Below are 55661 nucleotides of genomic sequence, written 5' to 3'. Positions count from 1 at the left end.
GGATGACCGCCCTATGAGATACGGACCATGCACCAAATGACCCCGCCCCCTGAAGAACAGCGGCTGTTGAGGACTGTGCCCTCTGAGGGGGACGCGGCGTTGCTGGCCGAGGTCGTCGAACTGCGTGCCATAAACGAGCAGTTGGGCCGGGCGCTGGCGAGCCGTGAGGCCATCGACCAGGCACGCGGCATGGTGATGGCCCTGGCGCCGTGTTCCAGCGAAAGGGCCTGGGACCTGCTGGTGGACGTGTCGCAGCACTGCAACATCAAGCTCCGGGACGTGGCCGCGGCCCTGATCGCCACGACGAAGGACCGGAGACTCCCGGAACCGATACAGCGGGAGCTTCGCCGAGCACTCGGGCGCCTCCACGCGGCGGACCGGAGGTGACGGCATGGGCACCCGGCGGACGGCACCGGGAGCTGTGGGCTCACCCCTATACATCCACGCAATCGCCTTCGGCACAGAGCAGTAACGGGCTCCGGCAAGGCGTGGGTCAGGACCCCAGGCCGGTGAGGGGTTCGGAACTGTCGATGAGGGCGCGGGCCACATCGGCCAGGCGCCGGTTGTGGGCGCGGGCGTAGCCGCGCAGCGCGGTGAACGCCTGCTCCATGTCGATGTCCTGGCGTTCGGCCAGCTTCCCCTTGGCCTGCTCGATCAGTACCCGGCTGTTCAGCGCCGTCTGCAGCTGTTCGTTGAGCACCGTGCTGCGCTGAGCGGTGCGTTGTTGCAGCAGGCTGATGGTGGCGACGTCGGCCAGGGCCTGGGCGACAGGTGTGGCGGCCCGGTCGAAGGGGCCGGGGGCGGTGCGGAAGAGGTTCAGGGCGCCGACGGTCTCGTCCCGCAAACGCATCGGCAGGGCCTGGACCGCCCCGAACCCGCCGCGCCGAGCCGCCACCGCGAAGCGCGGCCAGCGGGCGGTCGCCGTACCGAGGTCGGCGACGATCACCGGTACACCGGTGCGGAAGCACTCGAGGCAGGGGCCTTCGTCGTTCTGGAGCTGGAAGAGCTCCAGCAGGCGCACCTGTTCGTCGGAGGCGGCCATGACGCGGAGTTTGCCGTCCCGGTCGGCGAGCAGCACCCCGGCGGCGCTCACGTCGAGCATGCTGACGCAGCGGTCGGTCAGCAGGCGCAGGAAGTCGATGAGGTCGAAGTCGGCGACCAGATTGTCGGCCAACTCGACGAAGGTCTTGGCCAGAAGCTGTTGATCCATCGTGGTCACCCTCGATTGAGACTAGTCCCTGCCCGAAGGGGCGGGAAGTACGGCACGTTCCTCGGCCGGCACCGATGCGTCAGGTTTCCTCCTCGTCCTGATACGGCTCCCCGTCCGGGGGGAAACGAAGCCGTCGGGCCACCACGTCGGCGGCCACGTCCGCGAGCCGGCGTCCCTGCACATAGGCATAGGCGCGGAGCCGGACGAAGGCTTCTTCGATGCCGACTCCGAGCTGAACCGTGAGCATCCCGCTGGCCTGGTCGATCTCCGCTCGGTATGCGCCAAGGTCCTCGAAGCCGTGGTCCGGCATCGGCCCGCCGGTCGGCTCGTCGGTCGGCGCGCCCGCCTCGTCGATCCTCGTGTCGAGCAGGAGCAGCGTCGCGAGATCGGCGAACGCCAGTGCGTCGGCCAGTTCCTCCGCGTCCAGTACGGTCGGAACGCTGGCGTACAGGTCCAGAACTCCCGGGCTGATCGCCCCCTTCTGCAGGGGGAGCGAGAACACCGCACGGGCTCCGGCTTCCAGGGCCGCGTCGGCGAACACGGCCCAGTGATCCTGTAGTTCAGTGGTGCGCAGATCGGGTGTCAGGACGGCCGAGCCGCGGACAAAGGCGTCCACGCAGGGTCCCTCGCCCAGCGTGAGCTGGAGCTCTTCCAGTTGCTCGCTGATGTCGTCGGTGCTGCACAGCGGATGGCTCGCCGCGGCCTTGGACATCGCCGACAGCCCGGCCCCGCCGACCGGCAGCGCGGCCACGGCCGCGGTGCATACGTCCACCACACTCACCCGGGCACCTCGTCGGACCGCCTGCTCGGCCACCAGCATCCGAATGCGGGTCGACCGCCCGTCAGACCCCACGGGGGCCACCGCCTCCGGGCATCGTGACAAGGCCCTTCAGCCTCGCCGTTGTGCGCTCCCCGAAGGGAAGTACCAGCGCGCGGAACGTGGTGGCGCCCGCCGGCCTGCGAAGCTCTCCGATGTCCAGCCACCCCCAGGAGCGGAGCGCGGCGAGGGCCTGGCGATCGGCCCGGTCCACCAGGGTGGCGCCGAGCGATGCCTGATGGTCGCTCAGCAGCCGCTTCTGCATACGACGGACGAGTTCCCGCTCCTGCGGGTGCGGCCGGATCAGGATGTCGGCGAACGCGAAGACGTTGCCGGAGACAGTGAGTTGCTCGATGCTGCGCGGCATCGCTCCGGCGAAGCCGAGCCACCAGGAGCCGTCGCCGCGTACCGGGAATCCGAAGGCGCATCCCATCACGCTGTCCGTCTCGGCGATCACCATGGCGAATCCCGGTCGGCGCATGTCCACGGTGAGACGGTTCAGGAAGTTCTGGCGGCTGGGACGGCGGTATGGATCACCCGGCGGCGTTGCGCGGGACTCCGCATACAGAGCCACCAGATCCTCACGCAGGCCCTCCACCAGCCAACGGCTCAGCCGACGCAACCGCGCCGGAGCCACGGCGGACGGCTCGCCGTCCCCTGGCTTCCATGACTGCCCTCGCCGTTCGGCCGTCATCGCACATCGCCCGAGAGAACAGGCGCAGGCGGGACAGACCGGTGCGGCGGGGCTGGCCGGGGCGCGGCCGGAGTGTCGCCGAGAGGTGGCAGGTGGCCGGGCGGAAGGCCGAGGAGCAGGAACCCGCAGTCGGCCAGGTCGAGAATCCGAGCCAGTGTCGTCGGCGGATGGTGCAGTCGCAGGGTCCCACCGGGCACGGTGGTCTGCTGCGCAGCGTGGAGGAACGCGTTGAGTCCGCTGCAGTCGCAGAAGGTGACGGCGGTGAGGTCGACGTCGATGGTGCGGATACCGTCCCGCAGGCACCGCTCCAGGGACTCGCGCACCAACGGCGCGGATTCGAGGTCGATCTCACCGGACAGGGTGATCAGCGCCTGTTTCCTTTGGTCATGGCGGTGGACGGTGAGCTGTGAGAGGGGCATGACGCCTCGGTTCCCGGCAGGGGCGTACGTTCGGCGGAGGCAGAGCCGCGGCCGGTCCGACAGCCTGTCCAGCAGGACAGAGGACCCACCCGGTTCCCTCCAGGGAAGCGCCGGGTGACGGACGAAGAGTCCGCACCCCGCAGCCATCTGTGTTCAGCAACAGCATGCCGCCGGGGTCTGGGACGTCTACACAGCAGCGTAGTCCTCGCGTCGTGTGACGGACGGTCCGAAGCAGCCCAATCCCAGGATATGGACGGTGCGAAAGACGTGGTGGCTCGCGCATGTCCGAGGCATCGCAACAGCAGTTGGACGGAAAGCACTCATGACGGCCGTCCGAGTACGGCACCCCGTGCACCGCCGCAGGAGGTGGCTCGCATGACGGAGCCGGTCGTGCGGTTGTCGACTCACTCCAGGAGCACGAGGTGGTCGGCGGCGCCCCCTCGCCATTCGATCAGGAAGAGGGTCGCGTCGTCGGTGGTGCGGCCTCCCCGTTGCTGCTTCAGGGCGTGGGAGAGTGAGCGCACCACCGCTCGTACTCCTCGATCAGGCCGTCGGTGAAGCACAGCACTCGGTCGCCGCGTTGGAGCCTCTGCTGGCTGATCCGGGGCTCTTCACCGCCGAAGCCGACGGGCAAGGTGGTCGGGCCTCCGAGTTGACGGACGACCTTGTGGTCACGGATCAGCAGCGGTGCGGGGTGGCCCGCGTTGACCCACTGCAGGTGGCCCGTGGTGATGTCCAGACGCATCATCTGGGCGGTGACGAAGTGGTCGGGCCCGCTGCGATGAGAACCACGAAGGCAGCGGCTGTCAGGAAGGCGTTCATGGCGGCCACCTCACATACCGGTGATCAGACGACTGGTCCGGCTGGGCGGACCGGTCTGCTCCGGAACGGCCGCGGACACCGCGGAGGCGCCGCCCTCGTACTCCCATGCCTCGTCCGGGTCCAGTGGCCCGTCGGTCGCGGATACGCCGTGCCGGGCCTCGTCCGCGGCGATGAGCGCGCTCGCGGTCAGCGGCGGGCCGTCGTAGTCGGACGCGGCAGCCATCAGCCGGGCCGCCGACGCCGCTCCGGTCTCCGGAGGGATGACCAGCAGGTCCAGGCGGCCGGTGCCGTAAGAGAGCAGCAGTAGCTTGTGCGGGTCGATTTCCCGGGTGAACCAGCCGATCTTGACGATGTGGCCGTCCACGGGAACCTTGCGGGGGACGACCGGCCAGTGCTCCGGGTTGACGGCGATGCGGGTGATGCGGCCCCACAAGGGATCCAACACGTCGGTCAGTGCCGGCAGTTCGCTCAGCAGATCCCGGGAGCGGGGCCACCAGGCACCGTCCAGGAGTCCACGGGAGGTGCCGTCGGTCTTCAGGGCGAGACGCGCGGCCGGGGCTGCGACGGGCTCGAGGTGCGGCAGGGATGGAACCAAGGTCGCCGACATGATGCGGACCCGTCTCCGGGCCGCCTCTGCGGCAGCCCGGGTTTCATCGTTCGCCGAGAACGACCCGGCGTGGAAGCCGGTGTGCGAAATACCCTCGGTATTGTCCACACTACTCCGCGCTCCCCTGCGGCGCGGAGTAAGTGGCCGCCTAGGGTCTGTCGTTTGGATCAGGTCGCAGGGAAGCGACTGTTCTGCTCGGTGCGTGCCAGACCCCGCGTCTGCGGCGTGGTCCAAACGACAGGCCCTAGATGTGGAGCAGTCGCTGGATGATCTCCCGGTACTGCCTCAGCGCGAGCCGGAGTCCGTCGGACTGTGCCTCCGGGTCCTGGTCCTGCCAGCCGGCGCGCAGGAGACGCCGCCGTTCCGCGAGGGCGTTCACGAGCTGGGCGGTGGCTTCGTCATAGGCGCTCTCGGCCTCTTCCAGCGCCTCGAGCGGAGTGTCGGCGAAGGTGTTGAGGGCGTGCCGGAGGGACTGGACGATCTTGTCCTGTTCGTCCGACGGGAGCAGCGGCTCCGGGCCCGGGATGCGGCGCCCGGCCGGACCCGGAGTTTGGCCAGAGGGCTGCTGGGCGCGCGTCTGGTCGTACATCATCGGGGGTCGCTTCCGCTACGCCTGAAGGCGCCCTTGGTCTTCTCCGCGGCCTGTTTCAGGCTTCCGGAGACCCGGTCGGTCCTGCCTCGGCGTTGCAGTCGCCTGTTGCGGGTGACCCGGCCGAGTTCTTCCGTGATCCTGCCCTTCATCGTCTGCGCCTGGTTCCTGAGGGCCCGTGAAGCGGTCATGGCCGGCCTCGCTGTCGTCGGGTAGGTGGGTTCTCGCGGGGTCTGGGCGAGGCGGGAAGGCGGAATGCTTCGCCGTGTGTTCCGGGGTGGCATGGCCCTGCACCGTGCTGCCAGTCAACGTCCGGCCACGGTCCCTGTCAACGCGGTGGCCACGCGATCCGGCCCGCCTCGTCCCGGAGCGTGCGGGAGTACGGCGGAGAAAGCGAGGGCACTTCGTATGCCGGTGTCCGGTCCGGCCCCGCCCTCGCGACTCCCTCACATGGGCAGCCCGTGACCCCGGCCGCGCCATCCGCATCCAGGCCGAGGAGCCACGTATGCCACTCAGTCCCACCACGTCCCCGACGGTCACACCGTCGGACCCCGCCCCGCCGCCCCGTCGCCCCAGGGCTACGACGGGACGTCCCCTTCCCGCCGGACGGCCCGGCGCCGGCCCGCGACGGCGGTGTGCGGCTGTATGTCACGCACGACGAGGAAGTTTCGCCGGCCTGTTCCGCCGCTACGAGGGCGGTCGCGGTCGTCGGCGGGCCGGTGTTCGCGCTCGCGGCGACCATCAGCCGGGCGGCCGAGGGGGCGCCCGTCTCCGGGGGGATCACCAGGAGGTCCCAGCGGCCCGCAGTGTAAGACAGCAGCAGGATCTTGTGCGGATCCTGCTCCGACGCGAACCAACCGACCTCCACCACGTGCCCGTTGACGAAGATCTTGCGCGGGAGTGTCGGCCAGTAGCGCGGGTTGACGGCGATATGGGTGATCCGCCCCCACAGCGGATCCAGCACGTCCGCCAGAGCGGAGAGTTCGTGCGTCAGGTCACGTGACCGCGGCCACCAGGCGCCGTCCAGCTCGACGTGCCCTGGTGACGGACTCACGGGTTTCAGCGCGAGGCGCGCGGTCGGGGTCCTGAAGGGAACGGCCCGTAGCGGGGGAGGAGAGATGGTCGCGGGCATCGCGCGAACCCGTCTCCGGACCTCTGCGCGAGCGCAGCTGCCCGGTGTCGTTGCTCACTGGGAACGACACCGGCATCGAAGCCGGTGTGCGAAATGCTCCCGATGAATTCACGCTACTCCCCGAAGAGGCCGAACGGACCGCTCCTGGACGTCGGCTCACTTCCGTCGGCGGTCGTCCTCCGAGGAGCGGCTGGCCTCACCATCGCCGGTTGCCGTGCTCGCGAGTGTGGAAGAGGTCGCCGGGTTCCCCTCACCGTCGGCGAACCGTCCGGCGAAACCCAGCGCCATCCCGGTGAACAGGCCAAGCGCAGCCATACCCATCGCACGCTCCTTGCTCGCTTCGGCTCCGGCAAGCGATTACTCGAGCCGCCGCTCGTACTCGACGACGATCTCCAGGTCGACCGCGGTCTGTACCTCGCCGACCTCGACCTTCACCCCGCTGGTGACGGACTTCCCGCCGGCACCGGGCATACGTTCACGCATGGCCCCCATGCCACGGGCGAACCCGCCGCCCATCACATGGACGCCCGGCACGTCCCGGGCCGCCAGCCCGGCGATCTTCGCCACCACACCGTCGGCGGTTGTCGTATGGCCCGCGCGACCCCGGATCGCTTCCGTGGGGCACCCCCGCACTCGTCCCGCCGCGCTCGCCCAATGATCCCGCGCGAGGGGGTCTCGGGCTGGTTCGGCAGTCCGGTATCCGTCATCTTCGGTCACCACTTTCCGACGCAACGGGCAGCCTGCGGAGATCGGCCGAGTGGATCACATCTTTTTTGGTGGCATGGGCCGGTGACGCAACGGCCCCGGCGTATACACACCGGGGCCGCCCTTCCGGGTCGTTGCACGTGAGAGTGCGCGGACCCACTCACCAGGGTATGCCCAGGACGTCATTTCAGTCATATGGGAGGAAATGCCCGTCATGTGACCGGCCGGAGCCCTGAGGGCGGCCCGTGCCGTGTCAGTCGCCGTCCTTCTCCTCTGTCTCCATGAGCTGGATCCCCTTGTGCGTCAGCGTGACCATCGCGGGTGTGTTTCCTCGCGCCCAGTCGACCTGGATCAGTCCCTCGGCCGCCAAGTACGTGCAGGCGGCAGCCAGGTCCTCCTCGGGCATGGCGAGGGTCTCGCGCAGCTGCGCCCCGGTGAGGCCGAGGAGGCGATTGCCTTCGATGGCCTCGTACAGGCTCTTCATGATCGCCTCACGGTACTGCTGCCGCTCGTGCAGTGTCGCCATGGTCGCCTGCCTCTCGTGCCGGCACTGACGGAAACCCGGACGTCTGGGGCGGTATCCACCTTCCCCCGCTGAGGGGCATCTCCTCAGATTTCGTCCGTCTGCGTGTGATCGTCCCAGGAGGACTGACTGGTCAACAGCCAGGAGCGCACCGGCTCCGCCATGCGCGTGGTGTCCACGGTGAAGTGGAGGCGTGTTCCGCCGTCAGCGCCTGCGGGGTAGCTGCGCGCTTCGGTGGCGGCGAAACAACGGCGGAGGAGCTCCGCGACATGGCGAGCCGCCTCCGGGTCCGCGGCGACGATACGAACCTCCGCGTGCCCGGCCGACGGCGGTTCCGGTGACTTCATGGTGACCCCTTGCTCATACGGGACGACGCGCATCAGGGGCGACGTGTCATGGGTGTGACGGCCGTCGCCCCCCAGACCCGCCCCGGCTGGAAGCAGGTCCGCGTCATCAGCGGCTCCCCTCTCGAGGCTCACGGCGTGCGGCATCGGCAGGCGGACCCTTCGGCGCGGTCGCACGCGGGCTCTTACGGTTCCGCCGACCGATTCCCGGTAGCGCATCGCTGTAGCGGAACGCCCTGATCCTTTCGTCATGCTGTGCGTTGAGCCGGTGGATCAGGAACATTCCCGCGATGATCACGAAGATGATCACGGCGACGGTGACGGCTGTCTCCACATCCTCACCTCCTCAGGGCGGAACTCAAGATCCCAATCGCGGCTCCGCCGTCGGTCTCCCATTCCTCTTCCCGGCTCCGAGCCTCCGCCGCGCCGTGGCCGATGGCCTCGTCGGCCATCAGGCCGCTGGCGGTGCGGATACCTCCTGGAACGGTTGCTGCTGCCATCAGCCGGGCGGCGACGGCCGGCTCCGTCTCCGGAGGGATCACCAGCAGGTCCAGGCGGCCCACCGTGTAGGAGAGGAGGATCACTTTGTTCGGGTCCTGCTCGTCGGCGAACCAGCCGACATGCACCGTGTGCCCAGTGACGGGGACCTTGCGCGGGATGACGGGCCAGTGAGCCGGGTTCACGGTGACGTGGGTGATCCGGCCCCAGCGCGCGTCCAGCGCGTTCGTCAGAGTGGGGATCTCCCGGAGGAGATCACGGGAGCGCGGCCACCAGGCGCCGTCCAGGAGAGCTGGAACCGAGCCGGCCGGGGCCAGGGACAGCCTGGCCGACGCCGAAGGCAGGCGCTCTTTGATGATCGTAGGTTCGATGGTCGGGGTCATGACGCGGACCTGTCCCCGGCCTCCTCCTGGAGGTCGGCGTTGTTGCTCGCCGGGAGGGACACCGACGTTGCGGCCGGTGTGCGAAGTAGTCCCGTTCGCTTCACTCTACGCCGCTCCGAGGCCCCGGGGCGCGCTCGTGAGCAGGCATTTCACCGAGAGGCAACGGGTCCGGCACCGCCGGCGAGCGCAGCCGGTGCGGCAGCGCACGACTTGCGGTGAGAGGACGGCTGAGAGGACGAGGTCCCGCGTTCGGCGGGGACACCGGATTCCCGCGCGATCCTCGCCGCCGTCACCATCCCCGCCCACGCGCTCGCACTCCGAGCTCCCTGGCCACCGGCACCCCGGCCACAGGGCCAACGGACCAGCGAGGTCAGGCCGGTTGCCCGCAGCCGCCCCTTCCTCCTGCTCGCCGCCGCACTCACCAGGGGTCCATCCGCACCCGCGAAGCCGCTCCGCCGAGCCCGACAAACCGCCTCTGAAAACAACACAAGCCCTCCCAAAAGGGAGGGCGGAGACTTGCGCCCCCGGCAGGACTCGAACCTGCGGCCAAGCGCTTGGAAGGTGTGCGGGCCTGAGCGATGTGCCCACCTGCGTGTTCGCAGGTCGCCCGCGAACGAAAATCGTCAAGGTGCTTGCTGTCACCGCTGGCGGCCGCATGAGGGGAGTCGCTGCCTGCCAGTGTCCAGGGAGCCTGCTTAATGGTCGTCTCGGATAGCCAAGGCGCGTGCCGTCGGCCAGAGCCAGGGCATCGACAGCGGTGACGCCGTAAGCAACTTGCGTGAGGTATTTAGGTACTATGGCGATGGAGGTGTTGACGATGACGACAGCGGCGAAGCCGGTGCGCCAGTCCCCGCTGAAGGTGGACCCGGCCACGGACAAATTGATCAGCCAGGGCGCTCATTTCCTGGGGCTGACGAAGAAGGACCTGGTGGCCGAGGCGGTCCGGGCGTATCTGGAGCAGCGCCGTGAGGATCTGCGGTCCGGGATGGTGGAGGCCCTCAGTGTGCTGGATGGGTCGCTGAAATCGGATCTGATGCTGCTGACCGGACTGACTGCGGAGGAGATCGACGCGGTCGGGGGAATCGAGGAGTGAGCGGCCTCGGCCCGCTGCGCCCGGCACGGCCGACGCTGCGCTGCCTGCGTGAGGATCTGGGCCTCGCGGTTCCGCCGGTCACGGCGCCGCTGGACGAGATCGACCACCCGGTGCTGGCCAAGGCGTCCGAGCAGTTCGCGGACGAGGACGGCAAGCACGAACGCATCCGATCGGTGGACGACCATGTGCTGTTCAAGGTCAAGGTGCAGCGGTGGCGCGGCGCGGTATGGCTGGACGCCGACCTGCCGTGGCTGGTCGCGGCGGGTCGGCGTGAGGACGGCTCGGGCGATGACTTCTATGCAGCCCTGGAGGTCGACGGCCGCGCCGCCCGGGCTCGCTACAACGCGGAACATTCCGACGGCTTGAAGACCGCGACGCACACCGCTCACCTCTTGCCCGCACGCGAGGACCACGTCCGGTACCGTGCCGAGGCCGGTGTCCGCTTCGTGCGTCGCCTGCGGGCAACTCTGCTGGACCTGGCGCACGCCACGCTGCGCGACGGCCGTGAGCACACGCGAGTTCGACACCTTCACCCTTGGCCTCCAGGTGCGTGCGGACGACGGCCACGAGACCTACCTCGCCGTCCGGATCGCCGGCTCCGTACCGCCGAACCTGACCGTGCTGATCCTGCGCAACGTCCCCGGCTGCGAGGCTGAGGGCTGGTATCCGGAGTACGCCCTGCCAGAGCGGGACCTGCTCCCGGCCGAACAGGCGTGGTCCAACCTCATGGACCCGCGCGCGGCCGCCCAGGTGCTGGACGAGGAGCGGTAGCCAGGCATCCGTCAGCTCGAACTGCCTTCCCGGTGTCGGGGTACGTGTCCACGATCATGGACAGTCAAGGCGCTTGCTGTCGAAGCAATGTGCATCCGGACATGAAAGAGCCTCTCACGCGTTTTCGCAGGTGAGAGGCTAGGGGCGCCCCCGGCAGGACTCGAACCTGCGGCCAAGCGCTTAGAAGGCGCCTGCTCTATCCACTGAGCTACGGGGGCCGGTGTGGTGGCCTCTGTCGTGGTGCCCTGGTGTGGGCCGATCCGTGACGTTGCCGGGGACAAGGATAGGGCTCCCGCGTCCTTGTCCCTGTTGCTTCGCCTCCGTGGCTCGATGTGGAGGTTCGGTGAAGCGGTCCTGATAATCGCAGGCAGGTACGAATCGTGCACCGCTTTTGGCGTCAGAGGCATCGGGTGTTGTGCACTCGTTATGCCTGGAGTGTGCCCGTGTCCCAGTAGTCCTTTCCGTCCCTTGTGTTCTGTCGGCGCGCAGACATGCTCATATGCTTCAGAATTCCCCTAAAATTGGGCATTCTTCGCATGTGGTGACCTTGGACGTACGGCCTCAGCTGCTCGACGCACTCTCCGCCCTGCGCGACCGTGTCGCCGCCGCACGCTTCCCGCTGCCCCTGGCGGGGGCCCCACGCGCGCGTGCCAGACGCGACGAACTGCTCGCCCAGCTCGACGACTACTTGGTGCCCCGGCTGAGAGACCCCGAAGCGCCACTTCTGGCCGTCGTGGGGGGCTCCACGGGAGCCGGGAAGTCCACGCTGGTGAACTCCCTCGTGGGACGGCGGGTCAGCGAGGCGGGGGTGCTGCGGCCGACGACACGGACCCCCGTGCTGGCCTGCCATCCGGAGGACCATCACTGGTTCAGCGGCATGCGGGTGCTGCCCGATCTCACCCGCGTGTGGGTACCCCAGCAGGACCCCACGGACGATCTGCTGCTCCCGGGCGAGAATCCCGCGCGCGTGTTGCGCATCGAGACCGTCGAGACGCTGCCGCCCGGCCTCGCCCTCCTCGACGCCCCCGACATCGACTCCCTGGTCTCCGACAACCGCGTCCTGGCCGCCGAGCTCATCTGCGCGGCCGACATCTGGATCATGGTCACCACGGCCGCCCGCTACGCCGACGCCGTGCCCTGGCACATGCTGCGCACCGCCAAGGAATACGACGTCACCCTCGTCACCGTCCTGGACCGGGTGCCCCACCAGGTGGTCGCCGAGGTGTCGCGGCAGTACGGGGCGCTGCTCACCAAGGCCGGACTCGGGCAGGTGCCGCGGTTCACCGTGCCCGAACTGCCCGAGTCGGCCTGGGGCGGCGGGCTCCTGCCGGCCAGCGCCGTGGCTCAGCTGCGCACCTGGCTGGTCCACCAGGTCCAGGACCCGGCGGCCCGGCAGCAGGTCATGGCCCGCACCGCGCACGGCGTCCTCGACTCCCTCAAGTCCCGGATGCCCGAGCTGGCCGGCGCCGCCGCCGCACAGTACGCCGCCGCACTGCGGCTCACCGCCGCCGTCGACGGGGCGTACGACAGCGAGCACACGCGCGTGCGGGGCCGGTTGCAGGCCGGGACGGTGCTCGCCGGGGACGCCCTCAAGCGGTGGCGCGCCTTCCCCCTGGACTGCACCGCCTGCGAACTCCTCGACGCGCTCGTGGAGAGCCTGAGCACGCTGCTGCTGTGCGCCGTCACCGCCGCCGACGAGCGCATCGACGACGCCTGGCGGCGCGAACCCGCGGCGGCCGCACCCGGGCTCGCCGACCGCGAACCCGCCGCCGAGAGCGCCGAGCACCGGATCGGTCTCGCCGTACGGCGGTGGCGGCGGGAGCTCGAGGAGTACGCCGAGGACGAGGTGCGCGAGCTCGACCGGAACCTCGCGCCCGACCCCGAGCTGGTCGCCGCCCTGGTCGCCACCTCCCTGCTGGGCGGCCGCCGGGGACGGACGGCCGGGGAGGGGCTCGCCGAGCGGATCGGCGCCCACGGCGCGCTGCGGCTGCGCGACCGGGCCGGACGGCTGCTCACCGAGCACGTCGACCGGGCCCTGCACGCCGAGCGCGAGCGCCGGCTCGCCCCGCTCGACGCCCTCGACGTCCACCCGGAGCCCCAGGCCGAACTCATCGCCGCCCTGTCCGTACTGCAGAAGGAGAGGTGACCGGTGACCGCCGTCACTGACCAGGACCACACCGAGCGCTCCGACCAGCCGGGCGACGCGGACAAGGCGAGAGCCGCCGAGAACCCATCGGCGGAGACCCTCGAGAGCGCCTCCCAGAGCGCCTCCGACAGCGCCCCCGAGACCGTCTCCGGGGGCGAGAGCGCGGACGACGCCCACGCGCGCGTGCCGGACGGCGACTCCTCCTCCCGTACGGATCCCCGTACGGATCCCTGTACGGACTCCTCGGTCGCCTGGGACGACGGGCTCATCGCACGGCGGGTCGACGAGGCCACCGCAACACACCAGTACGCCGTGCTCGACAGCCGTACCGCCGCCCCGCCGACGGTGTCCCCGCTGGTGTACGACGGGCCGCTGCGTTCCCGGCTGGAGGCGCTGCGCGAACTGGTGGGGCTCTCCCGCACCCGGCTGGACAGCCGGACACTGGCGGAGGCGGGCCGGGTGCTCGACGAGGCGTCCGCGCGGCGCAGGCTCTCCGGACAGCACACCGTCGTCGCCATCGCGGGCGCCACGGGCAGCGGCAAGTCGCAGCTGTTCAACACGCTCGCCGGGGTGGCCATCTCGGAGACGGGAGTACGCCGTCCCACCACCGCGGCGCCCATCGCGTGCAGTTGGAGCGACGGGGCCGCGAGCCTCATCGAACGGCTCGGCATCCCGCCCCGGCTGCGCCGGCGTCCGCTGCCGACCGGGGACGGGGAGTCCCAGCTGCGCGGACTCGTCCTCATCGACCTGCCCGACCACGACTCCGCGGCCGTACAGCACCGCGAGCACGTGGACCGCATCCTGGCGCTCGTCGACGCGGTCATCTGGGTCGTCGACCCGGAGAAGTACGCCGACGCCGTCCTCCACGAGCGCTATCTGCGGCCGATGGCGGCCCACGCGGAGGTCATGTTCGTCGTCCTCAACCAGATCGACCGGCTGCCCGGGGAGGCCGCCGAGCAGGTCCTCGACGATCTGCGGCGGCTGCTCGACGAGGACGGCATCGCCCTCGGCGAGTACGGCGAACCGGGTACGACCGTGCTCGCGCTGTCCGCGCTCACCGGCGACGGCGTCGGTGAGCTGCGCGAGGCACTCGGCCAGTTCGTCGCGGAGCGCACGGCGCCGGCCCGCCGTGTCTCGGCCGACGTGGACATCGCGGCGGCGCGGCTGTGGCCCGTCTACGCCACGCAGCGCCGGACCGGGCTCAGCGAACAGGCCCGGGAGGAGTTCGCGGACCGGCTCGCGGACGCGGTGGGCGCCACGGCGGCGGGCGAGGCCGCCGAACGCGCGTGGCTGCGCAACGCCAACCGCGCCTGCGGTACGCCCTGGCTGCGGTTGTGGCGCTGGTATCAGGACCGCGGCGAGCCCGCCACGGGGCGGCTCCCCTCGCGCACGCAGGCCGATGAGGAGGCCACTGCCCGGCAGCGGGTCGAGCAGGCGGTACGGACGGTGGCCGACCGGGCCTCGGCCGGCCTGCCCGCGCCCTGGGCGCTGGCGGTGCGCGAGGCGGCCGTCCGCGGCTCCCAGGGGCTGCCCGAGGCGCTCGACGAGCTGAGCGTGCGCGCGGGAGTGCCGACGGGGCGGCCACCGCGGCCGGGGTGGTGGCCGGTGGCCGTGCTGTCCCAGGCGTCCATGACGATCCTGCAGTTCCTGGGCGGCCTGTGGCTGCTGGGCCAGATCGTCGGGGTCATGTCGCCGAACCTGGGCGTGCCGGTGCTGCTGATGGTGATCGGCATCATCGGCGGCCCGCTCATCGAGTGGAGCTGCCGGATGGCGGCGCGGGGGCCGGCCCGACGCTACGGCCTCGAGGCGGAACGCCGGTTGCGGGAGGCGGCTGCCGGGTGCGGGAGGGCCCGGGTGCTGGATCCGGTGGCGGCGGAGCTGCTGCGGTATCGGGAGGTTCGGGAGCAGTACGGGAGGGTGGTGAGGGCGGGGAGGTGACGCCGGGGCCGGGACGGTGACTCAGTGGGGCGCGGCGGTTATGTCGGGCCGCAGATGTCACTCGGCGTCACCCGTCCGGGTGGCGGCGTTGTCCACAGGCGGCCGGTGATCCACGGCGCTCAGCGGGCTCGGCCCGGCGGCGGCAGTCTGGCAGACACAGCCGTACGGGACGGGCCCGTACGCATGTCGGCCCGGTGTCGCACGTCCGGGCGAGGGAGGGGTTCGCGATGAACGAGACGATGGTCTGCGCGGTCGGCAGGGTGGCGACGCAGCCGGTGTACCGGGAGATGGCGTCCGGCCCGTCGGCGAGGTTCCGGATGGCCGTGACCGCCCGCTACTGGGACCGCGAGAAGAACATGTGGACGGACGGGCACACCAACTTCTTCACGGTGTGGGCCAACCGCCAGCTCGCCACGAACGCGGCGGCGTCGCTGACGGTGGGCGAGCCCGTGATCGTCCAGGGCAGGCTGAAGGTGCGGACCGACGTGCGCGAGGGACAGAGCTGGACCTCGGCGGACATCGACGCGGTAGCGATCGGTCACGACCTGGCCTGGGGCACCTCGGCGTTTCGCCGCGCAGGCAAGCCGGAGACGGCGTCCGCGCCGACGCAGCCGGAGCCCAACTGGGAGACTCCGCCCGGTGGTTCGCCGGAGCCGACGGACGCGACCTCGCAACAGCCCCCGGAACCAGCGATGTTGACGTGACGTCAATCACCCGTCCGCCTGCCCGAACTGCGGCTTATCGACGAGTGCGCACCGAAAAATCGCGGTGGACTTGTCGATAAGCCCTGCTCACAAGGGGTCTTGGCGATAACGATTCCGAGTCGGATCACTCGTCCGACCGTCTCACCGGCGAGCGGCGTCCGCCGCATACCTAGGATGCCGGGCATGGCTCTCGGGGCTCTTGCGGCCTGCGAGGCTTCTGATTCTGCAGGTGGGACCGTACCCCCCACATCGACGGGTCCTGCTCGAAGGGGAATTTGGTGTTTGCTTCGTTCTCTGCGGTGTTCGTACGCAGGCGAGGGGCTGCCCGCCTCGGCGCCGCGACGCTCGTGTCCGGGCTCGTCGCCGCGGGCGTGCTGGCCGGCGCCGGCCAGGCGACCGCCGAGGAGACCACGCGGAGTCAGGGCGGGGCGACGGCGACGACAGCCGGGCTCAAGACGTACGGCACCGCGGTGATACACGGCGACACCGAGGACCAGCAGGTGTCGGCGGGCCTGTTCGAGATGTCCGTCGAGGGCGGCGGCATGCTCCAGACGTACTGCGTCGACCTGCACAACCCGACGCAGCGGGACGCCGAGTACCACGAGACGCCCTGGAGCGGCACGTCCCTGGGCGCCAACAAGGACGCCGGCCGGATCCGCTGGATCCTTCAGAACTCCTACCCGCAGGTGAACGACCTCGCGGCGCTGGCACGGAAGGCGGGCGTCCGTGGCGCGCTGACCGAGCAGGACGCGGCGGCCGGCACGCAGGTGGCGATCTGGCGGTACTCGGACGACGTGGCCGTCGACGCCCTCGACCCGCAGGCCGAGCAGCTCGCGGACTACCTGGAGAAGAACGCCTCCAGCCGGCCCGAGCCCCGGGCCTCGCTCACCCTCGACCCGCCGGCGGTCTCCGGCCGGCCGGGGGAGCGGCTGGGCCCGGTGACGGTGCACACCAACGCCCGCAGCGTGACGGTGAGCCCGCCCGCGGACGCCGCCACGAGCGGGGTCCGGATCGTCGACAAGCAGGGCAAGGCCGTCACGTCCACGTCCGACGGCGGGCAGGTGTTCTTCGAGGTGCCCGAGGACGCGGCGTCCGGCACGGCAGAACTGACCGTGCAGGCCTCGACGACCGTGCCCGTCGGCCGTGCCTTCGCCTCCGAGAGCCGGAGCCAGACGCAGATCCTGGCCGGTTCCAGTGAGTCGACGGTGTCGGCCACGGCGGGGGCGACGTGGGCGAAGCAGGGCGCGATCCCGGCACTGTCGGCGGCGAAGAACTGCGCCGAGGGCGGTGTGGACATCATCGCCTCCAACAAGGGCGACGAGCCGTTCACCTTCGAACTGGCGGGCTTTGAGCACACCATCGCCGCGGGCGAGTCCCGAACGGTGACGGTCCCGCTCCAGGAGGACCAGGCGTACGACTTCACGATCCACGCCCCGGGCGGCTTCACCCAGCGCTTCACCGGCATGCTGGACTGCCGGATCCAGGGCAGCGAGACCGGCCCGGCCACACAGACCCTCAGCGAACCGAGCCCGGCCTCGGTGGACGGCGCGGCCACGGACACCAACCTCGCCGAAACCGGCGGCTCCGGAGTCACCTCCCTCATCGCCGGCATCGCCATCGCCCTGGTCGTGATCGGCGGAACGACCCTGATCGTGCTGCGCCGCAGGGGGACACCGACGGGGGACTGACGCTGACGCTCGTGCTCCCCTGAAGACCACTGCCCAGACAGGCCCTCGTCCTACGCTCAGCCCATGAAGATCACGGTACGGGCGGCGGCCGAGGCCGACCTGGCAGCACTGCTGGCCCTCTACGGCGAACTGAACCCGGACGATGCGCCGTTGTCCCAAGCGTCGGCAGACGCCGTCTGGGCGGCCATGTCCGGGCAGCAGGGGCGGACCGTCCTGGTCGCCGAGGCCGACGGCGCCGTGGCGGGAACGGCGGACTGCATCGTGATGCCGAATCTCACCCGCGGCGGTCGGGCCGTCCTGTTCGTGGAGAACGTGGTGGTGGCCGGCGGCTTCCAGCGGCGGGGCGTCGGGCGTCGACTGATGGCGGCGGCCGTGCGACTGGGGGAGTCGGCCGGCTGCTACAAGGTGCAGTTGCTGGCAGCGGACGACGAGTACGTCCACAGCTTCTACGAAGCGTGCGGCTTCAAGGCGCTGGCGCAGGGGTTTCGCCGCTACGTGGAGTAGCCGCGCGTTTCCCCGGCGGGAACCGAACCGATCCCCCCGACGTGTTTCCGGGCAAGGGGTGGTGCCTCGCGCTGCGATCAGATCAAGATCGAGGCAAGGCCGGTGCGGATGTCAGTGCCGGAAGGGATACTTGCGGCGACGGATGACCATGGGGGAGGTCACAGTGACACACCTGCCGACGAGCAGCACACCACCAACGGGCCCGGGCCTGCCCACCCTCCCGGCCGTACCGGCCCAACCGGCGCCACCGACGCAGCCGGGCCAAGCGCCTCACGGCCGTGCGGAAACTCACCCCCGCCGTACCGCCTTCGCCGAGGGACTGGACCAACTCCGAGCCGCCGCCACCACAGAGCCCGGCCGCCTCCGTATCATCGGCGCCTTCCTCGCGCTCCTCGTCGTCGCCTTCGGCGCCGTCACCGCCTGGCAGATGACCGACCGCGCGGCCGCCGCCGACGACGTGCTCACCAGCAGTCAGCCGCTCAGTTCGGACGCGGCCGACATCTACCGCTCCCTCGCGGACGCCAACACGGCCGCCTCCAGCGGTTTTCTCGCCGGCGGCCAGGAGACGGCCGCCTCCCGCGACCGCTACGAGAAGGACATCCGCACGGCCGCGGAGAAACTCGTCAACGCCGCCGCCAACTCGGACCCGGACTCCCCGTCCGCGGCGACCATCGCCAAGCTCAACAGACTCCTCCCGGAGTACAAGGGCCTGATCGAGCGCGCCCGCACCTACAACCGCCAGGGCTTCCCGGTCGGCGGCGCCTACCTCCGCTACGCCAACGAGAAGATGCAGCAGCAGATGCTCCCGGCGGCGGAGGACCTGTACAAGAAGGAGAACCAGCGCCTGCGCGCCGACTACGCGGACGCCACGCCCTACCCCTGGGCCGCCATCGCCCTGGGCATCGCCGCCCTGGCCGCCCTCGCCTGGGCCCAGCACCGCAACTACCAGCGCACCAACCGCGTCCTGAACCACGGCCTGGTCGCCGCCACGGCCACCGCGACGGTGGTCCTCCTCTGGCTGGTCGTCGGCCACAGCGTCGCCCGCGCGGGCCTGAACGACTCCTACGACCACGGCGTCCGCTCCCTGAACGTGCTGCACGACGCCCGTATCGCCTCCCTCAAGGCAAGGGGCAACGAGAACCTGACCCTGGTGGCCCGCGGCGCCGAGACGAAAAAGGTCGGCAAAAAGACCTACGACGCCTACGACTACGACTTCCGCACGGACATGAGCGCCCTGGGCAAGCATCTGGCGGCCGCCGGGAAGCTCGCCGACGACGCATCGGGCGAAAGCCCCGTCACCGCCGCCGTCGGCAACATGACGGAGTGGAAGGAGCGCCACACGGCGGCCCGTGACCAGGACGAGAAGGGCAACTACCAGCAGGCGCTGGACATGGTCATCGGCACCGAGAACACGACCGGCGAGTGCTTCGACAACGTCGACGACAATCTGCGCACGGCACTCGCCCACGAGGAAACCGAGTTCAAGCGCGCGGCCGATGACGGCCGGGACGCCCTGACGGGCCTGTCGGCAGGCGCGGCCGTCCTCGCGGTGCTCGGCGCCGCGGGCGCGGTGCTGGGCATCGGCCGCAGGCTGTCGGAGTACCGATGAACGGGACACGGGTGAAAGGGGGCGCGACCATGCGAGCACGACGTCTGCGGGCCAGTCTGAAGGGCTGGGGCGGGGTGGCCGCGATGGCGGTCGTCTGCGCCCTGGTGGCCGTCTTCGCACTGTGCGTCCCGCTGTCCGGACCGCGGACCGTGGACGGCCAGGCCGTCGCCCAGTCGGCCCGGGTCAAGGCCGAGAAGGCCGAAGAGGGCTGCGAGGCCCCGGAGAAGCAGACGCTGTCGCCCTCCTCCGCCGACGGCGACACCATCCAGGCGATCAAGAACCGCAAGGGCGAGAAGCGCAAGCTGATCGTCGGAGTCGACCAGAACAGCTACCGCTGGGGCTACCGCAACCCCAACAGCGGCAAGACCGCGGAGCTCGAGGGCTTCGACATCGACCTGGTCCACCGCATCGCCGAGGACATACTCGGTGACCCGAAGGCGGTCCAGTTCAAGGCGATCCCCACCGACCAGCGCATCCCGGCGATCAAGGACGGCCGCGTGGACATGGTCGTCCGCACGATGACGATCAACTGCGAGCGCATCGCGGACGTCGCCTTCTCCGCGCCCTACTTCAAGACGGGACAGCAGGTCCTGGCGCCGAAGTCCTCGCCCATCACGGGTTACGACGACACGCTCGCCGACAAGAGAATCTGCACGGCGGCGGGCTCCACGGCGTACTCCACGCTGGAGGCGGACAAGGAGGACGGCAAACTCCCCGCCACCACCGACATCTCCAAGACGGTGCCGAACCAACTCGACTGCCTGGTCAGGCTCCAGCTAGGTGAAGCCGACGCGGTGGTCACCGACGGCGCGCTCGCCGCGAGCCAGGCGGCACAGGATCCGACGGTCCAACTCAAGGGCGACGCCTTCACTGCCGAGTACTACGGCGTGGCGATGAAGAAGGACGCCGACGATCTGGTACGCCGGGTCAACCAGATCCTGGTGGACTACCGCAAGGACACCGCGAACGGCTGGCAGCCGTCGTACGACAAATGGCTGTCGGCGACACTGGGCAAGGATTCGGAGAAGTCGGAACCACCGGCACCGCAGTACCTCCGCACGACCTGACAACTGCACCGCCCCCCCGACCGGCACAACCGCAGCGAGAGGTGATCGATGGGCGTCACGGGATCCACCGGGCCGGTGATGGACCGGGACGAGGTGGACCGTGCGCTGGCGCGGCTCGGCGCGGAGCACGAGGCGATCGAGACCTCGCTCCTCGCCCTCCAGGACCACGCGGGCCGCAGACTCCTGGAGGGCGCCGAGCTCACCGGCGTCACCCAGGAGCGCTGGACGTCCACGGAGGCGTCGATCACGCTGCTGTGGACGTACTTCGACGCGTACACGGCCGCCTTGCGCACCGCCCGGGAGATCCGCGCCCGCCGCCGCTGGTCCAGCCGCGAGGACCTGGTGGAGCTGACCGAGTTGCTGAACGGCGAGTCGGTCACGGTCGCGGGCAGCGCCACCGCGACGGCCAACGCCCCCACGCTGTACGGCACAGGGAACAAGCTCAGCGAACGCTACTCGCTCGCCACCCTCGTCGACCGGATGAACGAGCTGTACGCGACGAGCCTGGACCTGGTCGTCGCGGCCGACGCGGTCTGGTCGGCGCTGCCGGCCCGGATCGATCTGCTGGCGGCCGAGCTCCAGCGCACCCGCCGGCTCGCGCACTCGGTCGGCGTGCGCCCCGGCGAGCACCCGGCGGGCGACGACCTGGAGCGCATCACCCGCACGCTCACGAAGCTGCGCGAGCAGGTGGTGTCGGACCCGCTGGCGTTCTGGCAGCCCGCGGAGGGCAGTTCGGCTCCGGGCGGCGGCAGGCCGGACACGACGGTGTACGACCGGGAGGCGCGCGCCCTGGAGGACGTACGCCGGGAGATCGACGCGGTTCTGACGGTGCGACAGGACGCCGAGAAGCGGATCGTCAAGCTGCGGGACGTCCTCAGCCGCGCGGACCGTACGCTCGCCGAGGCGCGCACCGCTCGCGGCGAGGTCCTGGCGAAGATCGCGGCGACGGAGGTGCCGGTCGTCAGCGGACCGCCGACCGCGTTGCAGGAGCAGCTGGCGGCGGCCGCGGAGTACCGCAGACAGGCCCGGTGGCACCGCCTGTCCCCGCTCCTGGAGTCGCTGGAGCAGAAGGCGGAGGACGAACTGCTGCGCGCCCGCGAGTCGTTGACCGCGGTCACCGCGCCCCTGGCGGTCCGCGCCGAGCTGCGCGGCCGTCTCGACGCGTACAAGGCGAAGGTCGCCCGGCACGGCTTCGCCGAGGACACGCTGCTGGTGGAGCGGTACGAGAAGGCCCGCCGCATGCTCTGGAGCGCCCCCTGCGACCTGCGCGCCGCCGAACAGGCCGTGCTGCGCTACCAGCAGGCCGCCGCGGAACTGCTCGGCGGCCCGCGGGTGCCGGACCAGGGTGTGCCCGAGGACGACCGGAGGGGGCCGGACGCATGAGCGACAAGGGGGAGTCCATGAGTGAGGCACGCACATGTCAACGCCCCACCTGCACCGGCACGTACGAAGACGTGGGCGGCGGCGAACTGTACTGCGACACCTGCGGCCTCGCCCCGGTCGTCGCCCCGAACGGCATGGTCGGGTCACCCCCCACCGGCATCACCGCCGGCGGCAAGGGCGGCTCCCGCGGTTCGGGGGGCAGCGGCAGCTCCCGCCCCAGCAGCCGCAGTTCCCGTACGTCGTCCCAGTCGTCGAAGTCCCGCCGCTCGGTGTCGGGTCGCCTCTCGCGCTCCCTGTCGGGCAAGGCGACGGGCCGTTCGGTGTCGGTGCGCAGCTCCGGCTCCGCCGCCGGGTCCTCGTCCCGGGGCCGGCTGGGCGCCGGGCTGGTCCAGGTCCCGCCGATCCCGCGGCCCGACCCGCGCGAAATGGTCCTGGACAACCCCGAGGTGCCCGAGCGGAAGCGGTTCTGCTCGCGCTCGGACTGCGGCGCCCAGGTGGGCCGGGCGCGCGGCGACCGTCCGGGGCGTACGGAAGGGTTCTGCACCAAGTGCGGCCATCCGTACTCGTTCGTGCCGAAGCTGAAGGCCGGGGACGTCGTGCACGGCCAGTACGAGGTGGTGGGCTGCCTCGCGCACGGCGGTCTGGGCTGGATCTACCTGGCCGTCGACCGGGCGGTCTCCGACCGCTGGGTGGTCCTCAAGGGCCTGCTGGACACCGGCGACCAGGACGCGATGGCCGCGGCGATCTCCGAGCGGCGCTTCCTGGCGGAGATCGAGCACGCCAACATCGTGCGGATCTACAACTTCGTCGAGCACCTGGACCAGCGCACGGGCTCCCTCGACGGCTACATCGTCATGGAGTACGTCGGCGGCAAGTCGCTGAAGGAGATCGCCAACGCCCGCCGCACACCGCAGGGCAGGCGCGACCCGCTGCCGGTGGAGCAGGCCTGCGCCTACGGCCTGGAGGCCCTGGAGGCGCTCGGCCATCTGCACAGCCGCAACCTGCTGTACTGCGACTTCAAGGTCGACAACGCCATCCAGACCGAGGACCAGCTCAAGCTGATCGACATGGGCGCGGTGCGCAGGATGGACGACGAGGAGTCGGCCATCTACGGCACGGTCGGGTACCAGGCGCCGGAGGTCGCCGAGGCCGGCCCGTCGGTGGCGAGCGACCTCTACACCGTCGCCCGCACCCTCGCCGTCCTGACCTTCGACTTCCAGGGCTACACGAACGTCTACGCGGACTTGCTGCCCGACCCGGACAACATCGAGGTCTTCCGGCAGTACGAGTCGTTCTACCGCCTCCTGGTCCGCGCCACGGACCCCGACCCGGGCCGCCGGTTCGCCTCCGCGCAGGAGATGGCCGAGCAGCTGACCGGTGTCCTGCGGGAGGTCGTCTCCCTGCAGACGGGCCGTGCCCGGCCCGCCCTGTCCACGCTGTTCGGGCCCGAGCTGCGGGTCACGGACACGGAGTTGTTCCCGAGGCTGGACGGTGAGGTGTCGCGGCTCGGGGCGAGGGTGGTGCGGAAACGGGGCCGTTCCGCGACCGCTGCGGCGCTGCCCGCTGTCCCCTCCCAACCCCACGGTGGCGCGCAGAGCGTCCCCAACCCCCACAGCCTCGTCAAACCCGTTGACACTCCCGCCGCCGCCCTCGCCCTCCCCGTCCCCCGCGTCGACCCGTCCGACCCCAACGCCGGCTTCCTGGCGGGCCTGATGACCTCCGCCTCGGCCGAGCTGCTCGGCGCCCTCGCGGCGGCTCCGGCCCCGTCGATCGAGACGCGACTGCGGCAGATCCGGGCCTGGCTGGAGACCGGCGATCCGGCCGCCGCGCTGGAGGCGCTGGTCACACTGGAGGGGGAGCGGCCCGACGACTGGCGGGTGGTCTGGTACCGGGGCGTGGCCTCGCTGGTGACGGGCGACGACGAGGGCGCCGCGCTCGCCTTCGACGCGATCTACGACGCCTTCCCGGGCGAGATCGCGCCGAAGCTGGCGCTGGGCCTGTGCGCGGAGGTGCTGGGCCAGCTCGACAACGCCGCCGAGTACTACCGGCTGGTGTGGGCGACCGACCCGAGCTATGTGAGCGCCGCGTTCGGGCTGGCCCGCGTGCAGTTGGCGACCGGGGACCGGCGCAGCGCCGTACGGACGCTGGAGTCGGTCCCGGAGTCCTCCATCCACTACACGGCCGCGCGCGTGGCCGCCGTCCGGGCGCGGTTGCGGCAACGCACGGCGACCGCCTCGGACGTACCGTTCCTGGAGGACCTCACGGCCGCCGCGGCGCAGGTCGAGGCCCTGGAGGCGTACGGTCTGGACCCGGCGCGGCGCGAGCGGTTGTCGGCCGAAGTCCTCGGCTGCGCGCTGGACTGGGTACTCTCCGGGGGCCAGGGTTCCGCCCCTCCCGCCGCCGGGGGACGGACGCTGCTCGGCAGCGGCCTGGACGAGCGGGGCCTGCGTTTCGGCCTGGAACGCTCGTACCGCACGCTGGCCCGGCTGGCGCGTGGCGGCGAGGAGAGGATCGACCTGGTGGAACGTGCCAATCGTTACCGCCCCCGGACGTGGGTGTAGTTGATGTCGCAGATGCCCCAGTTGTCCGCCTGCCCGAGTTGCGAGGAACCCCTCGAATCGGGTGACCGTTTCTGCGGCGCGTGCGGATACGACCTGTCCGCCGTGCCGGCACGGCCTCAGGACAACCCGACCATCACCATGAACGGCTCGGTGCCCGTGCAGGGCGTTCCGGCCACCGGTGCGTATCCCGTGCCGCCGCCGTCGGTGCCACCCGCCGGTGCGGGCTGGCCCGCCCCCGGCCTGGACGGCGCGGGCGGATCGCAAGCGGCGCATCTGCCGACGGACCAGGGCACGGACTCGGGCGGCTCCGCGCTGCCCCCGGACACACCACCGCCCCCCGGCGCCCCGCCGGCCCCGGCAGCGGGCGTCCGCTTCGACCGTCCGCCCCAGGCCGCGGACCACCCCGTGCCGCCCGGCGGCGCCGAGGGGCACCCCGTGCCGCCCGGCGGCTACGCACCACAACCCGACGGATATCCGGCACAGTCCGAGACCTACCAGGCACAGCAGCCCGACGAGTACCTCCTCCAGGCACCGGACCCACGGGTGTCCGCCGACCCGGCGGCCCAGGCCGCGGGCGCCGGCGGCAAGGTCTGCGTGGCCTGCCGGGCCGGCCGCGTGGACGACGACGGCTACTGCGAGAACTGCGGCCACGCCCAGCCGCGCGAACGGGACCACATGGAGCAGGAGTCCGGCCCGGTGGCCGCGGTCAGCGACCGCGGCCTGCGCCACCACCGCAACGAGGACGCGTTCGCCATCGGCAGCACCGCGCTGCAGGACGGCTCACCCGCCTCCGTGGCCATCGTCTGTGACGGCGTCTCCTCGGCGACCCGCCCCGACGACGCCTCGATGGCGGCGTCGAAGGCGGCGAGCGAGGCACTGCTGGCCGCCCTGCCGCGCGGCACGCACCCGCAGCAGGCGATGCACGACGCGATCATCGCCGCCTCGCGCGCGGTCAACTCGCTCGCCGCGGAACCCGCCACGGCCCGCGAGCACGCCCCCCACCAGAACGCCCCCGCGTGCACCATCGTCGGCGCCGTGGTCACCTCGGGCCTGCTGATCGTCGGCTGGGTCGGCGACAGCCGCGCCTACTGGGTCCCGGTCGACCGGAGCGCACCCCCCGCCCGGCTCACCGAGGACGACTCATGGGCCGCGCAGATGGTCGCCGCGGGCCTGATGAGCGAGGCCGAGGCCTACGCCGACGAGCGCGCCCACGCGATCACCGGCTGGCTCGGCGCGGACGCCTACGAACTGGAACCGCACACCGCCGCGTTCAAGCCCGACCGGCCGGGCGTGGTCGTGGTCTGCACGGACGGCCTGTGGAACTACGCGGAGGCCGCCGAGGAGATGGCCCGGGTCGTCCCGCTCGACGCCGCCACGCACCCGCTGCACAGCGCCCGGGTGCTCGTCGGCCACGCCCTGGACGGCGGGGGCCACGACAACGTAACAGTGGCCCTCGTGCCGTTCCCGGCCGTCTCCCAGGGGGCAGGATCGGCCTGAGGCCGCGTTACGGGGATGCCTCAGCGGACCGGAGGGGACCGGTCCGCCTACCGTCATCACCCCGCTCCGGTGGGGGCTTTCGAGGGGGATCGAAGCAGGCATGGCCAATTTCTCGAAGTCGAACGCGCCCCAGTTCTCGGTGGACGTCTACCAGAACGAGTACCTGCCGGAGGGCGCCGGCGAGGTCAACGCCATCGTCACGGTGACGGCGACCGGCGGCGGCACGATCGGCAGCGCGGTATCGGCGCCCCACCTCTTCTCGCCCGGCCAGGGCCCGTCCGCGGCCGTTGCCATCATGGTCGACTGCTCCGGGTCGATGGACTACCCGGCGACCAAGATGCGCAACGCCCGCGACGCCACGGCCGCCGCGATCGACACCCTGCGCGACGGCGTGCACTTCGCCGTGATCGGCGGGACGCACGTGGCCAAGGAGGTCTACCCGGGCGGCGGGAGCCTCGCGGTCGCCGACGCCACCACCCGCGAGCAGGCCAAACAGGCACTGCGCTCGCTCAGCGCGGGCGGCGGCACGGCCATCGGCACCTGGCTGAAACTGGCCGACCGCCTGCTTTCCTCTGCCGACGTCGCCATCCGGCACGGCATCCTGCTCACCGACGGCCGCAACGAACACGAGTCGCCCCAGGACCTGAAGGCCGCGCTCGACGCGTGCGCGGGGCGCTTCACCTGTGACGCGCGCGGCGTGGGCACCGACTGGGAAGTGAAAGAAGTCACAGGGATCGCCTCCGCCCTGCTCGGCACCGCCGACATCGTCGCCGACCCGGCCGGGCTCGCCGCCGACTTCAAGCAGATGATGGAGACGGCGATGGGCAAGGAGGTCGCGGACGTCTCCCTGCGGCTGTGGACCCCGGTCGACACCACTGTGAAGTTCGTCAAGCAGGTCGCGCCCACGGTCGAGGAGCTGACCGGCCGGCGCACCGAGGCGGGCCCGCGCGCCGGCGACTACCCCCTTGGTTCCTGGGGAGACGAGTCCCGTGACTACCACGTCTGCGTCGAGGTCCCGGCCGCGAACATCGGGCAGGAGATGCTGGCGGCCCGGATCTCACTGGTCATTCCGCAGCCCGACGGCACCGTCCAGAACCTCGGCGCGCAGGGCCTGGTCCGTGCCGTGTGGACGGACGACATGGTCGCCTCGACGTCGATCAACCCCCAAGTCGCCCACTACACCGGGCAGGCCGAACTGGCGCAAGTCATCCAGCAAGGGCTCGATCTGCGCAAATCGGGAGACATGGACGGAGCAACGGCCAAACTGGGCCGGGCCGTTCAGCTCGCGAGTGCCTCCGGGAACGCCGATACTGCGAAACTGCTTGCGAAGGTGGTGGACGTGGTCGACGCCGCGACCGGTACTGTGCGACTGAAGGCGAAGGTCGAAGAGGCCGACGAGATGACGCTCGAGACCCGGTCCACCAAGACTGTTCGCGTGAAGAAGTGACCTAGAAGGAATCGAAGGAGGGACGCGCCGACATGCCGACCTGCCCGAACGGACACCAGTCGGGTTCCGACGACTGGTGCGAGGTCTGCGGTCACCGCATGGCGGGTGCCGTGCCTCCGCCTCCTCCCCCGCCGCCCCCGCCCGGCGGCGGCTACGGCTTCCCGCCCCCCGGCGGCCCGGGTGGGCCTCCCGGCGGCCCCGGTGGCCAGCCCGGCGGGCGCCCTCCGCACCTGTCCGCCGTACCGAACGCCGAGCCGGAGCTCTGCCCGCAGTGCCGTACGCCGCGTGAGGGCGGCGCACCGTTCTGCGAGGAGTGCCGGTGGAACTTCCTGACGAACACGGCGACTTCGTACACCCCCGCCGCCCCGCCCCCGCCCCCGCCGGCGCCCGGCCCGGGCGTGCGCTTCCAGCCGCCGGGCCAGCCCGGTCCGGGCGGCCCGTCGGGTCCGTCGTACGGCGGCGGTGACTCGTACGAGTACCAGGGCTCCCGCCCGTCGCAGATCAACCGTCCGGCCGAGCCGATCCCGCCCTTCGGCAGCGACCCCTCGGGCCGTCCCGGCCCCGGTGGGCCCGGCGGTGCTCCCGGCCCTGGCGGCCGTCCCGGCCCCGGTGGTCCAGGCGGCCCCGGTGGTCCTCCCGGTCCGCCCGGATTCGGTGCCGACCCCTCGCGGCCGGTCCCGCCGCCGCCCGGCCCCGGTGGCCCCGGTGGCCCCGGTGGCCCCGGTGGTCCTGGTGGCCCCGGCGGAGCTCCGCAGGGCTACCAGCAGTCCGGCCCGCCGGCTCCGCCCGGGTTCCCGCAGGAGACCCAGCGTCCGCAGCAGGGCGGTCAGCCCTTCGGCGGCGGCGGTGACGACTGGGTGATCTCCCCGCCGTCGTCCACCGGCCCCGGCGCGCCCGGTGGCCCTGGTGGTCCCGGCGGCTATGGCTATCCGCAGCCCGGCGCGACCCAGGCCCCGCCCGGCCCCGGTGGCGGTCAGGGCGGCGGCTACGGTTACCCGCAGCCCGGCGCCACGCAGGCCCCGCCCGGCCCCGGTGGCGGTCAGGGCGGCGGCTACGGTTACCCGCAGCCCGGCGCCACGCAGGCCCCGCCCGGCCCCGGCGGCTTCCCGCAGCAGCCCCAGCAGCCCCAGGGGCCGGCGACCTGGACCGCGACCATCGGCCCGGACCGCGAGTACTTCATGGCGATGATGCAGCGCTCCGGCCCCGAGGCCGCGGGCCTGAACCTGCCCGCGTACTCGCCCGAGCAGCAGCGCACGCTCACCGGCAACCAGATCACGATCGGCCGCCGCCGGCACTCCACCGGCGACACCCCCGACATCGATCTCTCGGTGCCGCCTGAGGACCCGGGCGTCTCGCACCAGCACGCGGTGCTGGTACAGCAGCCCGACGGCAGCTGGGCGGTCGTCGACCAGAACTCGACGAACGGCACGACGGTCAACGGCTCGGAGGAGCCGATCCAGCCGTTCGTCCCCGTACCGCTCCAGGACGGCGACCGGGTGCACGTGGGCGCCTGGACGACGATCACGATCCGCCGCGGCTGAGCCCGGTCGGCAGCCTCGTCAGGACGGGAGGGGCCAGGCGTACGGCCCCTCCGGGTCGTCCAGCCAGGCCCACTCCCGGTCCCCGCTGACCGTGATGCCGTAGCGCTCGCGCTGCGGCATGCCCTCCTGCTCCCACAGCGCGTGCGCCTCCTGCGGGTCGAGGCTGCCGCGGGTCAGGGCCAGCAGGAAACGGAACAGGTCGTCCTCCCTGGCCCGGCGCGGTACGCCGCCCAGCTGGAGCGGCTCGCCCCCGGGCCGGCTCCCGCCGCGCAGCGGCACGAAGTAGGCGGGCGTGTGCAGGAAACGGCCCTCGGCATGGTCGGCGTCGCGCACCGTGAGCACGACCAGGCCGGTGGCGAGCGGCATCAGGATCCGGCCACCGGGGCGGCTCTGGGCGAGCCAGGCGCGCGGCACGGTGCTCAGCGCGCAGGTGGCGATGATCCGGTCGAACGGCGCGCGCTCGGGCACGCCCCGGGCGCCGTCGCCGGTGACGACGACCGGGTGGTACCCGGCCGCGGCCAGGTGCCGGCGGGCCGACTCGGTGATCTCCGGGTCGAGGTCCACGGTGGTCACCTTGTCGTCGCCCAGCCGGTGGGCGAGCAGCGCGGCGTTGTAGCCGGTGCCGGCGCCGATCTCCAGGACCGTGTTCCCGTCCTCCACGCGCAGCGCGGCCAGCATGTCCGCCATCAGGGACGGCTGGCTGCTGGAGGAGAGCAGTTCGCCGTCGCGCAGCCGGGTCGCCAGCGGGGTGTCCTCGTAGGCGCCCCGCAGCCACCGCTCGCGCGCCTCGGGGGCGGGGCTCTCGCCCCACCGGCGTTCGTAGCCGCCGGCGACACCGACGTAGTAGTACGGCACGAAGAGGTGGCGCGGGACCGCCGCGAACGCCTCCCGCCACACCGGGTCGGCGGCCCAGGCCCCGCTCGCGTCGATCCGGCGCACCAGTGCCGCCCGCTCGGAGGCGGCGAGACCGTCCGTTTCCCTGTCGGGAGCATGCCCGCCCATACCCCCACAGTAAGGGCACCGGGGCCGGTCCTAGGCCTTGAGTCCTATGTCTCCACGTCTGAGAGCATGGAGGGCGTGAAAGAGATTCGGCGCGGCACGCTTCAGGAGCAGACCTTCTACGAGCAGGTCGGCGGGGAGGAGACCTTCCGTCGGCTCGTCCACCGTTTCTACGAGGGAGTCGCCGAGGACCCGCTGTTGCGGCCCATGTACCCCGAGGAGGACCTGGGCCCGGCCGAGGAGCGCCTCACGCTGTTCCTCATCCAGTACTGGGGCGGCCCCACGACGTACAGCGACAACCGCGGCCACCCGCGCCTGCGGATGCGGCACGCGCCCTTCACGGTCGACCGCGCGGCGCACGACGCCTGGCTGAAGCACATGAGGGTCGCCGTCGAGGAGCTCGGGCTCTCCGAGGAGTACGAGCAGACGCTGTGGAACTACATGACGTACGCGGCGGCGTCGATGGTGAACGCCCCGGGCTGACCCGCAGGGGCGTGGCGATCGTCAGCGGACGCTGACGTCCAGCGCCCCGAGCCCGGCCTGCCGTACGGCGACCGACCCGTACGGCGTGCGCAGCCTGAGCCACGCGCCCGACGAGAACAGCCCCAGAGGCACCCCGGGCCGCAGGAACCCGAGCGACTGTGCCGCGTGCACGGCGCGGACCGGGAGCCGGGTGTCGCCGACCGTACGGGACCAGATGTCCCGCCCGATCCGGTCCAGCTCGGCCCGCGTGCGCCGCTCGGTCGGCAACTCCTGCGTACGGGACCGGAACTCGGCGACGGCGGCGGCCACGAGGGACCGCAGCGCCTCGGGAGCCGGCAGTCCCGGCTCGGGCCGCCAGCCGCCGCGCGGCGGCAGCACGCCCGCCCACGGCGGCCCGGTCACCGCGCCCGGCACGACGGCCGTGGCGCCCTTCTCGTCCACCGACTCCAGGAGCTCACCGGCGGACACGGTCACGTCCAGCGTGACGTCGATCCCGTCCTCGTACGGCTTGGCCAGCCGCACCGCGCGCACGGCCAGCACCTCGAAGGACGGCGGCCGCCCGAACACCGCCAGGGCGGTGCCCGCCGCCTTCAGGCGCACCGCGGCCCCACGGTCGTAGTGGAGCAGCCGGGAGAGGAAGGCCGCGAGATCCGCCGCCTCCCCCTCGTCGGCCAGGTGGAGCACCGTCATGCGGCGACGGCCTCCTCCTCGTCGTCCGTGTACTCCCGGAGGAACTCGCGTTCCTCCGGGGTGAGCCGGCGCGGGCGCTGCGACTCGAAGTCGAACGGCACTATCACCGTCGAGGCCCGGACGTAGACCACGTCGTCGTCCTTCACCTCGTACGTGATGGTGAAGGACGCCGCCCTTATCTCCGTGACCCACAGCTCGATGTCCACGGGGGTGTGCCGGTGGACCAGCTGCCGCTTGTAGTCGATCTCATGGCGCGCCACCACGGACCCCTGCTTGAAGTCCTTCTCCGGGCGGAACAGGAAGTCGATACGGGCTTCCTCCAGATAGCGGAGGAACACCACGTTGTTGACGTGGCCGTACGCGTCCATGTCCGCCCAGCGCAGCGGGCAGCGGTAGATGTGCCGCAAGATCAGCCCCGGGTCAGCTTCTTGTAGGTGGCGCGGTGCGGACGCGCGGCGTCCGGGCCGAGCCGCTCGATCTTGTTCTTCTCGTACGACTCGAAGTTGCCCTCGAACCAGAACCACCTGGACTCGCCCTCGTAGGCGAGGATGTGCGTGGCGATGCGGTCGAGGAACCACCGGTCGTGGGAGACGACGACGGCGCAGCCGGGGAACTCCAGCAGCGCGTTCTCCAGGCTGCTGAGGGTCTCGACGTCGAGGTCGTTGGTCGGCTCGTCGAGGAGCAGCAGGTTGCCGCCCTGCTTGAGGGTGAGCGCGAGGTTCAGCCGGTTGCGCTCACCGCCGGAGAGCACGCCAGCCGGCTTCTGCTGGTCCGGGCCCTTGAACCCGAAGGCGGAGACGTACGCGCGCGAGGGCATCTCGACCTGGCCCACATTGATGTAGTCCAGCTCGTCGGAGACGACCGCCCACAGCGTCTTCTTCGGGTCGATGTTCTCGCGGCTCTGGTCGACGTAGGAGATCTTGACGGTGTCGCCGACCTTGATCGCTCCGGAGTCGGGCTCCTCGATGCCCTGGATCATCTTGAACAGGGTCGTCTTGCCGGCGCCGTTCGGCCCGATGATGCCGACGATCCCGTTGCGCGGCAGCGTGAAGCTGAGGTCGTCGATGAGCAACTTCTCGCCGAAGCCCTTGGTGAGGTTGTTGACCTCGACGACGACGCTGCCCAGGCGCGGGCCCGGCGGGATCTGGATCTCCTCGAAGTCCAGCTTCCGCATCTTGTCGGCCTCGGCGGCCATCTCCTCGTAGCGGGCGAGGCGCGCCTTGGACTTGGCCTGCCGCCCCTTGGCGTTCGACCGCACCCACTCGAGCTCTTCCTTGAGCCGCTTCTGCCGCTTGGCGTCCTTCTGGCCCTCGACCTTGAGGCGGGCGGCCTTGGTCTCCAGGTACTTGGAGTAGTTGCCCTCGTAGGGGTAGAGGCGGCCGCGGTCGACCTCGCAGATCCACTGGGCGACGTTGTCGAGGAAGTACCGGTCGTGGGTGACCGCCACGACGGTGCCCGGGTACTTGGCCAGGTGCTGCTCCAGCCAGTTCACGGACTCTGCGTCGAGGTGGTTGGTGGGCTCGTCGAGCAGCAGCAGGTCGGGCTGCTCCAGCAGCAGCTTGCACAGCGCGACGCGGCGGCGCTCACCGCCGGACAGGTTGACGACGGGCCAGTCGCCGGGCGGGCAGCCCAGGGCGTCCATGGCCTGCTCCAGCTGGGCGTCGAGGTCCCACGCGTTGGCGTGGTCGAGGTCCTCCTGGAGCTTGCCCATCTCGTCCATGAGCTCGTCGGTGTAGTCGGTCGCCATCTGCTCGGCGATCTCGTTGAACCGGTCGAGCTTGCCCTTGATCCCGGCGACACCCTCCTGGACGTTCTCCAGGACGGTCTTGTCCTCGGTCAGCGGGGGCTCCTGGAGCAGGATGCCGACCGTGTAGCCGGGGCTGAGGAAGGCGTCACCGTTGGACGGCTGCTCGATCCCGGCCATGATCTTGAGGATGGTCGACTTGCCGGCGCCGTTCGGGCCGACGACGCCGATCTTCGCTCCCGGGTAGAAGCTCGTCGTCACGTCGTCGAGGATCACCTTGTCGCCGTGCGCCTTACGCGCCTTGCGCATGGTGTAAATGAACTCAGCCAAGAGAAACCGTCCGGCAGCTTGAATACGGCAGTGGGCAGATACACCCCATCTTGCCGTACCGCCACCCCTGGGTGGAAACGCGTATATCCGAGGGGCCCTGACCTGGGGTTTCGTGGTCAGTGGCGGGGAGTCGGCTGTCGGCGTCGGTCGCCGTTGGCCGACCTCGGGCGCCCTCGCACGGCTTTCTCTTCCTCGACGTCGATGGTCCGCTCATCCCGTTCAGGCCGTCGTCCGGGCACCCGCCTTCCGCTGCTGCCGACGCCTCGGCGCCTGTCGATCAAGGCTGGAGTGGCCGGAGAGCGGCGCCGAGAAAGTTCCGCGCGGCCTGCGCTTTGGAGGTCCTCTCGATTGGTACGTGTGGTCTGAGGTGATGGCCCCGTGGCCCGCCCCGGTCCGTCGACCTGCCATGATCATCTCGACGTGTTCCGTGGCGGGAGGCAAGAGATGGCGATATCGCTGCCCGATGGGCTGGCTACGCCGGCACTCGTGGTCGATCCGGATGTTCTGGACAGGAACATCTCGCGGATGGCCGAGGCTTCGCGGCCCCGAGGGTTCGCCCTGCGCCCGCACGCCAAGAGCCACAAATGCGCGCAGATCGCGGACCGTCAGCTTCGAGCCGGCGCGCGCGGGCTGTCGGTGGCCACGATCAGCGAGGCCGAGGCATTCGCCCGGGTCGGCGTGGATGACCTGTTCATCGCTTACCCCGTGTGGCTCGATGCCGACAAGGCGCGGCGGCTGCGCCGGTTGGCGGACGACGTTGCCCTGAGAGTCGGTGTCGAGTCGGTCGAAGGCGCGCAGCGGCTGGGGGAGGCCCTGCGCGGCAGCGCCCGGCCGGTCGAGGTTCTCGTCGAGGTCGACAGCGGGAGCCATCGCACGGGAGTACAGCCTCACGCTGCTGGTGAGGTCGGGAAGGCTGCCGTCGACGCGGGACTGGATGTTGCCGGCGTGTTCACGTTCCCGGGACACGGCTACGGGCACGACGCGCAGGCGCGCGAGCGTGCCGCACGGGACGAGGAGCGCACGCTGGGCGAGGCCGCACAGGCGCTGCGGGGCCTTGGGATCGACGTCCGCGTGGTCAGCGGCGGGTCGACTCCGACGGTGGGGCAGTGGCAGCCGGGAGAGGTGAACGAGTTGAGGCCCGGTGTCTATGTCTTCAATGACGCCACCCAGTTGGCCATCGGCACCTGCGGTGTGGAGGATCTGGCGCTGGTCGCCGCGGCGACGGTGATCAGCGTTCCCGCTCCTGACCGCGTTGTGCTTGATGTCGGCAGCAAGGTCCTCGGCTCCGACCGGTCGCCTTGGGTGACGGGACACGGCTACCTGCCCCAGTTCCCGCAGGGAACCATCACCGGGCTGTGGGAACACCACGCCGTTGTCCGGCTTCCGGAAGGGGTGCGGGGACCACGCCTTGGGTCGCTGGTCGCTGTCGTCCCCAACCACATATGCACGCCGGTGAATCTCGCCGATGAGCTGCTGGTCGTCCGAGACCGCGAGGTGATCGACCGCTGGCAGGTAACGGCCCGAGGTGCCAATACCTGAGCATCGTCTCAGGCCGAGAGCCGGCGATAGTCGTTCCCAGAACGGCTGTGGCGCCGGCGATGATGGTCTCCACGACCCAAGCTGACCACGTGTCACACGAGTTGGGCGCGCTTCAAACCCAACGCCTGTGCCGACGCGCTTGGCTGGGCGCCAAGGGACGTTGCGACGATGCATGCGCAGACCGTGGCCGTCCGGCGAGGCAGTACGCGGCAAGCCGGCCTCCACCGCCGCGTCCTGGGCCGGCGGGTGGCAAGCTGTGCCGATGAGCGACTACCGCCTGTGGCTCGCTGCGATCCCACAGCCCCTGCCCGAGGCCGATGCGCGGGTCTACTGGAACCTCAAGGACCCGACCCCTGCCCTCACCGAAGCGCTGGCCGGCGCGGCTTACCTTTACGTCGGCTCCTGGCAGGAGATGCACGTGTCCGAGCGCCCCCAGTCGGGGCGCAGCCCAGCAGTGCGGCTGTTCGACCGGCTGTTTCTGCGAGGCACGATCGACGGATACCAGGCGCCCACGCTGGACCCACAACTGCGGGACGAACTGAACGCTCTCTACCAACCTCGCCCAGACGATCTGCCGTCTGAGTCCGTGGCCGCACACGAGCTGGAGAGGTTTCTGGCCGGGCACATGGCCTGGTGCCTGCTCCCCGAGGAGACGCCTCCGGCCGGTCTGTGAGGCTGTTGTGGCACGGGCTTCGCCCGTCAGTCCGAGTAACCGCCCTCAGGTGAGCATTCCACACGAGGTTTGTGGGAGCCGACCGCCTGGTGGACAAGAAACTCGGCGAACAGGCCGCGTGTGTTGTTCATACGGAGGTCCGGCACGGCGAACCGCCAGAAGTCCACCACGGTTGCGTCCGGGACGCCGACGATTGACTCGTCGCCGCGGAGCGGGGGCATGGGACGCGGGGTCAAAGGCAGACGAGCGGACTGCTTCACGGTCCGCAGTCTGCCAGCACGGCGAGGCGTGGGCTCTTGCGTACTGACCGGCGCGGTCGCCGGAGGCGGGGCACGCCTCCGGCGTCCGGTCAGCGGGTGGCGAGGAGCTCGAGCGTGTCGATCACGCGGTTCGAGAAGCCCCACTCGTTGTCGTACCAGGCGACCACCTTGACGTGGCGGCCGTCGACGCGGGTGAGGGCCGAGTCGAAGATCGACGAGGCGGGATTGCCCACGATGTCGGACGACACGAGCGGGTCCTCCGAGTACTCGAGGATGCCGGCGAGCGGCCCCTGAGCCGCGGCGCGGTACGCCGTCAGCACGTCGTCGCGCGTCACGTCGCGGGCGACGGTCGTGTTGAGTTCGACGATCGAGCCCACCGGCACCGGTACGCGGATCGAGTCGCCCGACAGCTTGCCGTCGAGGTTCGGCAGCACCATGCCGATCGCCTTGGCGGCGCCGGTCGTGGTCGGCACGATGTTGACGCCGGCGGCCCGGGCGCGACGGGCGTCGCGGTGCGGACCGTCCTGCAGGTTCTGCTCCTGCGTGTAGGCGTGCACCGTCGTCATGAATCCGTGCTCGATACCGGCGAGTTCGTCGAGGACCGCGGCCAGCGGCGCGAGCGCGTTGGTGGTGCAGGAGGCGTTGGACACGATCGTGTGCACGGCCGGGTCGTAGGCGTCGGTGTTGACCCCGAACGCGAGCGTGACGTCGGCGCCGTCCGACGGCGCGCTGACGAGTACCTTCTTCGCGCCCGCGTCGAGGTGGGCCCGGGCGGCCTTGGCCGAGGTGAAGCGGCCGGTGGCTTCCAGGACGATGTCGACGCCGAGTTCGGCCCACGGCAGCTGCGCCGGTTCGCGCTCGGCCAGCACCGTGATCCGACGGCCGTCGACGACGAGGGCGTCCCCGTCGGCGGTCACCGGGCGTCCGAGGCGGCCGGCCGTGCTGTCGTAGGCGAGCAGCCGGGCGAGAGTGGCGGGCTCCGTCAGGTCGTTGACGGCGACGATCTCCAGGGCGCTGTCGCGCTCCAGCAGTGCGCGCAGCACATTGCGTCCGATGCGGCCGAACCCGTTGATGGCGATGCGAGTCATGAGTGATGTCCCTTCCCTTCGCCATCAGGCTCGCCCGCGGCCGGCGCCGCTGACAGCGGCGGGATCGCCACGGTTCAAAAGGATCCCGCCACGCGGTGCCGGGCGGGTTACTCGCCCCGGGTGAAGGTGCGCCGGTACTCGCTCGGTGTGGTGCCGAGGACGCGCTGGAAGTGCAGGCGCAGGTTCGCGCCGGTGCCGAGCCCGACGTCGTCGGCGATCTGCTCGACGCTGCGCTGCGAGCGCTCGAGCAGTTCGCGGGCCAGGTCGATGCGGGCGCGCATCACCCACTGCATCGGCGTGTAGCCGGTCTCCTCGACGAAGCGCCGGGAGAACGTGCGCGGCGAGACCCCCGCCTGCCGCGCCAGTATGTCGAGGGTGAGGGGCTCGCCGAGCCGGTGCAGCGCCCACTCTCGGGTGGCGGCGAACCGCTCGCCGAGCGGTTCTGGGACACTGCGCGGCACGTACTGGGCCTGGCCGCCGCTGCGGTAGGGGGCCGCAACCAGACGCCGGGCCGCGTGGTTGGACGCGGCCACTCCGAGGTCGCCGCGCAGGATGTGCAGGCACAGGTCGATGCCGGAGGCGGCGCCGGCCGAGGTGAGCACGCTGCCCTCGTCGACGAACAGCACGTTCTCGTCGACCTGGACGAGCGGATGCCTGGCCACGAGTGCCCGCGTGTAGTGCCAGTGCGTCGTGGCGCGCCTGCCGTCGAGCAGGCCCGTGGCGGCGAGCGCGAAGGCGCCCGTCGAGATGGCGGCGAGCCGCGCGCCGCGGTCGTGGGCGTCGATCAGTGCCCCGACGACGGCCTGCGGCGGGTCGTCGCGGTCCGGGAACCGGTAGCCGGGGACGAAGACGATGTCGGCCCACGCAAGCGCGTCGAGGCCGTGGGCGACGTAGTACGCGAGGCCGTCGCCACCGGTCACGAGACCGGATGTCGCCCCGCACACCCGCACCTCGTACGGCATGCTCGCGCGGGTCGTGAAAACCTGCGCGGGAATTCCGACATCGAGCGGCTTGGCCCCCTCGAGCACAAGGACGGCGACGCGATGCAGGCGGGAGGCTGGCACGGGAAGAGGTTACGTGGGGCGGGACTTCGATACGCCCACGGACCGGGTAGACGACACACCGGCCGGGCTGTCTGGCAGCGGCAACGCGCGATCGCTTGTGCCTGGCGTCATGAGCGCAGGTCGAGCAGCATGACGTCATAGAGGTCCGGGCCCTCCCACGGAGCAGCATCCGTTCGGCCCCGATGCCGTCGAGCAGGGTCTCGTGCAGACGCCGTGCGACACCCCGTCCGCGCCAGGGTCCGCGTACGGCAAGTTCCATGAGGCCGAAGGCGCGGTGCCCGTCCTCGCGCCGCATGTCGTCGGGCACGGGCTCGATCAGTTCGTGCCGTCATGCAAGCATGACCTCGCTACCGCCTGGCCTCCCGTGTCCGGGGACAGGCGGCTTGGTGATCGAGAGGGGGGCTGATGGCTCAGGGAAGGCGTGCGAAGGACGCACGGTGGACTCGGGTGGGCGTGGTGACGGTGTTGGCGTGCCTCGCGCTGACCGCTTGCGGAGCCGAGATCACTGTCCGGAACGCGGCACCCGGACAGGAGAAAACCGTCATCAACGTGCCCGCCGGCACCGTGCTCAATCCGGCGCGCTGGCCGGACGCCTGCTCGTTTGTCACCGACGCCGAGATCAAGGCGATACTGCCGCAGGCGGCGAAGTTCAGCCGGGAGTCGGACTGGGTCAAGCTCTCTGAGGAGGGCGCCCTCGGCGGGAAGGCGGGCGCCGGGCTCGCCTCCGACGGCAAGTGTGACTACTCGTTCGAGCTGCCGCAGAACGGCGGGTACAAGGGGCACATCGAAGGCTGGGGCTCCTTCGATGTTGCGATCCTCGCAGTGGCCGACTCGAAACTGCTCACCCGGTACGTCGCCGAGTCCAAAGCCGCGCATCAGCGACGGGCGGTCGTCCTGGAAACGGACGCCAAGACGTTCGGAGCCGATGAGTGCTACTCCCATGCGAGGTCGAAGAACGAGATACCGACCGTCGTCTGCCGCAAAGGCCCGCTCATGTTCCAGAGCAACGGCGTGGGCTTCAACTACATCGACTTCGAGGGCGCGGAAGAGGACAGCGCCGCCTTCGACGAGATCGTCAAAGAACGGGTGACCCCGGCCGTCTTCCGGGCCATTACTGCGAACCTCTGACCAGTCCCGGCACCATCGCGGGTGAGGGGCATTTTCATGCCCTCTCGTGGCATGTAGCAGTCCGCTTTGAGCTGGGGTTTTGTCGTCAGTGGCGGTCGCTGTTGAGTGGTTCGGGCGCTGTCGCGCCGTCGTCGTCTCCGAAGTCCGGGGCCTGGAAGGGGTTCGTGGCCGGAGGCGGTGATGCCGTGGCGGTGGAGCGGGGTGCCCCTTCCGGGGCGGAGAAGAGCGAGGTCAGATCGATGAGAGGTCTCCTTGTGGTGCCAAGCCCCGGGCGGGGCCTGGTGTGCCGTGACCGGGCACAGCGGTGCTAGAGCTTGGTCATCTTGGCGTACGGGCTCAGGATCCGCTTCTGAGCCGAGCCGAAATCCACGAGGACCGCGATCCCGTCCTCGATGCTGATGACCCGGCCGAGGCCGTACATGTCGTGTGTGACCTGGTCGCCCACGGAGAAGTGCTTCGGGGCCGGGATGACCGGGGCCTTGAAGGGGCTGGTGGGCAGATGGCGCTTAGGTGCAGCAGGCTTTGTCATTGCCCCTAGTATGCGCCCTCGCGTGTTCTGGTGCCCGCGTCCGTCCACGGCCGTTGTCCGGCACGGCCCCGGCCGGTCTCATGGGCGGGCTTCTCTCGCGCCCCGATCACACCCCGATCACACCCCGAAGTACGCCCGCAGTCGCCCCTGCGCCCCATCCCCCCTTCCGGGCATGGTGGGCCTCCCTGGGGCACGGGGGAACGGCGTGGGAAACGGGGGTTGGGCGTCAGCGCGAGGTGTCGAAGGCCTCGTCGCGCGTGGTCGCGAGCGCGCTCTCCAGTGCGCCGCGCAGCACGGGGTGTTCACGGACGTCGCCCACGACCAGGCGTGGGCGGGACGCGGCCAGTTCCTCCAGCTCGGCCTGGACGAGGGCGCGCAGCGTCTCGCCGCCCGAGGTGAGGGCCGCGCCGCTCAGTACGACGAGCTCGGGGTCGAGCACCGAGACGAGGGAGGCCAGGCCGGTGGCCAGCCGGGTCGCGTAGGTCTGGAGGAGGCGGCGGTGCGGTTTGTCGTCGCTCTCCGCGGCCCGGGCCACCAGGTGTGCGGCGGCCTCGGCGTACGGGCCCGCGGGGATGTCCTCGATGCCCAGTTCACGGGCCAGCCTCGGGACGGCCTGGGAACCGGCCAGCTCCTGGTATCCGCCGCTGTTGGCCTTGGTGACCTGGCGGACCAGGGGTGTGCCCGGCACCGGCAGGAAGCCGACCTCGCCGGCGCCGCCGGTCCAGCCGCGGTGCAGCCGACCGCCCAGGACCAGGGCGGCGCCCAGGCCCTCCTGGTTCCACAGCAGCACGAAGTCCGTGTGGTCCCGGGCCGCGCCGAGGCGCTGTTCGGCGAGGGCGACCAGGTTGACGTCGTTCTCGTACTCGAACGGCATCGGCAGGGCGGCCGCGAGCTCGTCCAGCAGGGTGGGGGAGTGCCAGCCGGGGAGGTGGGAGGCGTAGCGCAGACGGCCGGTCGTGTGGTCGAAGGCGCCGGGTGTGCCGATGACGAGCCGGTGGATGTCGTCCCGGGCGAGACCCGCCGCCTTCACCGCGCCGTCCAGGGCGTCGGTGACCTGCTGGACGACGGGGGTGCCGGTGCGTCTGCCGGGGGTGGGCAGTTCGTGGCGGCCGACCGTGCGGCCGGTGATGTCGGCGACCGCGGCGAGGATCCGCTGGGGGGTGACGTCGAGTCCGGCGGCGTGACCGGCCGCCGGGTTGACCTCGTACAGCTGGGCGTTCGGGCCCGGGCGGCCTTCGGTGGTGCCGGTGGCCAGGACGAGGCCCGCGGCCTCCAGGCGGGCCAGGAGCTGGGAGGCGGTCGGCTTGGACAGGCCGGTGAGCTTGCCGATCCGGGTGCGGGACAGCTGCCCGTGCTCCAGCAGCAGGTCCAGGGCGGCCCGGTCGTTCATGGCGCGCAGGACGCGCGGGGTGCCCGGCGTGCCGGCGGTTCCTGCCATGCGTGTCCACACCTGCCCTTCGGCTGCTCAGCTTCTCAGCGGTCCCGCGGGGAAGTCCATCGGACGACCTCGATCATTATTAGGAAAGTTTCCTATCGATAGTAAGGAAGGTAAGCCCGGCGCCGCGCGGGCGTCAATTAGGGGACGGTTCAGGCCACGCAGTCGTCACCCGGGCAAGCCAAGAGGGCGGCACCCGAAGTCCGGGTGCCGCCCTCTTGGTGGCGACCGTTCAGCCGCCCTCTTGGTGACGGCTACTTCGTGGTGCTCGTCGGCGGCGGTGCGGCGGGCGTGAGCGGGGACGCCGCCGCCGACTGCGGGGACGCCGAGTTCGCGTACACCGACGGGGGCGCCATCCCCGCCGTCGGGTCGGCGGGCGCTTCCTCCATCGGGGCGGTGGCCCCGCCGACGATGCGGATGTCCGCCGCGTCGAAGGCCCGCTTGATGCGCCAGCGCAGCTCGCGCTCCACGGTCAGGGACTTGCCGGGCATGGTCTTGGCCGAGACGCGCACGACCATGGAGTCCAGCAGGACGCTGTCCAGGCCGAGGACCTCGATCGGGCCCCAGAGCAGCTCGTTCCAGGGCTCCTCGGCGCTCATCTTCTCGGCGACCTCGTCCAGGGTCGCCTTCACCTTGTCCAGGTCCTCGCCGGAGTGGACCGTGACGTCGACGTTGGCCGTGGACCAACCCTGGGAGAGGTTGCCGATGCGCTTGACCTCGCCGTTGCGGACGTACCAGATCTCGCCGCCGTCGCCGCGCAGTTTGGTCACCCGCAGGCCCACCTCGATCACCTCGCCCGAGGCGACGCCCGCGTCGATCGTGTCGCCGACGCCGTACTGGTCCTCAAGGATCATGAAGACGCCGGAGAGGAAGTCCGTGACGAGGTTGCGGGCGCCGAAGCCGATCGCCACGCCGGCGACACCGGCCGAGGCCAGCAGCGGGGCCAGGTTGATCTGGAAGGTGCCCAGGACCATCAGCGCGGCCGTGCCCATGATCAGGAACGACGCCACCGAGCGCAGCACCGAGCCGATCGCCTGCGAGCGCTGGCGGCGGCGTTCGACGTTGACCAGCAGCCCGCCGAGCCCGGAGCCGTCCACGGATTGGCCGGTTCGGTTCATGCGGTCTATCAGCTTGGTGATCGCCCGCCGGACGACGACCCTCAGCACCGCCGCTATCACCACGATGAGCAGGACCCTCAGGCTGATCGCGAGCCACGTCGACCAGTTCTGCTCGACCCAGCCTGCGGCGTTCGTCGCGCTCTCCTGGGCGTCCTGGAGCGAGGGCACTCTCGGAGTCTCCGTATCCGAGGGGGTCGGCGACGGCGACGGGCCGGCGGCGAGCAGGACAGCGGACAGGGACACGGCAGGTACCTCCAAGCACAGCGGTCTGCCCCGGTGCGGCGGTTCAGGGAGGTCGAGGTCACGACTGGGTCACCGCGGGGGCAGAACCACCACACTAACGGGGCATTGTGTGTGCTTCCGCAGGATGCGTGAAGGAGAGACTGTGCTCACCTGGGCTTGAACCGGCCATGATCCGGGGGATGAATCAGGTGTGGTCGAAAACACTCCCAGCCCGTTACGGGGACATGGTGGCGCTTTCACCAGGCATGAGGGGAGACTGGCTACGAATCGTCCCGGCGCGAGCCACGCGCCGCCGGCGTCCAAGGAGGCATCCGTGCCGCACGTCCTGGTCCTCAACGCGTCGTACGAGCCGCTAGGTGTCGTACCGCTCCGTCGCGCGCTCGTCCTCGTCCTCGAGAACAAGGCCGTATGCCTCGAGGAGTCCGGCGCCTATCTGCACAGCGCGACCGTCACAGTCCCCGCACCCAGCGTGGTCCGGCTCAAGCGATTCGTCCGGGTTCCCTATCGGGGGCCCGTTCCTCTGACCCGCCGGGCGCTGTTCGCCCGTGACGGGGGCCGGTGCATGTACTGCGGTGGCGTCGCAACCAGCGTCGACCACGTCATCCCGCGCAGCCGCGGGGGCAAGCACGTCTGGGACAACGTGGTGGCGTCCTGCCGCCGCTGCAATCACGTCAAGGCCGACCGGCACCTCTTCGAGATCGGCTGGCGGCTGCGCCACAAACCCGCCCCGCCCACCGGCCTGGCCTGGCGCATCATCGGGACCGGTCATAGGGATCCGCGCTGGCTGCCGTACTTGCAGCCGTACGGCGCGGACGACGCATTGGCCCGGATCGACGGCATTTCCGCCTGACGAGGATCCGGGCCTTCGTATTGCCGCGTGCCCTTCAGCCTGACCGCGTGCGGCCGGCCGACCGGCCCGGGGAACCCCCGTTCCCCCGGGCCGGCCCCTCATGTGCCGGGGCGCCTACGCGTACCGCAGCTCCCCCGGGCGTACCGAGCGGCGCAGCAGGGGCAGTGAGGTGGCCGCGGCCAGCAGGCAGGCGGTGTAGACGGCGACGGGCACCAGGGCGATCGCCCAGGGCACCGGGCGGTTGAGGAGCAGGGCGTACCACACGCCGATGGCCGTCCCGCCGAGGCCCGCGAGCAGTACGGCGGGGGCGAGCGGCAGCGCGGTCTCCAGCAGCAGGGCCCGGCCGAGCACCGTGTGCGGCACCCCGGCGGCGGCCTGCGCGGCCAGGCCCCGGCGGCGGGTGGCCAGGGACTCGGCGGTGCCGACGGCGAGGCCGGACAGGGTGATCGCGAGGGCGACGACGACGGCGGCGCCGGTGAGGTCGAGGCCGGTGGTGTAGTAGGACGCGGACCTGTACAGGCTCGGTGAGGCGTGCACCACGTCGCTCAGCACCTGCCGGATGCCCATGAAGCCGGTCCCGACGAGCGTCACCAGCAGCACCGCCGCATGCGTGCGGGCGGCCGACCAGGGGTCGTCGCGCAGTCGTTCCGCCGCGATCAGTGTCGCCGCCGACCGGGCCCGGTGCGCGAGGATCCGCCCGGTCGCCTTCGCGGTGGCCCCGGAGAGCCACACCGCGCCCGCGCCGACCGCGAGGACCACGCCCGTCATCATCAGCGGCGGCCCGCCGTACGGCCGGTTGTGGGCGGCCGTGGACGTGGTGGCCACGGCCAGCAGCGCCAGCACCGCGACGAGCAGGACCCCGGCCAGGAACAGCAGCCCGGGCCCCCGTCCGCCCCGCGGCCCGACCCGGCGCACCCAGCCGAGCGGGGAGGCCACGACCCGGCGCAGCGCCAGTGCGCCCGCCGCCGCGCCCAGCACCGGTACGGCGACGGCGACCAGGGCGATCCCCACCCAGGCCAGGGCGGTCGGCCGGTCCCACTGGCGCAGCAGGACCAGCACCGACAAGGCGGTGGCGGGCGCCGAGCCCAGCAGACAGGCCAGCCCGGTCTCCAGCGCGGCGATCCGCCGCACCTGCCAGGGCGTCGCCCCGGCCAGCCGCAGTCCGGCCAGCCGCCGGTCGCGGTGCACGGCGCCTATCCGGGCGCACTGGCCGAGGAACCCCAGCACGGGCACGAGCAGGAGCAGCAGCCCGACGATCACGCCGGACCGCGTGCCGGGCTCGTCCAGCAGGCCCGCGGCCACGGGTACCCGGTAGCTGCCCCGCAGCGCGGCCAGGGCGACGGCGGCCAGCGCGAACCCCGTCGCGAGCGCGGCGCCCGTCGCCGTGAGTGCGACCCGCCACCACTCGCCTCGATCGGAACCACGGGTGAGTTCCCAGGCGAGGCGCAGGTCGGAACGCAGGGAGTTCATGCCGTCACCCCCAGCGGCGCCACGGCGCCGTCCCGGAGCTGGACCTCCCGGTCCGCGTACGCCGCCACCTGGGCGTCGTGGGTGATCAGCAGGACCGCCGTGCCCGACTCGCGGGCCGTGTGGACCAGGGCCGTCATGACCTGCTCGCCGGAGAGCGAGTCCAGGGCCCCCGTCGGCTCGTCGGCGAAGACCACCTTCGGGCCGGTGACCAGGGCCCGGGCCAGTGCGGTCCGCTGGGCCTGGCCGCCGCTCATCTCGCCCGGCCGCAGATCCTCCTGTCCGCGCACGCCGAACCGCTCCAGCCACTCACCGGCCAGGGCCCTGGCCCGCGCGCGGTCGGTGCCGGCCAGCAGCAGCGGCAGGGCGACGTTGTCCAGGGCCGTCAGCTCGGGGATGAGCTGACCGAACTGGAACACCACGCCGAACTCGGTCCGCCGCAGCTCGCTCAGCCGCTTCTCGGACAGGTCCTTCAGCCGCCGGCCGTCGTACGACACCGAGCCCTCGTCGGGCCGGACGATCCCGGCCAGGCAGTGCAGCAGCGTCGACTTCCCGCTGCCGCTCGCGCCGGTCACGGCGAGGATCTCGCCGGCGTGCAGGTCGACCGAGGCCCCGCGCAGTGCGGGGGTCCTGCCGTGCGTTTTGGTGAGGCCGCTCGCCGAGAGAAGAGGCACGGGTCTGCTCATGCTGCGTCGACCTCCGCGGTCAGGGTGGTGAGCCGGGCCGCCGTGGTGCTCATCCAGCGGAGGTCGGCGTCGAGGTGGTTGAGGGCGTAGTCCGCCGAGAGCACGGTCGCGAGGTCCGCGCCCTTGGCGGCCTTGACCGCGGTGAGCTCCCGCATCCGCTCCATGTGGGCGGCGCGCTGGGCGCTCAGATACGCGGCCGGGTCGCCGCCCGAGAGGATCGCGACCACGACCTTGGCGAAGATCTCGTTCGCCACGAAGGGCGCGGGCGGCGTGATCTGCCCGGCCCACCGGGACAGTTCGCGCGTCCCCTCGTCCGTGGCGCGGTACGTCGTCCGCTCCGGGCCGCCGTCCGAGTCGGTGCCCTCGATCGCGGCGAGGCCGTCCCGGACGAGGCGCTGGAGGGTCGTGTAGACCTGCCCGTAGGCCAGCGGTCGGGCCCGCGGGAAGCGCTCGTCGTGGCGTCGCTTGAGGTCGTAGCCGTGGCTCGGCCCCGTGGCGAGCAGGCCCAGCAGGATGTGGCGGGTGCTCATGCCGATCATTATGCACTGAGTATATGTACTGAGTGAATAGCAGGCATCGAAGAAGGCCGGAGAAGGCCGGAGAAGGCCGGAGAAGGCCGTCGCCGAACCTTCGACAGGTTCAGTCCGTGACGGCGTACGTCTCCACCGACCACAGCGAGTACCCGTACGGCGTGGCCCGCTTCTCGCCCTGCACTCGTACGAAGCGCACGTCGCGCTCGTCCATGCGGACGCTCTCGTGGCCGCCCCGGCCGTCCCGTACCGCGGCCGCAGTGCGCCAGCGGCGGCCGTCCGGCGAGACCTGGACGCGGTACGCCGAGGGGTGGGCGTCCTGCCAGCGCAGCTCGACCTGCCCGAGCCGCACCGGGCGGGGCAGCTCGACCTGCCACCAGGCGCCGTCGTCCGCCGGGGACGACCAGCGCGTGTCCGGGTCGCCGTCGTTCGCCGCCGACGCGGGGAAGTCGGGCGTCTCGTCGCCCGAGGAACGCGCGGTGCCGGTGCGGGCCAGGTCGGGTCCGCCGGTGGGCGGGAAGGCCCGGACGGTGAGTGTGCGGGTCGCTCCCGCGAACCCCAGCCGGATGTCGTAGGTCCGTTTCGGCGAACCGCGCTCCACGGTCACCTCGACCGGGACCTCCACCCGCGTGCCGCGCGGCACGGTCAGTTCGGTCCTGGGCACCCGCACCCGTACGCCCTCGGGTGCCTCGACGGTGAGCCTGCCGCGGGCGTCGGCGGGGCGCAGCGAGCCCAGCCCGGCCGTCAGCCGCCGCGTCCTGCCGGTCTCGGCGTCCACGCGGTCGCGCGTCAGCTCCACAGAGGCGGCGGGGGAGTCCGCGAACCACGGGACCAGGTGACGCACGCGGGAGGACGCGGGACCGGTGACCCGCACGGCGTCCACCCGCTGCCCGGCCCGCACCTCGGTCGCGCCCGAAGCGGCCAGCCGGCCGGCCTGCCACCAGCCCCGGCCCGGTACGTGCACCTCGACGCCGCCCTCGGTGCCGGGGTCGGTAAGAGCCGTCACGGCCGTCAGGGACCGCGGGTGCGAAAGGCGCAGGGTGCGGCCGTCGCCCGGCTCGCCGGGGCTGGGGGGCGGCTCGTGGTCGATGCCCGACCAGGCCGCGTACGCCTTCTGCGCCCGCCCCAGGAAGGGGTCCAGGACGTCCGTGCCGACCTTGACCGGTGCCGGCCGGGCCCGCAGCGCGCCGAGTCGGCGGTACGCCGTCCAGGCCGCCGCCGCGTCCCCGGCGCGCTGCGCGTCCAGCATGTCGAGCGCGGCCGTGCCCGCCTCGCCGTAGCGCGCCAGCTGCTCCGACCAGGGGGCGACCTCCGGGGCGAGGGCGGTGCCCGTCAGCCGCCGGGGCAGCTCGCGCAGCACGGTGAACGCCTCGCGCAGCCGCCGCGCGGCGTCACCGTCCGTCCCGGGACCGCGTTCCTCGGCGCCACCCGCCGTACGGGCCCGCCAGTACGCCTCGGTCAGCGGGCGCAGGTACGCCGACTCCTCCTCGCCGAGGACCGACGACGCGTCGTTCCCGGCGAGCGCGGCCAGGGCCTCCTCGCGGCGCCGGTCCCCGCCCGCGAGGTCGGCGATCGCGGCGCGCCAGGACTCCCCGGGGCGGTAGGCGCGCGGGTTCCAGGCGTAGTCGGCGGCGGTGAACAGCGGGATGCGGGACGCCTCGGGCTGCTGCATCGCGTTGGCGAGCAGGGCGGCCGAGCCGGTGGCGACGGCCGGCTCGCGGCCCCGGTAGGGGCCGAGGAAGAGACGGCCGGGGTCGTAGTCGTTGACCGGGTAGTTGTCCATCGTGACCAGCGGATGCCGGAACGTCTGCCGAGCGTCGGCCAGTTCACCGCCCGTGATGGTGCGCGGCACCACCCCGACGCCCGTCCACGCCACCTCGACAGCCGTGTCCAGCGTGCTCGCCAGGGCCTGCCGGTAGTCGGTCGTGCCGTCCTCGTAGTACTCGGTCGGCATCAGCGACAGGCCGGCGGCTCCGGGGTGCCGGTCCGCCAGGTGCCGGGCCACCGCGTTCGCCACCCGGGCCTGCGCCCGCGCGGCCGCCCGCGGGCCGGAGCCGAACCGCTCGGCGTCCGCGTCGCAGTGCCACTCGCTGTAGCTGACGTCCTGGAACTGCAACTGGAAGGCCCGAAAGCCCAGCGCCCACATCGCGTCGAGCTTGCGCGTCAGCGCGCGCACGTCGGCGTCCGACGCGAAGCACATCGCCTGGCCCGGGGCCACCGCCCAGCCGAGCGTGACGTGGTTGCGGCGCGCCCGCTCGGCCAGCTCCCGGAACTCGGCGCGCTGCCCCGCCGGGTACGGCTCACGCCAGCGCGCCTGCCGGTACAGGTCGTCACCGGGGGCGTACAGGTAACGGTTCTGCTTGGTGCGCCCCATGAAGTCGAGCTGCCCCAGCCGCTGCCGGTGCGTCCACGCGGTGCCGTAGAAGCCCTCGGTGATGCCGCGCACGGCGGTGCCGGGCCAGTCGCGCACGACGGCGGCGGCGATCGTGCTTCCCCCAGGTTCTCGGCTGCGCTCGAACAGGGGGGACCCTGGTCGCACGAGCTGCCGCAGCGTCTGGACCGCGTGGAACAGGCCGTCCTCGCCGGCTCCGGTGAGCAGGACGCCGCCCCTGCCCACGGACAGCTCGTATCCCCCGGAGGGGAGGGCGCGGCGGTCGTCCCGGCGGACGGGCTCCGTCCGCACGCGCACGACCAGCGCTCCGGGTGCGGCGGAGTCCGTGATGCGACGGGCCCCGGCCTGTCGTAGCAGGTCGCGCAGGGCCTCGACGGAGTAGCGGTCGGCCGTCGGGTCGCTGATCAGGGCGACCTCGTCGGTGACCGCGACCGGTGCGCCGTTCGCGCGCAGGGACTGGGGGCGCGGCCAGACGGAGAGGTCCGGCTCGGCGGTGTCGGGGGCTGGTGTCGCGGTCGCGCCCGGGACGGGCGGAGCCGCCACCGCGGCGGGCGGGGTGCCGAGGGTTCCGGCGACGACGGCGACGGCGAGAGCCGCCGCCCGCTTCCCACGCCGCAGTCCCACAGGCCCCCTCCAGGTGTGTTCGACCGGCAGAACGAGCCCACCACCTGCCCGGTGAAGGTGTCAAAGAGAGTGGCCGTTGTGACGGAATTGCCGGAATCTGGAAGGAGTGGAAGGAAGCGGAATGTGAGCAGAAGCACGATGTTCGGCCTGGGGTGTCTGCCATCGCGTCGACTGGGTAGGGCTGCGGTGACCCGTTGAATGCCGTACCCAAGGAGGCCCCCGTGGCTGCGATGACTTTCCTTCCGCTCCCGGTCCAGTCCAAACCCGTGGCGGACACGTCCGCCGACCTCGACCCCCACTATGACGACCCCCGCTACGAAGACCCTCACTACTGCATCTTCAGCTCCGAGAGCACCTGCGCCGAGCCCCCGCTGACCAGCGAGCCGCCGCTGCCCGACGCCGAGCCCCTCACCAGCGAGCCGCCGCTCGCCGAATCCGCCCCCCTGACCAGCGAACCCTCCGCCTTCGTCCCGGACTTCACGAGGTCCTAGATGACCGCACCCCGGCCGGCCGAACCGCCTTCCGAGGACCTGTCCCGCCTCGCCGAACTGCACGGCGTCGCCACCTCGTACAGCCCGTCCCCGGACCGTACGGTCGCGGCCCCGGCCGCCGCGGTCACCATCACCCTGGCCGCTCTCGGCGTGGACGCGAGCACGCCCGGCGCCGTCCGCGCCGCGCTCGCCGCCCGGGAGCGGCACCTGGGCGCCAGGCTGCTGCCGCCCACGGTGGTCGGCTGGGGCACCAGCCCCCCGGCCGCCCTGGCCGCGCTCCCCGAGGGAAGCCGGCTGCTCATCGAGACCGAGCAGGGCGAGAGGCGCGCCTCGGCCGAGCACCTCCCACCCGGTGTCCACCGGCTGACCGCCACCGTCCCCGACGGCCGCACTGCCACCGCCCACCTGGTCATCGCCCCGGCCCGCCTGCCCACCACCACCGGACGCTCCTGCGGACTCCTCGTCCAGCTCTACTCCCTGCTGTCCCGCCGTTCCTGGGGCATGGGCGACCTGGGCGACCTCGCCGAGCTGGCCGGCTGGGCCGGACGGTCGCTCGGCGCCGGCTTCGTCCAGGTCAACCCGCTGCACGCGGCCGTGCCCGGTGCCCCCACCGACCCCTCCCCGTACCGCCCCTCCTCCCGCCGCTTCCCCGACCCGGTGCACCTGCGGATCGAGGACGTCCCCGAGTACGCCTACGTCGAGGACCGCGAGCGGCTGCGCGCGCTGCTGGAGAGATCCGGCCGGCTGCGCGAGGCGGTGCTGGAGGACGGCGCGCTGATCGACCGGGACGCCGTGTGGGAGCTCAAGCGGGAGGCGCTCGAGCTGCTGTGCGAGGTGCCGCTCGGCCCCGGCAGACGCGCCGCCTACTGTGACTTCCTCGCCGAGCAGGGCCAGGCCCTGGAGGACCACGCCACCTGGTGCGCGCTCGCCGAGGTGCACGGCTCGGACTGGCACCGCTGGCCGACCGGCCTGCGCGACCCGCGCTCGGCCGAGACCGCTCGGGCCCGGGGCGGACTGATGGGCCGAGTGGACTTCTGGTCCCGGCTCGCCTGGCTCACCGACAGCCAGCTGACCGCCGCGCAGCGCGCCGGGCGCGAGGCCGGGATGCCGGTCGGGATCGTGCACGACCTCGCGGTCGGCGTCCACCCCGGCGGCGCCGACGCCTGGGCCCAGCAGGAGTACTTCGCCGCCGGCATGTCGGTGGGCGCCCCGCCGGACGCCTTCAACGCCCGCGGCCAGGACTGGGGCCTGCCGCCCTGGCGCCCCGACCGCCTGGCCGAGTCGGGCTACGCCCCCTTCCGCGAGCTGCTGCGCGCCCTGTTCCGCTACGCCGGAGCCCTGCGCATCGACCACGTCATGGGCCTGTTCCGTCTGTGGTGGGTGCCGCACGACCGGCCACCGACCGAGGGCACGTACGTCCGCTACGACGCCGAGGCCATGCTCGCCGTCCTCGTCCTGGAGGCCTCCCGGGCCGGGGCGCTGGTGATCGGCGAGGACCTGGGCACCGTCGAGCCCGGCGTGCGCGAGGCGCTGCGTGAGCGCGGGGTGCTCGGCACGTCTGTGCTGTGGTTCGAACGCGACTGGGAGGGCGACGGCCGCCCGCTGCCCCCCGACCGCTGGCGCGCCGACTGCCTGGCCACCGCCACCACCCACGACCTGCCCTCCACGGCCGCCCGCCTCACCGGCGAGCACGTCGAGCTCCGCGACAGCCTGGGCCTGCTGACCCGCCCGCTGGAGGAGGAACGCGCCGAGGCCGCCGCCGACACCGCCGAGTGGCTGGCCCTGCTCACCCACCTCGGCCTGCTGAACGGCACGGGCGGCACCGACACCTCATCGGAGGAGGCCGAGATCCAGGCCGTCCACCGCTTCCTGCTGCGCACCCCGGCCCGCATGGTCGGCGTCTGGCTCCCGGACGGAGTGGGCGACCGCCGCCCGCAGAACCTCCCGGGGACGTGGGACCAGTACCCGAACTGGCGGCTGCCGATCGCGGACGCGGCGGGCCGTCCCGTGACCTTGGAGGACCTGGCCGCCTCGCCCCGGCTGCACGCCCTCATCGAGGTTCTGCGGCAGCCGCCCGACGCGTCGGGCGGCTGAGGACGCCTCTTACGGCACCCCGGGCGCGCGGCGCCTACCGGCGTTGGATACTTTTGGCACCGTGGACAAGAAGAACGCCCTGCGCGCCGGCGCCCTGGCCGCCGGTACGACGCTGATGATGCTGCTCATGTCGTCGCCTGCCTCCGCGCTCATGCGCGACGACGGTGACGACCCCGGTCCGGGCCTGAGCGTCATCGAGACGCTGGGCCTCTTCGTCGTGGCCCCGATCGTGCTGTACCTGGTCATCCACGGTCTGGTGATGGTCGGGGACAAGTCGCACAAGCAGAAGGACCCGACCAGCTCCAACATCAGGACCAAGGCCGACGCGAAGGTCGACGCCAAGGCCTGACCAGGGCTCCCTCCGAGTCCGTCACGCACCTTTTCCGAGGGCGCTGTCCCCCGTCGTACGCACGCGCATGCCGCCGTGCGACGACCGGGGCGGTGCCCTCGGCTTTTCGCGGTGGGCGGGGCTCCCGGTGGGCGGGCTGTCAGGGGTTCGGTGCCGTCAGATAGCGCTGGACCGTGGGCGCCAGCCACGCCACGATCTCCTGGCGGCTGAGCGCCACGGCCGGCGGCAGGCGCAGGACGTACCGGGTGAGCGCCATCCCGAGCAGCTGCGTGGCGGTGAGCACGGCCCGCACCGGGATCTGCTCGGGGTCGGGGCACACCTGGCGGGCGACCGGAAGCAGCTGGTCCCGGAAAATGCCCTGCATGCGCTCGGCCCCGGCCTGGTTGGTGGCACCGACCCGCAGCAGGGCCGTGAGCACCTCGTTCTCCTCCCACATGTCGAGGAAGTGGGTCACGAGGGCGGACCCGACCTCGTCCCGGGGCAGCGGGCCCAGGTCGGGCAGCTTCAGATCGACGGCGACGGCGGCCGCGAACAGGCCCTCCTTGCTGCCGTAGTACCGCATCACCATGGACGGGTCGATGCCCGCGTCCCGCGCGATGGTGCGGATGGTGGCGCGCTCGTAGCCGTCGGCGGCGAAACGCTCGCGGGCGGCGTCGAGGATGGCGGCGCGGGTGGTGTCCGAGCGCCTGGAGGGGGTGGTGCGCTTGCTGTCGGGCATGCCAACGAGCGTATGCCAACACATGTAGGCCCACAAGCGTTGACGAAGTGGGTCTGCGGTTCTACTTTGGTCAACGACCGTTGGTCAACGTCTGTTGGCAAACGCGTGTTGACCAACGGTCGCCGACCAACACGTGTTGGCCTACAGGGAGGCCCTGATGAGCGAGACCACCCGTACCGTGATCGTCGTCGGTTCCGGCCCCACCGGCCTGCTCCTGGCCGGTGACCTGGCCACCGCCGGCGTCCCCGTCACCGTCGTCGAGAAGCGCCCGCGCGGGATCAGCAACCTCTCCCGCGCGTTCGTCCTGCACGCCCGCACGCTGGAGCAGTTCGACGCCCGAGGGCTGGCCGACGAACTGGAGGCCGTCGGCCGGCGGCTCGGCCGGTTCCGCCTCTACGGCCGCCTCAGCCTCGACCTCTCCACGCTGCCCTCCCGCTTCAACCACCTCCTCGTCCTTCCGCAGTACGAGGTGGAGAAGGCCCTGGGGCGGCGGGCGCTGGAGGCCGGGGCGCAGTTCCGGTACGAGACCGAGGTGACCGGGCTGACGCAGGACGCGGAGGGAGTGACGGTCGAGCTCCGCGGGCCCGGCGGCGGCTCGGAGGCGCTGCGCGCGGCGTACGTCGTCGGCGCCGACGGGATGCGCAGCACGGTGCGGAACGCGATCGGGCTGCCGTTCCCCGGCCGTTCGGTGATCCGCTCCGTCATGCTCGCGGACGTACGGGTGACCGAGGAACCCGGGGAACTGCTCACCTTCGACGCCGTCGGCGACGCCTTCGCCTTCCTCGTCCCCTTCGGCGACGGCTACCACCGCGTCGTCTGCTGGGACCGCGGCCGCGAGCGCCCCGACGACGCGCCGGTCGGACTCGACGAGATCAGGGAGACCACCCGGCGCGCCCTCGGTCGTGACTTCGGCATGCACGACCCCCGCTGGATGTCCCGCTTCCACAGCGACGAGCGGCAGGCGCCCGCCTACCGTGTCGGCCGCGTCTTCCTCGCCGGGGACGCCGCGCACGTCCACACCCCGGCCGGCGCCCAGGGCATGAACACCGGCCTCCAGGACGCGGCCAACCTGAGCTGGAAGCTGGCCGCCGTCCTCAAGGGGCACGCGGCCGACGCGCTCCTCGACACCTACCAGGCCGAACGTCACCCCATCGGCAGGACGGTGCTGCGCAGCAGTGGCGGCATCGTGCGTGCCGCCATGGCCCGGCGGCCCTGGACGATCGCCCTGCGCGCCGCCTTCGCCGCCTTCCTCGGCACCGTCGGCCCGGCCCGCCGCAAGGCCCTCGCCCAGGTCACCGGCATCGGCTACCGCTACCCCGCCCCCCGCGGCTCCCACCGCTTCACCGGCCGCCGCGTCCCGGACGTCGCCCTGGCCGGGGACGCTCGCCTCCACGAGGCGATGCGGGGCGGCCGGTTCGTGCTGATCACCCCGGAGCCGTACAGGGCCGGGCCCGGCCGTGAGGACCTGCTGGCCGTCGAGCGCTGGGCGAGCGATCGCCGTACGACCGTGTTGGTGCGGCCCGACGGGTACGCGGCGTGGGCGGCCGACGCGGCGGACACCCGGGCGATCGAGGCGGCCGTCGCCGCCCACGTGGGGTAGTCGCCGCCCCGTGGGGCAGCACCTCGGCGGGCCGGTGCCGGCACCGGCCCGTCAGGTCACCGGCGAACGCGTCGGAGGCCGGCTCAGTCCTGCCGGCCCTCCGTCGTCCGGAGCAACTCCCTGAGCAGCTCAGCCAGTTGACCGGCCTGCTCGGCGTCCAGGCCGGACAGTGCCTCCGTCTGGACCGCGAGTCCGGCGCCGACCGCCTCGTCGATCAGCTCCAGGCCCTTGTCGGTGAGCGTGACGTGCAGGCCGCGCCGGTCGTGCGGATCGGGGGAGCGGCGCAGCAGGCCGGCGCGCTCCAGCTTGTCCAGGCGCCCCGTCATGCCTCCGGTCGTCAGCATCAGCGTCGCGGAGAGCTGCCGGGGCGAGAGCGTGTGGGGCTCGCCGGCGCGACGCAGGGTCGCCAGGACGTCGAACTCCCCGCGGCCGATCCCGAACTGCGCGTACGCCTTCTCCGTCCGGTCGCCCATAGCGCGTGAGAGCCGGTAGATGCGGCCGAAGACCTCCATGGCGGTGGTGTCGAGGTCGGGCCGCACGGTCCCCCACTGGTCGATGATCGCGTCGACGGGGTCCTTGCGCTGCTCGGGGCGTTCGCTCATGACAGGAGTATCCGACCGCTCTGGGTCACCCGCAAGAAAGTGGCTTGACGGAAAGTTGCTTAGCGCTAAGCTACTTTCCACTGACCTACTCCGAAGGGTGCGACCCATGCGTCCCCTGGCCGCGCACCGTGCCACGCTCACCGCCCTCACCGCCCTCGCCCCCGTCTCCTGGGGTACCACCTACGCCGTCACCACCGAGTTCCTCCCGCCCGACCGCCCCCTGTTCACGGGCCTCATGCGCGCCCTGCCCGCCGGCCTGCTCCTGCTGACCCTCGCCCGGGTGAGCCCGCGCGGCGCCTGGTGGTGGAAGTCGGCGGTGCTCGGCGCACTGAACATCGGCGCCTTCTTCCCGCTGCTGTTCCTCTCCGCGTACCGGCTGCCCGGCGGCATGGCGGCGGTCGTCGGCTCGGTCGGCCCGCTGTTCGTGGTCGGCCTCTCGGCCCTGCTGCTGGGGCAGCGGCCGTCGCCGCGCACGCTGCTCACCGGGATCGCGGCCGCTTTCGGTGTCAGTCTGGTCGTGCTCCAGGCGGCCGGGGCTCTGGACGCGCTGGGCGTGCTGGCGGCCCTCGCCTCCACCGCTTCCATGTCCACCGGCACCGTGCTCACCAAGCGGTGGGGGCGCCCCGAGGGCGTCGGCCCGCTGGCCCTCACCGGCTGGCAGCTGACCGCGGGCGGCCTGCTCATCGCGCCCCTGGCCGTCCTCGTCGAGGGCGCGCCGCCCGCGCTGGACGGCCGGGCGGTCGGCGGCTACCTCTACCTCGCCCTGGCGAACACGGCGGTCGCGTACTGGCTGTGGTTCCGCGGCATCGGCCGCCTCACCGCCACCCAGGTCACCTTCCTCGGCCCGCTCTCCCCGCTGACCGCGGCCGTCGTCGGCTGGGCGGCGCTCGGCCAGGCGCTGACGCCGGTGCAGCTGGCGGGCATGGCGCTGGCGTTCGGGGCGACGGTGGCGGGGCAGATCGGACCGCGGGGCAAGGGGCCTGCCGGTACGCGAACGTTCAGTTCCTCTGAAAAGCCTGCCCCAAAGGATTCGAAGGTCACGCTCGTCAAGGTCGGTTGACAAGAACCGAGGGGCGCCCGGCACTGCGCCGGGCGCCCCTCGTCGCCGTACGGTCGACTACTGCGCCGCCGCGTCCGCCCGCTGGGCCCGCAGCGCTCGCTCCACGCCGGCTCGGGACTCCGAGACCAGCCGCCGCAGGGCCGCGTTCGGCTCGGCGGAGGTCAGCCAGGCGTCCGTCTTGTC

Annotated in this window: 54 protein-coding genes, 1 tRNA gene and 3 pseudogenes (1 of these 58 running past the window's edge); 25 read left to right on the top strand and 33 right to left on the bottom strand. The window is 71.8% G+C overall.

Going from position 1 to position 55661, the window contains the following annotated elements; genetic code table 11:
• Nucleotides 1-36: 36 nt before the first annotated feature.
• Nucleotides 37-387 (top strand): ANTAR domain-containing protein, encoded by a 351-nt coding sequence (locus ACIBNA_RS03800; RefSeq protein WP_399163663.1) that lies wholly within the window; start codon nucleotides 37-39, stop codon nucleotides 385-387.
• A 106-nt stretch (nucleotides 388-493) separates the two neighbouring features.
• Here ACIBNA_RS03800 and ACIBNA_RS03795 read toward each other — a convergent pair whose 3' ends face one another.
• From ACIBNA_RS03795 to ACIBNA_RS03730, 14 genes and pseudogenes are all read right to left on the bottom strand, one after another.
• Nucleotides 494-1210, bottom strand: a complete 717-nt coding sequence (locus ACIBNA_RS03795; RefSeq protein WP_399163662.1) for an ANTAR domain-containing protein — start codon at nucleotides 1208-1210, stop codon at nucleotides 494-496.
• 79 nt (nucleotides 1211-1289) lie between these two features.
• The gene (locus tag ACIBNA_RS03790) at nucleotides 1290-2030 is read right to left on the bottom strand and encodes a GAF and ANTAR domain-containing protein (protein ID WP_399163661.1); all 741 of its coding nucleotides are present in this window, start codon (nucleotides 2028-2030) and stop codon (nucleotides 1290-1292) included.
• Nucleotides 2031-2052: 22 nt separating this feature from the next.
• The gene (locus ACIBNA_RS03785; protein ID WP_399163920.1) at nucleotides 2053-2508 is read right to left on the bottom strand and encodes a hypothetical protein; all 456 of its coding nucleotides are present in this window, start codon (nucleotides 2506-2508) and stop codon (nucleotides 2053-2055) included.
• A gap of 209 nt (nucleotides 2509-2717) precedes the next feature.
• Nucleotides 2718-3140: an STAS domain-containing protein gene (locus ACIBNA_RS03780; protein ID WP_399163660.1), complete on the bottom strand. Its 423-nt coding sequence runs from the start codon at nucleotides 3138-3140 to the stop codon at nucleotides 2718-2720.
• Between the two features lie 404 nt (nucleotides 3141-3544).
• Nucleotides 3545-3915, bottom strand: a pseudogene (locus ACIBNA_RS03775) (PP2C family protein-serine/threonine phosphatase); the annotation flags it as partial.
• 57 nt (nucleotides 3916-3972) lie between these two features.
• Nucleotides 3973-4677, bottom strand: a complete 705-nt coding sequence (locus tag ACIBNA_RS03770) for a DUF5994 family protein (protein ID WP_399163659.1) — start codon at nucleotides 4675-4677, stop codon at nucleotides 3973-3975.
• Between the two features lie 136 nt (nucleotides 4678-4813).
• Nucleotides 4814-5161, bottom strand: coding sequence for a hypothetical protein (locus tag ACIBNA_RS03765; RefSeq protein WP_399163658.1), 348 nt, complete (start codon nucleotides 5159-5161; stop codon nucleotides 4814-4816).
• A 325-nt stretch (nucleotides 5162-5486) separates the two neighbouring features.
• Complete coding sequence (locus ACIBNA_RS03760) at nucleotides 5487-6290, bottom strand: DUF5994 family protein (RefSeq protein WP_399163657.1); 804 nt, start codon at nucleotides 6288-6290, stop codon at nucleotides 5487-5489.
• A gap of 156 nt (nucleotides 6291-6446) precedes the next feature.
• On the bottom strand, nucleotides 6447-6605 hold the full coding sequence (locus ACIBNA_RS03755; RefSeq protein ID WP_399163656.1) for a hypothetical protein: 159 nt from the start codon (nucleotides 6603-6605) through the stop codon (nucleotides 6447-6449).
• A gap of 60 nt (nucleotides 6606-6665) precedes the next feature.
• Nucleotides 6666-6923, bottom strand: a pseudogene (locus ACIBNA_RS03750) (Asp23/Gls24 family envelope stress response protein); the annotation flags it as partial.
• Nucleotides 6924-7248: 325 nt separating this feature from the next.
• Entirely contained in the window at nucleotides 7249-7521 is a 273-nt protein-coding gene (locus ACIBNA_RS03745; RefSeq protein ID WP_399163655.1) for a hypothetical protein, read from the bottom strand.
• Nucleotides 7522-7604: 83 nt separating this feature from the next.
• A complete protein-coding gene (locus tag ACIBNA_RS03740; protein WP_399163654.1) occupies nucleotides 7605-7865 on the bottom strand; it encodes a hypothetical protein in 261 nt (86 codons plus the stop codon).
• A 106-nt stretch (nucleotides 7866-7971) separates the two neighbouring features.
• The gene (locus tag ACIBNA_RS03735; protein WP_399163653.1) at nucleotides 7972-8196 is read right to left on the bottom strand and encodes a hypothetical protein; all 225 of its coding nucleotides are present in this window, start codon (nucleotides 8194-8196) and stop codon (nucleotides 7972-7974) included.
• Between the two features lie 4 nt (nucleotides 8197-8200).
• Nucleotides 8201-8743 (bottom strand): DUF5994 family protein, encoded by a 543-nt coding sequence (locus ACIBNA_RS03730; RefSeq protein WP_399163652.1) that lies wholly within the window; start codon nucleotides 8741-8743, stop codon nucleotides 8201-8203.
• Between the two features lie 796 nt (nucleotides 8744-9539).
• On the opposite strand from ACIBNA_RS03730, the gene ACIBNA_RS03725 reads away from it, so the two are divergent.
• Nucleotides 9540-9836 (top strand): hypothetical protein, encoded by a 297-nt coding sequence (locus ACIBNA_RS03725; protein WP_399163651.1) that lies wholly within the window; start codon nucleotides 9540-9542, stop codon nucleotides 9834-9836.
• A gap of 504 nt (nucleotides 9837-10340) precedes the next feature.
• Nucleotides 10341-10607, top strand: coding sequence for a hypothetical protein (locus tag ACIBNA_RS03720; RefSeq protein WP_399163650.1), 267 nt, complete (start codon nucleotides 10341-10343; stop codon nucleotides 10605-10607).
• A 145-nt stretch (nucleotides 10608-10752) separates the two neighbouring features.
• Here ACIBNA_RS03720 and ACIBNA_RS03715 read toward each other — a convergent pair.
• A tRNA-Arg gene (locus ACIBNA_RS03715) sits at nucleotides 10753-10825 on the bottom strand.
• 320 nt (nucleotides 10826-11145) lie between these two features.
• On the opposite strand from ACIBNA_RS03715, the gene ACIBNA_RS03710 reads away from it, so the two are divergent.
• The 12 genes from ACIBNA_RS03710 to ACIBNA_RS03655 all read left to right on the top strand — a co-directional run bounded on the left by ACIBNA_RS03710 (nucleotide 11146) and on the right by ACIBNA_RS03655 (nucleotide 28692).
• Nucleotides 11146-12753, top strand: a complete 1608-nt coding sequence (locus ACIBNA_RS03710) for a dynamin family protein (protein ID WP_399163649.1) — start codon at nucleotides 11146-11148, stop codon at nucleotides 12751-12753.
• A 3-nt stretch (nucleotides 12754-12756) separates the two neighbouring features.
• A complete protein-coding gene (locus ACIBNA_RS03705) occupies nucleotides 12757-14691 on the top strand; it encodes a GTP-binding protein (protein ID WP_399163648.1) in 1935 nt (644 codons plus the stop codon).
• Between the two features lie 227 nt (nucleotides 14692-14918).
• On the top strand, nucleotides 14919-15395 hold the full coding sequence (locus ACIBNA_RS03700; RefSeq protein WP_399163647.1) for a single-stranded DNA-binding protein: 477 nt from the start codon (nucleotides 14919-14921) through the stop codon (nucleotides 15393-15395).
• A gap of 278 nt (nucleotides 15396-15673) precedes the next feature.
• The gene (locus ACIBNA_RS03695; RefSeq protein WP_399163646.1) at nucleotides 15674-17083 is read left to right on the top strand and encodes a Cys-Gln thioester bond-forming surface protein; all 1410 of its coding nucleotides are present in this window, start codon (nucleotides 15674-15676) and stop codon (nucleotides 17081-17083) included.
• 63 nt (nucleotides 17084-17146) lie between these two features.
• A complete protein-coding gene (locus ACIBNA_RS03690; RefSeq protein ID WP_399163645.1) occupies nucleotides 17147-17587 on the top strand; it encodes a GNAT family N-acetyltransferase in 441 nt (146 codons plus the stop codon).
• Between the two features lie 163 nt (nucleotides 17588-17750).
• Nucleotides 17751-19196 (top strand): hypothetical protein, encoded by a 1446-nt coding sequence (locus ACIBNA_RS03685; protein ID WP_399163644.1) that lies wholly within the window; start codon nucleotides 17751-17753, stop codon nucleotides 19194-19196.
• A gap of 29 nt (nucleotides 19197-19225) precedes the next feature.
• The gene (locus tag ACIBNA_RS03680) at nucleotides 19226-20263 is read left to right on the top strand and encodes a glutamate ABC transporter substrate-binding protein (protein WP_399163643.1); all 1038 of its coding nucleotides are present in this window, start codon (nucleotides 19226-19228) and stop codon (nucleotides 20261-20263) included.
• A gap of 48 nt (nucleotides 20264-20311) precedes the next feature.
• Complete coding sequence (locus ACIBNA_RS03675) at nucleotides 20312-21646, top strand: hypothetical protein (protein ID WP_399163642.1); 1335 nt, start codon at nucleotides 20312-20314, stop codon at nucleotides 21644-21646.
• 17 nt (nucleotides 21647-21663) lie between these two features.
• The gene (locus ACIBNA_RS03670) at nucleotides 21664-24207 is read left to right on the top strand and encodes a tetratricopeptide repeat protein (RefSeq protein WP_399163641.1); all 2544 of its coding nucleotides are present in this window, start codon (nucleotides 21664-21666) and stop codon (nucleotides 24205-24207) included.
• A 3-nt stretch (nucleotides 24208-24210) separates the two neighbouring features.
• Nucleotides 24211-25704, top strand: a complete 1494-nt coding sequence (locus ACIBNA_RS03665) for a PP2C family serine/threonine-protein phosphatase (protein ID WP_399163640.1) — start codon at nucleotides 24211-24213, stop codon at nucleotides 25702-25704.
• Between the two features lie 100 nt (nucleotides 25705-25804).
• Nucleotides 25805-27151 carry a VWA domain-containing protein gene (locus tag ACIBNA_RS03660; RefSeq protein WP_399163639.1) on the top strand — a complete coding sequence of 449 codons (1347 nt, stop codon included), beginning with the start codon at nucleotides 25805-25807 and terminating at the stop codon, nucleotides 27149-27151.
• A 32-nt stretch (nucleotides 27152-27183) separates the two neighbouring features.
• Nucleotides 27184-28692 carry an FHA domain-containing protein gene (locus tag ACIBNA_RS03655; protein WP_399163638.1) on the top strand — a complete coding sequence of 503 codons (1509 nt, stop codon included), beginning with the start codon at nucleotides 27184-27186 and terminating at the stop codon, nucleotides 28690-28692.
• An 18-nt stretch (nucleotides 28693-28710) separates the two neighbouring features.
• Here ACIBNA_RS03655 and ACIBNA_RS03650 read toward each other — a convergent pair whose 3' ends face one another.
• Complete coding sequence (locus ACIBNA_RS03650; RefSeq protein WP_399163637.1) at nucleotides 28711-29694, bottom strand: methyltransferase domain-containing protein; 984 nt, start codon at nucleotides 29692-29694, stop codon at nucleotides 28711-28713.
• 66 nt (nucleotides 29695-29760) lie between these two features.
• Between ACIBNA_RS03650 and ACIBNA_RS03645 the strand changes: the two genes are divergently transcribed.
• Nucleotides 29761-30174, top strand: coding sequence for a globin (locus ACIBNA_RS03645; RefSeq protein ID WP_399163636.1), 414 nt, complete (start codon nucleotides 29761-29763; stop codon nucleotides 30172-30174).
• Between the two features lie 21 nt (nucleotides 30175-30195).
• Here ACIBNA_RS03645 and ACIBNA_RS03640 read toward each other — a convergent pair whose 3' ends face one another.
• From ACIBNA_RS03640 to ettA, 3 genes are read right to left on the bottom strand one after another with little or no spacing between them, the layout of a single operon-like run.
• A complete protein-coding gene (locus ACIBNA_RS03640) occupies nucleotides 30196-30864 on the bottom strand; it encodes a hypothetical protein (RefSeq protein WP_399163635.1) in 669 nt (222 codons plus the stop codon).
• On the bottom strand, nucleotides 30861-31271 hold the full coding sequence (locus ACIBNA_RS03635) for an acyl-CoA thioesterase (RefSeq protein ID WP_399163634.1): 411 nt from the start codon (nucleotides 31269-31271) through the stop codon (nucleotides 30861-30863). Before ACIBNA_RS03635 ends, ACIBNA_RS03640 begins: the two co-directional genes overlap by 4 nt.
• Before the next feature lie 2 nt (nucleotides 31272-31273).
• Complete coding sequence (gene ettA, locus ACIBNA_RS03630) at nucleotides 31274-32938, bottom strand: energy-dependent translational throttle protein EttA (protein ID WP_399163633.1); 1665 nt, start codon at nucleotides 32936-32938, stop codon at nucleotides 31274-31276.
• A 444-nt stretch (nucleotides 32939-33382) separates the two neighbouring features.
• Here ettA and ACIBNA_RS03625 point away from each other — a divergent pair, with 444 nt between their 5' ends.
• Together ACIBNA_RS03625 and ACIBNA_RS03620 are read left to right on the top strand one after the other, a co-directional pair.
• Entirely contained in the window at nucleotides 33383-34477 is a 1095-nt protein-coding gene (locus ACIBNA_RS03625) for an alanine racemase (RefSeq protein ID WP_399163632.1), read from the top strand.
• A gap of 262 nt (nucleotides 34478-34739) precedes the next feature.
• On the top strand, nucleotides 34740-35150 hold the full coding sequence (locus ACIBNA_RS03620) for a hypothetical protein (protein ID WP_399163631.1): 411 nt from the start codon (nucleotides 34740-34742) through the stop codon (nucleotides 35148-35150).
• A gap of 26 nt (nucleotides 35151-35176) precedes the next feature.
• On the opposite strand, the gene ACIBNA_RS03615 is transcribed toward ACIBNA_RS03620, so the two are convergent.
• The 4 genes and pseudogenes from ACIBNA_RS03615 to ACIBNA_RS03600 all read right to left on the bottom strand — a co-directional run.
• On the bottom strand, nucleotides 35177-35371 hold the full coding sequence (locus ACIBNA_RS03615) for a hypothetical protein (RefSeq protein WP_399163630.1): 195 nt from the start codon (nucleotides 35369-35371) through the stop codon (nucleotides 35177-35179).
• A gap of 128 nt (nucleotides 35372-35499) precedes the next feature.
• Complete coding sequence (gene gap, locus ACIBNA_RS03610; RefSeq protein WP_399163629.1) at nucleotides 35500-36498, bottom strand: type I glyceraldehyde-3-phosphate dehydrogenase; 999 nt, start codon at nucleotides 36496-36498, stop codon at nucleotides 35500-35502.
• Nucleotides 36499-36605: 107 nt separating this feature from the next.
• Nucleotides 36606-37562, bottom strand: a complete 957-nt coding sequence (locus tag ACIBNA_RS03605) for a GlxA family transcriptional regulator (protein ID WP_399163628.1) — start codon at nucleotides 37560-37562, stop codon at nucleotides 36606-36608.
• 160 nt (nucleotides 37563-37722) lie between these two features.
• Nucleotides 37723-37884, bottom strand: a pseudogene (locus ACIBNA_RS03600) (GNAT family N-acetyltransferase); the annotation flags it as partial.
• Nucleotides 37885-38009: 125 nt separating this feature from the next.
• On the opposite strand from ACIBNA_RS03600, the gene ACIBNA_RS03595 reads away from it, so the two are divergent.
• The gene (locus tag ACIBNA_RS03595; protein WP_399163627.1) at nucleotides 38010-38690 is read left to right on the top strand and encodes a hypothetical protein; all 681 of its coding nucleotides are present in this window, start codon (nucleotides 38010-38012) and stop codon (nucleotides 38688-38690) included.
• Between the two features lie 307 nt (nucleotides 38691-38997).
• On the opposite strand, the gene ACIBNA_RS03590 is transcribed toward ACIBNA_RS03595, so the two are convergent.
• The 3 genes from ACIBNA_RS03590 to ACIBNA_RS03580 form a co-directional block, all read right to left on the bottom strand.
• The gene (locus ACIBNA_RS03590; protein ID WP_184983811.1) at nucleotides 38998-39219 is read right to left on the bottom strand and encodes a hypothetical protein; all 222 of its coding nucleotides are present in this window, start codon (nucleotides 39217-39219) and stop codon (nucleotides 38998-39000) included.
• A gap of 226 nt (nucleotides 39220-39445) precedes the next feature.
• The gene (locus ACIBNA_RS03585; RefSeq protein ID WP_399163626.1) at nucleotides 39446-40657 is read right to left on the bottom strand and encodes an ROK family protein; all 1212 of its coding nucleotides are present in this window, start codon (nucleotides 40655-40657) and stop codon (nucleotides 39446-39448) included.
• 251 nt (nucleotides 40658-40908) lie between these two features.
• Nucleotides 40909-42015, bottom strand: a complete 1107-nt coding sequence (locus ACIBNA_RS03580) for a mechanosensitive ion channel family protein (RefSeq protein WP_399163625.1) — start codon at nucleotides 42013-42015, stop codon at nucleotides 40909-40911.
• Between the two features lie 313 nt (nucleotides 42016-42328).
• Between ACIBNA_RS03580 and ACIBNA_RS03575 the strand changes: the two genes are divergently transcribed.
• On the top strand, nucleotides 42329-42865 hold the full coding sequence (locus tag ACIBNA_RS03575; RefSeq protein WP_019760491.1) for an HNH endonuclease: 537 nt from the start codon (nucleotides 42329-42331) through the stop codon (nucleotides 42863-42865).
• Between the two features lie 114 nt (nucleotides 42866-42979).
• Here the strand turns inward: ACIBNA_RS03575 and ACIBNA_RS03570 are convergent, their stop codons facing one another.
• The 4 genes from ACIBNA_RS03570 to ACIBNA_RS03555 form a co-directional block, all read right to left on the bottom strand.
• A complete protein-coding gene (locus ACIBNA_RS03570) occupies nucleotides 42980-44335 on the bottom strand; it encodes an FtsX-like permease family protein (protein WP_399163624.1) in 1356 nt (451 codons plus the stop codon).
• Nucleotides 44332-45018, bottom strand: a complete 687-nt coding sequence (locus ACIBNA_RS03565; protein ID WP_399163623.1) for an ABC transporter ATP-binding protein — start codon at nucleotides 45016-45018, stop codon at nucleotides 44332-44334. Before ACIBNA_RS03565 ends, ACIBNA_RS03570 begins: the two co-directional genes overlap by 4 nt.
• Nucleotides 45015-45548, bottom strand: a complete 534-nt coding sequence (locus ACIBNA_RS03560) for a PadR family transcriptional regulator (protein ID WP_399163622.1) — start codon at nucleotides 45546-45548, stop codon at nucleotides 45015-45017. The genes ACIBNA_RS03565 and ACIBNA_RS03560 overlap by 4 nt, the downstream gene beginning before the upstream one ends.
• 109 nt (nucleotides 45549-45657) lie before the next feature.
• Nucleotides 45658-48564 (bottom strand): beta-N-acetylglucosaminidase domain-containing protein, encoded by a 2907-nt coding sequence (locus ACIBNA_RS03555; protein ID WP_399163621.1) that lies wholly within the window; start codon nucleotides 48562-48564, stop codon nucleotides 45658-45660.
• Between the two features lie 221 nt (nucleotides 48565-48785).
• Here ACIBNA_RS03555 and ACIBNA_RS03550 point away from each other — a divergent pair, with 221 nt between their 5' ends.
• The 3 genes from ACIBNA_RS03550 (at nucleotide 48786) to ACIBNA_RS03540 (ending at nucleotide 51498) form a co-directional block, all read left to right on the top strand.
• Nucleotides 48786-49055, top strand: coding sequence for a hypothetical protein (locus ACIBNA_RS03550; protein WP_274816347.1), 270 nt, complete (start codon nucleotides 48786-48788; stop codon nucleotides 49053-49055).
• A complete protein-coding gene (gene malQ / locus ACIBNA_RS03545) occupies nucleotides 49056-51149 on the top strand; it encodes a 4-alpha-glucanotransferase (RefSeq protein WP_399163620.1) in 2094 nt (697 codons plus the stop codon).
• 61 nt (nucleotides 51150-51210) lie between these two features.
• Complete coding sequence (locus ACIBNA_RS03540; protein ID WP_399163619.1) at nucleotides 51211-51498, top strand: hypothetical protein; 288 nt, start codon at nucleotides 51211-51213, stop codon at nucleotides 51496-51498.
• A 139-nt stretch (nucleotides 51499-51637) separates the two neighbouring features.
• Here ACIBNA_RS03540 and ACIBNA_RS03535 read toward each other — a convergent pair whose 3' ends face one another.
• Nucleotides 51638-52216 (bottom strand): TetR family transcriptional regulator, encoded by a 579-nt coding sequence (locus ACIBNA_RS03535; RefSeq protein WP_399163618.1) that lies wholly within the window; start codon nucleotides 52214-52216, stop codon nucleotides 51638-51640.
• Between the two features lie 157 nt (nucleotides 52217-52373).
• On the opposite strand from ACIBNA_RS03535, the gene ACIBNA_RS03530 reads away from it, so the two are divergent.
• Nucleotides 52374-53816: an FAD-dependent monooxygenase gene (locus ACIBNA_RS03530; RefSeq protein WP_399163617.1), complete on the top strand. Its 1443-nt coding sequence runs from the start codon at nucleotides 52374-52376 to the stop codon at nucleotides 53814-53816.
• A gap of 83 nt (nucleotides 53817-53899) precedes the next feature.
• Here ACIBNA_RS03530 and ACIBNA_RS03525 read toward each other — a convergent pair whose 3' ends face one another.
• Nucleotides 53900-54418: a MarR family winged helix-turn-helix transcriptional regulator gene (locus ACIBNA_RS03525; protein WP_399163616.1), complete on the bottom strand. Its 519-nt coding sequence runs from the start codon at nucleotides 54416-54418 to the stop codon at nucleotides 53900-53902.
• A gap of 106 nt (nucleotides 54419-54524) precedes the next feature.
• On the opposite strand from ACIBNA_RS03525, the gene ACIBNA_RS03520 reads away from it, so the two are divergent.
• A complete protein-coding gene (locus ACIBNA_RS03520; RefSeq protein ID WP_399163615.1) occupies nucleotides 54525-55478 on the top strand; it encodes an EamA family transporter in 954 nt (317 codons plus the stop codon).
• 57 nt (nucleotides 55479-55535) lie between these two features.
• Here ACIBNA_RS03520 and pepN read toward each other — a convergent pair whose 3' ends face one another.
• On the bottom strand, nucleotides 55536-55661 hold the end of the coding sequence (gene pepN / locus ACIBNA_RS03515) for an aminopeptidase N (protein ID WP_399163614.1). 2448 nt of this gene lie beyond the right edge of the window; only the last 126 of its 2574 coding nucleotides appear in the window; the start codon falls outside the window, past its right edge; its stop codon occupies nucleotides 55536-55538.

The organism is Streptomyces sp. NPDC050164 (assembly GCF_044459945.1).
Lineage (GTDB): Bacteria > Actinomycetota > Actinomycetes > Streptomycetales > Streptomycetaceae > Streptomyces > Streptomyces coeruleorubidus_A.
The sequence above is the reverse complement of the archived record's forward strand: the minus strand, read 5'-3'. Positions and strand labels throughout refer to the sequence as shown.

Bases quoted from the DNA above. Each gene is read 5' to 3' on its own strand.
- ACIBNA_RS03800 (WP_399163663.1), top strand. From the start codon at position 37: ATGACCCCGCCCCCTGAAGAACAGCGGCTGTTGAGGACTGTGCCCTCT.
- ACIBNA_RS03795 (WP_399163662.1), bottom strand. From the start codon at position 1,210: ATGGATCAACAGCTTCTGGCCAAGACCTTCGTCGAGTTGGCCGACAAT.
- ACIBNA_RS03790 (WP_399163661.1), bottom strand. From the start codon at position 2,030: ATGCTGGTGGCCGAGCAGGCGGTCCGACGAGGTGCCCGGGTGAGTGTG.
- ACIBNA_RS03785 (WP_399163920.1), bottom strand. From the start codon at position 2,508: ATGCGCCGACCGGGATTCGCCATGGTGATCGCCGAGACGGACAGCGTG.
- ACIBNA_RS03780 (WP_399163660.1), bottom strand. From the start codon at position 3,140: ATGCCCCTCTCACAGCTCACCGTCCACCGCCATGACCAAAGGAAACAG.
- ACIBNA_RS03765 (WP_399163658.1), bottom strand. From the start codon at position 5,161: ATGATGTACGACCAGACGCGCGCCCAGCAGCCCTCTGGCCAAACTCCG.
- ACIBNA_RS03760 (WP_399163657.1), bottom strand. From the start codon at position 6,290: ATGCCCGCGACCATCTCTCCTCCCCCGCTACGGGCCGTTCCCTTCAGG.
- ACIBNA_RS03755 (WP_399163656.1), bottom strand. From the start codon at position 6,605: ATGGCTGCGCTTGGCCTGTTCACCGGGATGGCGCTGGGTTTCGCCGGA.
- ACIBNA_RS03745 (WP_399163655.1), bottom strand. From the start codon at position 7,521: ATGGCGACACTGCACGAGCGGCAGCAGTACCGTGAGGCGATCATGAAG.
- ACIBNA_RS03740 (WP_399163654.1), bottom strand. From the start codon at position 7,865: ATGAAGTCACCGGAACCGCCGTCGGCCGGGCACGCGGAGGTTCGTATC.
- ACIBNA_RS03730 (WP_399163652.1), bottom strand. From the start codon at position 8,743: ATGACCCCGACCATCGAACCTACGATCATCAAAGAGCGCCTGCCTTCG.
- ACIBNA_RS03725 (WP_399163651.1), top strand. From the start codon at position 9,540: ATGGCGATGGAGGTGTTGACGATGACGACAGCGGCGAAGCCGGTGCGC.
- ACIBNA_RS03700 (WP_399163647.1), top strand. From the start codon at position 14,919: ATGAACGAGACGATGGTCTGCGCGGTCGGCAGGGTGGCGACGCAGCCG.
- ACIBNA_RS03690 (WP_399163645.1), top strand. From the start codon at position 17,147: ATGAAGATCACGGTACGGGCGGCGGCCGAGGCCGACCTGGCAGCACTG.
- ACIBNA_RS03680 (WP_399163643.1), top strand. From the start codon at position 19,226: ATGCGAGCACGACGTCTGCGGGCCAGTCTGAAGGGCTGGGGCGGGGTG.
- ACIBNA_RS03675 (WP_399163642.1), top strand. From the start codon at position 20,312: ATGGGCGTCACGGGATCCACCGGGCCGGTGATGGACCGGGACGAGGTG.
- ACIBNA_RS03670 (WP_399163641.1), top strand. From the start codon at position 21,664: ATGAGTGAGGCACGCACATGTCAACGCCCCACCTGCACCGGCACGTAC.
- ACIBNA_RS03665 (WP_399163640.1), top strand. From the start codon at position 24,211: ATGTCGCAGATGCCCCAGTTGTCCGCCTGCCCGAGTTGCGAGGAACCC.
- ACIBNA_RS03660 (WP_399163639.1), top strand. From the start codon at position 25,805: ATGGCCAATTTCTCGAAGTCGAACGCGCCCCAGTTCTCGGTGGACGTC.
- ACIBNA_RS03655 (WP_399163638.1), top strand. From the start codon at position 27,184: ATGCCGACCTGCCCGAACGGACACCAGTCGGGTTCCGACGACTGGTGC.
- ACIBNA_RS03650 (WP_399163637.1), bottom strand. From the start codon at position 29,694: ATGGGCGGGCATGCTCCCGACAGGGAAACGGACGGTCTCGCCGCCTCC.
- ACIBNA_RS03645 (WP_399163636.1), top strand. From the start codon at position 29,761: ATGGAGGGCGTGAAAGAGATTCGGCGCGGCACGCTTCAGGAGCAGACC.
- ACIBNA_RS03640 (WP_399163635.1), bottom strand. From the start codon at position 30,864: ATGACGGTGCTCCACCTGGCCGACGAGGGGGAGGCGGCGGATCTCGCG.
- ACIBNA_RS03625 (WP_399163632.1), top strand. From the start codon at position 33,383: ATGGCGATATCGCTGCCCGATGGGCTGGCTACGCCGGCACTCGTGGTC.
- ACIBNA_RS03620 (WP_399163631.1), top strand. From the start codon at position 34,740: ATGAGCGACTACCGCCTGTGGCTCGCTGCGATCCCACAGCCCCTGCCC.
- ACIBNA_RS03615 (WP_399163630.1), bottom strand. From the start codon at position 35,371: ATGCCCCCGCTCCGCGGCGACGAGTCAATCGTCGGCGTCCCGGACGCA.
- gap (WP_399163629.1), bottom strand. From the start codon at position 36,498: ATGACTCGCATCGCCATCAACGGGTTCGGCCGCATCGGACGCAATGTG.
- ACIBNA_RS03590 (WP_184983811.1), bottom strand. From the start codon at position 39,219: ATGACAAAGCCTGCTGCACCTAAGCGCCATCTGCCCACCAGCCCCTTC.
- ACIBNA_RS03585 (WP_399163626.1), bottom strand. From the start codon at position 40,657: ATGGCAGGAACCGCCGGCACGCCGGGCACCCCGCGCGTCCTGCGCGCC.
- ACIBNA_RS03570 (WP_399163624.1), bottom strand. From the start codon at position 44,335: ATGAACTCCCTGCGTTCCGACCTGCGCCTCGCCTGGGAACTCACCCGT.
- ACIBNA_RS03565 (WP_399163623.1), bottom strand. From the start codon at position 45,018: ATGAGCAGACCCGTGCCTCTTCTCTCGGCGAGCGGCCTCACCAAAACG.
- ACIBNA_RS03560 (WP_399163622.1), bottom strand. From the start codon at position 45,548: ATGAGCACCCGCCACATCCTGCTGGGCCTGCTCGCCACGGGGCCGAGC.
- malQ (WP_399163620.1), top strand. From the start codon at position 49,056: ATGACCGCACCCCGGCCGGCCGAACCGCCTTCCGAGGACCTGTCCCGC.
- ACIBNA_RS03535 (WP_399163618.1), bottom strand. From the start codon at position 52,216: ATGCCCGACAGCAAGCGCACCACCCCCTCCAGGCGCTCGGACACCACC.
- ACIBNA_RS03530 (WP_399163617.1), top strand. From the start codon at position 52,374: ATGAGCGAGACCACCCGTACCGTGATCGTCGTCGGTTCCGGCCCCACC.
- ACIBNA_RS03525 (WP_399163616.1), bottom strand. From the start codon at position 54,418: ATGAGCGAACGCCCCGAGCAGCGCAAGGACCCCGTCGACGCGATCATC.
- ACIBNA_RS03520 (WP_399163615.1), top strand. From the start codon at position 54,525: ATGCGTCCCCTGGCCGCGCACCGTGCCACGCTCACCGCCCTCACCGCC.